Genomic DNA, 57,671 nt, shown 5'->3' with positions numbered 1-57,671 from the left:
AATAATAGATAAAGATCATTATCAGCAGATGCTCTTTGGAGTACTTCTTCTTCACAGGTGGAGGGAGAAGATTGTTCTTGGCATAGTTGTTGATCATGGTCTTGGTAAGGATCTTATCATCTTCATGACGTTTACTGGATGCCAGTTCTTTTTCCATAAAGGTAGTAACCTGATCCATGTATAAATCTATATTCGGAATATCATCGGGTCTCACGTAATCAATCCGTGAGATGCTTGATAAAATGCTGTTCAGCATATCTTTTGTGTCTATTGTCATTTTTTATCACCTCAATGTAATTATTATATAGTTTTGAAAACTAGATGGCAAGCGTTTTTTTTATACACGTTGCAGAAAATGTCTGGAAAATACGGCGGAATATCGGAGAAGTTATTGACATTTTAATTGGATATGATAAAATAAGTTCGCTAACAAACAATTCGCTAACAAACAATTTGGATGCGAACAATTGAACGGAAAGGATGGTAATGTGGAAAGAAAAGGAAGAAAGATCGGACCGGAGATACACTGTGCGGATCTGAAATTGTCAAGGAATCTGTCTGCACATGTGAGAAAGTCCGGAGTGGATGAAGTGACGATGATGCATGGCTGGATCATACGGTATCTGTATGAGAACCGGGAGCAGGATATTTTTCAGAAGGATATTGAACAAAGATTTGCAGTAGGTAGATCTACAGTTACGAATCTGCTTCAATTGATGGAAAAGAAGGGATTCGTAAGAAGAGAATCGGTAAAACAGGATGCCAGGTTAAAAAAAGTAATCCTGACAGAAAAAGGAATTGCAAGTCAGGAATCTTTTGAGGATATTGTGGAGCATATCGAAGAAGAGCTTTCCGAAGGCATATCAGAAGAAGAACTTCATATTTTTTATAAGGTATTAGACCAGATTAATCAGAATGTGAAGAAATATGAAGTCAGGTAATCCGGAAAATCGGAGTTATAAATGTAACTATAAAACAAGAAACGAAACAGAAAGGGCGTAAATGGAATGATTAAGACATTAGCAAAACAGATTAAAGAATTTAAAGCAGCATCCATTGCAACTCCGCTCTTTATGATCCTTGAGGTATTGATGGAGATGATCATCCCATATCTGATGGCATCAATTATTGATAAAGGAGTCAATACCGGGGATATCCACCACATCTACAAAGTCGGCGGAATCATGGTTGTTGCGGCGGTCATCGGATTATTCGCCGGAATGATGGGCGGAAGATTCGGTGCAAAAGCATCGGCGGGATTTGCAAGGAACTTACGAGAGGCTATGTTTAACAATATTCAGACATTTTCATTTTCAAATATTGATAAATTCAGCACAGCAGGACTTGTAACCCGAATGACAACGGATGTAACCAATATACAGAATGCATATCAGATGATCCTGCGTATGTTTACCAGAGCACCGGCCAGTATGATCTGTGCGATGGTCATGGCATTTACGATCAATGCGAGACTGGCATGTATCTATCTTGTAGCGGTAATTATTCTTGGAATTTTATTGTTCCTGATCATGAGCCATGCGACAAAATATTTCCAGCAGGCATTTCCAAAGTACGATGATCTGAATGAATCCGTGCAGGAGAATGTATCTGCGATCCGTGTCGTGAAGGCATATGTAAGAGAGGAACAGGAGACATCTAAGTTACGAAGAGCAAGTGAGAATATCTATAACATTTTTGTAAAAGCAGAGACAAATCTGGTATTCAATGCACCGATGATGCAGACGGCGGTATACACCTGTATCCTGTTAGTGAGCTGGTTCGGAGCAAAGATGATCGCAAGTGATTCCCTGACGACAGGAGAACTGATGAGTCTTCTTACATATTGCATGAATATTCTAATGAGTCTGATGATGTTGTCGATGGTATTTGTCATGGTCGCTATGAGTATGGCAAGTGCGAGACGTATCTCCGAAGTGTTAAATGAGACGAGTGATCTTAAGAATCCAGAACATCCGACCATGAAAGTAGAAGATGGAAGTATTGAATTCCGTCATGTGGACTTTGTGTATAAAAAGGACAGTGACGAACCGGTACTGGAAGATATTGATCTGAAGATCCGTTCCGGTGAGACGATCGGAATCATCGGAGGAACAGGAAGTGCCAAGACGAGTCTGGTTAACCTGATCAGTCGTCTGTACGATGTGACGAAAGGCGAAGTACTGGTCGGTGGCAGAAATGTCAAAGATTATGATATGGAAGTGCTTCGTAATCAGGTATCAGTAGTCTTGCAGAATAATGTGCTGTTCTCCGGAACAATCCTTGATAATCTCCGCTGGGGAGACAAGGAAGCAACTTTGGAAGAATGCAGACACGCGTGTGAACTTGCATGTGCGGATGAGTTCATCGACCGTTTCCCGAAAGGATATGAGACCTACATCGAGCAGGGCGGAAGTAACGTATCCGGAGGTCAGAAGCAGAGACTATGTATTGCAAGAGCACTACTTAAGAAGCCAAAAGTACTGATTCTGGATGACAGTACCAGTGCGGTAGATACCGCAACAGATGCGAAGATCCGAAGAGCGTTTCGTGAAGAGATTCCAGATACAACGAAACTGATCATCGCACAGAGAATCTCAAGCGTACAGGATGCTGACCGTATTATCGTTATGGAAGACGGTAAGATCAATGGATTCGGTACACATGAAGAATTATTGGAACAGAATGATATCTACCGTGAAGTCTATGAATCACAGACCAGTGGTGGCGGCGATTTTGACGAGAAGGAGGGTGAATAAGATGCCGGGACCGGGAAGACAGCCGAGAGGAATGAAAGCACAGGTAAAAAATCCGGGTGAATTATTCCTCCGCCTTATGAAATATGTATTAAAAGATTATAAGTTTCACTGCATCAGTGTAGTCGTATTGATTGTAGTCAGTGTTCTTTGCAATGTGCAGGGAACGATGTTCATGAAGAACCTGATCGACGAATATATCACACCATTTTTATTATCAGATAACCCCAATTTTACACCGCTTGCACATGCGATCGCCAGAATAGCAGCATTTTATGCACTGGGTGTACTGGCAACATTTGGTTATAACCGTCTGATGGTCAATGTGACGCAGGGGACACTACGCAACTTAAGGAATGATCTGTTCTCTCATATGGAGAAACTACCGGTCAAGTATTTTGATACGCATGCACATGGAGATATCATGTCGGTATATACGAATGATATTGATACATTAAGACAGATGATCAGCCAGAGTATGCCGCAGCTTCTGAACAGTGGGATTACGATCATCAGTGTATTTGTCAGTATGTTGATCTTAAGTATCCCACTTACGGTCGTAACGATGATCATGGTCGGAATCATGGTATTCTGTTCAAAGAAATCTGCCGGACAGAGCGGGGCATATTTTGCAAAACAGCAGAAAGATCTGGGAACTGTGAACGGTTATATCGAAGAGATGATGAACGGACAAAAGGTGGTAAAGGTATTCTGCCATGAAGAGGAGAACATGCAGAACTTCAAGAAGCTGAATGATGAACTATATGTCAGTGCAGACAAAGCCAATACATTTGCCAACTTTTTAGGACCGATCAATGCACAGATCGGAAATATCAGTTATGTGATCTGCGCGATCATCGGGGGTGTACTGGCACTTGGAAAGGTCGGAGGTTTTACCCTCGGAGGTCTGGCAAGCTTCCTGACATTTAATAAGAGCTTCAGTATGCCGATCAACCAGATCAGTATGCAGATGAATGCAATTGTTATGGCGATGGCCGGGGCCGACCGTATTTTTAAGCTGATGGATGAAAAAGAAGAACTGGATGAAGGTTATGTAACACTGGTCAATGCGAAAGAAGAAGACGGAAAGCTTACAGAGTGTGAAGAAAGAACCGAACGCTGGGCATGGAAACATACACATCAGAATGATGGCAGTGTGGATTATGTGGAGGTGAAAGGTGAAGTCGTATTCAATGGTGTGGATTTCGGTTATAATGATGAGAAGATTGTATTGCATGATATCAAATTATATGCCAAACCGGGACAGAAGATTGCATTCGTCGGATCGACCGGAGCAGGTAAGACGACGATCACCAATCTGATCAACCGTTTCTATGATATTCAGGACGGCAAGATCCGTTATGATGGAATCAACATTAACAAGATTAAGAAAGCGGATCTCAGACATTCACTTGGGATTGTTCTGCAGGATACACATTTATTCACCGGAACGGTGCGTGACAATATCCGCTTTGGCAAACTGGATGCGACCGATGAAGAGATTGTGGCAGCAGCAAAGCTTGCAAATGCCGACAGCTTTATCCGAAGACTTCCGAAAGGCTATGATACGATGCTGACCGGAGACGGAGCAAATTTAAGCCAGGGACAGCGCCAGCTTCTGGCAATTGCAAGAGCCGCTATTGCTGATCCTCCGGTATTGATCCTTGATGAAGCAACCAGTTCCATCGATACCAGAACGGAACGGATCGTACAGGATGGAATGGATAAGCTGATGCGTGGAAGGACAACATTTGTTATTGCCCACAGATTATCGACAGTCCGCAATTCTGACTGCATTATGGTACTGGAACAGGGAAGAATCATTGAGCGTGGTACACATGATGAACTGATCGAAGAGAAAGGCAGATATTATCAGCTGTATACGGGAAATGCGATCAGCGCGTAAATGAATCGGATGATGAATGAAAAAGGGACAGGACATTTTTTTTAATTTGGGACGGAGGATTTTTTAAAATCCTCCGTCCCAAATTGTTTCTTGCAGAACCCGGACAAAGCAACTATAATGGAAACAGACATTCGAAAAGGGGTAGAATGCATATGAAATCAATCATGCTATGTTATAATCTGAAAGGCACGAAAAAGGGAAGAAAGATCGGCATGCTGGGAAGTTTTCTTGGTTTTCGTGTGAAATATGTGGAAAAAGAAGAGTATTCAAAGACAATCGGAGTACTGACCGGACTGAAAGAAGAAGTGGCGGAAGAGGCATCAAGGGAGGAAACTTCCGGGACAGACAAAGAAAAAAATGAAGAAATCACAGACTTTGAAGAAGAGATGCTTGTCATGCTACTGGCAGACAATCGGATATTGGATAAGCTATTATTCCAGATGAAAAAAGAAAAAGTACAGGTTCCGCTGAAGGCAATCGTTACCGCAAAGAATCAGAACTGGACATCAACGGCTCTTTATAGCGAAATAAAAAGAGAGCATGAATCCATGACGAAAGCAGAACAGGCCGGAAAGAAAAAAGAAGAATAAAAAACCGGAAAGAAAGGAAACCATAAGATTGAGTATATACGATACATTAAATGAACAACAAAGAGAAGCAGTGTTCCATACAGAAGGACCACTTCTGATCCTTGCAGGAGCAGGATCCGGAAAGACACGTGTTCTGACACACAGAATTGCTTACTTAATTGAAGAGCAGCAGGTGAATCCATGGAATATCCTTGCAATTACATTTACGAATAAAGCAGCCGGAGAGATGAGGGAACGTGTCGACAAATTGGTTGGATACGGATCAGAGAGTATATGGGTAAGCACCTTCCATTCCATGTGCGTGCGTATATTAAGACGCCATATCGATCTGCTCGGATATGATACCAACTTTACAATCTACGACAGTGACGATCAAAAGACACTGATGCGTGAGGTCTGTAAGCTTCTGCAGGTAGATACGAAGATGTTCCGGGAAAGAGCACTGCTGTCAGAGATTTCCAAAGCAAAGGATGAACTGGTGACACCACAGGAATACCGTATGCGTGCGGAAGGGGATTACAGCCGGAAAAAAATTGCAGAAGTATATGAAGAATATGAAAAACAGCTCCGATCAAATAATGCATTGGATTTTGATGATCTGTTGTTTAAGACCGTGCAGCTTTTCCAGACACAGAAAGATGTACTGGAATATTATCAGGAGCGTTTCCGTTATATCATGGTAGATGAGTATCAGGATACAAATACAGTACAGTTCGAACTGATCCGTCTGCTGGCATCCAAGTACCGTAATCTGTGTGTGGTTGGAGACGATGACCAGTCCATATATAAGTTCCGCGGCGCGAACATTAAGAACATCCTGGATTTTGAACATGTGTTTGATGATACTAAAGTGATCAAGCTGGAGCAGAATTACCGTTCTACCGGCAATATCCTGAATGCAGCCAATGCCGTGATCCGGAACAATCAGGGAAGAAAAGACAAGACGCTTTGGACAGAGAATGAAGATGGAGATATGATCCAGTTACGTCAGTTTGATTCTGCTTATGAAGAGGCAGAATATGTAGTCGGTGACATCAGACGCCATGTCAATAAAGAACTCTGCAGCTACAAAGATAATGCAGTTCTTTACCGTACCAATGCACAGTCCCGTATGTTCGAGGAACGTTTTGTCCGTGACAGTATTCCATATAAAGTCATCGGTGGTGTGAACTTCTATGCGAGACGTGAGATCAAGGATCTTCTTGCGTATCTGAAGACGATTGATAACGGAAGAGATGATCTGGCTGTCAGACGTATTGTAAATGTTCCAAAACGAGGTATCGGACTGACCAGTATCAACCGTGTGCAGGAATATGCATCAACCAGAGAATGCAGCTTCTATGATGCACTTCGTGCCGTAGACCTGATCCCGAACATCGGAAGAGGACAGGCAAAACTGGAATCGTTCGTTGCAATGATTGAGCATTTTAAGAATGATACAGAAGACATGAGTGTATTGGAACTGTTGGAGGAAGTTATCAAAGAAACTGGTTATATCGATGCGCTGATCCACGAATGTGAGAGTGAAGAGGCAACATCAAGAATTGAAAATATAGACGAACTCCGCAATAAGATCGCTGCTTATGAAGAAAGCTGTGCGCTACAGAATGAAGCACCGACACTTGGAGGATTTCTTGAGGATGTAGCTCTGGTAGCAGATATCGACAGTCTGGATGAAAGTACAGATTATGTCGTTTTGATGACATTACATAGTGCAAAAGGTCTGGAATTCCCACATGTATATCTGGCAGGAATGGAAGACGGACTGTTTCCGAGCTATATGACGATCACAGCAGACGACCCGGCAGAACTGGAAGAAGAAAGACGATTATGTTATGTAGGAATCACAAGAGCAGAGAAAGATCTGACACTGACCTGTGCAAGAAAACGTATGGTACATGGGGAGACACAGTATAAGAAGATGTCCCGTTTCTTAAAAGAAATCCCATTGGAACTTCTGGAGACAGGACCATCAGCAAAAAAAGAGAAGAAAGAAGAAAGTGAGCAGGTAAGGGTGAAGACCTCTTTCATGCAGGCGAAAGAAACATTTAAGACGAAGGCATTTACCGCACCAAAGCCGGTACAGCAGTTCGGGACACCAAAAGGCGGGAAGCTTCCTTACGGAGTGGGAGACCGTGTCAGACATATCAAATTCGGAGAAGGGACGGTAACTGCAATCATTGAAGGCGGACGTGATTATGAAGTAACAGTTCACTTCGACGGACCCGGAACGAAGAAGATGTTTGCCACATTTGCAAGACTTCAGAAAGTATAACAATCCGGAATCTATCCGGGATACAGGAGAAAAATCTGAAAAATAAGTAGTCATACACTACGTAAAGTGTTATAATAAATAAAGAATGATTTGCCGAAAGAGCAGAGGAAAGGACGTGGGAGCATGAGTAAAGTAGAAGATATTATTGCAGCATCCAAGCTTAGCGAACTGATGAATAAAAAAGAAGAGGACAAACACGGCAAGACCGTACTCTGGATTCTGGCAGTAGTCGGAGCTGTAGCTGCAGTTGCAGGAATCGCTTATGCAGTATATTGCTTCTTTACCCCGGATTACCTGGAAGACTTCGAGGATGATTTTGATGACGATGATTTCGACGATGACTTTTTCGATGATGACGATCAGGTATAAGAACCGGGCGGATGAATAAGTGAAGAAAGAGGCAGGTTAGAAACCGATCTGGTAAAAGAAAGGCGACTGGCCTGCTTTTCTTTTGCAATCTCAAGTGCGTCCGCATGGAAAATTCAGTAATATTTATAGAAAGAAGAGAGAAGGTATGCAGGAACAGTGTTATGCACTACTGATTGATGCAGATAATGTATCAGCAAAATACATCAAGCCGATCCTGACAGAATTGTCAAAATATGGGATCATTACATATAAAAGAATATACGGAGACTGGACGAGCACACAGCATTCAAGCTGGAAAGATGAACTTCTGACAAACTCGATCACGCCGATCCAGCAGTTTAGTTATACACAAGGAAAGAATTCTACCGATTCAGCTATGATCATTGATGCGATGGATATCCTGTATACGAATGATGTGGATGGATTTTGCATTGTATCCAGTGACAGCGACTTTACAAGACTCGTCAGCCGTCTTAGAGAGAGTGGAAAGATGGTTATTGGCATGGGAGAAAATAAGACTCCGGAGCCATTCAGGAAAGCGTGTGATAAGTTTACGATTCTGGAAAATCTGATGAGTGAGCAGAATCCGGGAACATCGAAGAGCGAGACAACACATGACAGACGAAGTAAAGAGAAGATTGAAGATGCGATCATTAAGATGATCATTGAGAATCAGGATATCAATAAGCCAACCGGACTCGGTGAAGTAGGAAGCCGTCTGGTCAGTCTTTACCCGGACTTTGATGTGCGGAGCTACGGGTATAATATGCTGTCCAAGTTTCTGGAGGAATTCACAAGAATCCAGATGGTAAAACATGGAAATATTGTGTCGGTTACTTTAAGAGAGGATCAGGATCTGAAGGAAAATATCGACGGCTACGTCGTACAGATTGTGAAAAAGTCGGGAAGATCCGGAGTAGAACTCAGTACACTGGGAAATAAAATGTATGAAAAATACAAAGACTTTAAGATCCGCGATTATGGATATTCCCAGTTCAATCAGTATGTGAAAAGTCTGAAACATGTGAAAGTGGAACAGGAAGGGACAATCCTGAAAGCAGTATATAAAGGATAGAAAAGCGGAACAAGAGACAGAACCAGAAATAGTAAAGATAATGAAATAAATTGCAATAGACAAAAGCTATGACAGAAAGGATAGATATGAAAAAAGGACAGGTATACGAAGGAATTATAGAATCCGTAGAATTTCCAAATAAAGGGCGCATTTATCTGCCGGAAGAAGACAGATGGGTAGTCGTAAAGAATGGCGTGCCGGGACAGAAGGTAAGATTTTCTGTCAATAAGATCAGAAAAGGAAAGGCAGAAGGGCGTCTTCTGGAAGTACTGGAACCGTCAGCCAGTGAGATTCCGTCAGCCTGTCCACATTTCGGACAGTGCGGAGGCTGTACTTATCAGAATCTTCCGTATGAAGAGCAGCTTGCCATGAAGAATGAGCAGGTGAAAAAAATGATGGATGAAGCGGTAGATGGGAAGTATATCTGGGAAGGCATCAAACCAAGTCCTGTCAGGACCGAGTACCGCAACAAGATGGAATTTTCATTCGGAGATGAATACAAAGACGGACCACTGGCACTTGGGATGCATAAACGCGGAAGTTTTCATGATATTGTAAATGTGACAGATTGTCAGATCGTAGATGAAGATTACAGAAAGATTCTGGCATGTACACTGGAATGTGCGGGAGAATCGGGACTTCCATATTATCACCGCATGCGTCATGTTGGATATTTCCGCCACCTGCTGGTAAGAAAAGCAGTAAAGACAGGAGAGATCCTGGTGGATCTGGTCACAGCATCCGATACGGCAGAACTCGGAGTTGATCCGGCAGAGGCAATGAAAAAAATCCAGACATTCAAGGCTGCATGGTTGGAAAAGATGACAGCAATGAATTTTGATGGAACATTAGTTGGAATCCTGCATACAAAGAACGACAGCCTTGCAGATGTCGTAAAAGATGAAGGAACAGAAGTCCTGTTCGGACAGGATTATTTCTACGAGGAATTACTTGGATTAAAATTCAAGATCACACCATTCTCATTCTTCCAGACTAATTCGCTGGGAGCGGAAGTCTTGTATGAGACAGCCAGAGAATACATCGGAGATACAAATGAAAAAGTTGTCTTCGATCTGTACAGCGGAACAGGAACGATCGCACAGATCCTTGCGCCGGTTGCGAAGAAAGTGGTTGGTGTGGAGATTGTAGAAGAAGCGGTAGAAGCAGCAAAAGAAAATGCGAAGTTAAATAATCTGGACAATTGTACATTCTGGGCCGGGGATGTATTGAAAGTCATTGATGAACTGGGGGAAGTTCCGGATCTGATCATGCTCGATCCGCCGAGAGACGGTGTGAATCCGAAGGCACTTATGAAGATCCTGAATTTCGGAGTGGAGCGTCTGGTGTATATCGCATGCAAACCGACCAGTCTGGCACGGGATCTGGAGATGATACAGGGACGTGGATATAAAGTGGAGAAGATCAGCGGGGTGGATTTGTTCCCGGGAACTTATCATGTTGAGACGGTCTGTCTCCTCTCTAAGAAATGCCTAGTTTAAGCGGGGTTGAGGGGTATATCTGCTAGAACATATTATGAAAATAAGCCTATAAATTAAGAAATTTATTGTTGGATGAGAAGAATGAACTTCATAATCGTACGATGCACATTAGTGGAAGGTTTGCAGAAGTGGACATTGAAAGAGTAAAAGTGGACATTGAGAGTGGAGAAGTGGACATTGAAAGCACAAAAGTGGACATTCGAAATAAATTACTTTCTTTCTCAGATACGATTTCAGAAAAAACAATAAATCATACAGTAGAAATATTTTCAAAATGTGGAAAAGAAAATTGTTTCGGAAGAACGATAGTTGAAGAAATTACTGGATTAAAGCCATCAGGAGCTTCCAAGTTAATAAAACTGTTGGTTGATAGTGAGGTAATCGTACCTGTAACAGGACATGGAAAAGGAAAATATCGGTTTCAATAAAAGTGAACATTGAAAGGGTGTTAATGCCATTCGCAAAAATGTCCAAAACAAATCGGCGTACTCGCCACACGTTTACAAAGTTAAACGGTCTGTACGCCATGTCTTAACCTTATGATTGTAGATATTAGCAACCTGTCAAAGGGTGTAAAAACTCAGTAACTATGCGGGTTCGCGTACTGTTAAAGCAGTGAAAAACGACACCGCACGTTGAGACGGTATGCCTTTTATCCAAACTCCATGAAGCGAAGCATCATGTGAATGTGAGACTTGACATGGACGAGATGGATTTAACGGCGGCTGAGAGGCGCTAAAGGTCCAGGGGACCTTTGCCCAGCGCGGACCGAAGCGGAGTGTAGACAGGCTACTTATGAGGAGATAAAGAAGTATGTGGCAGAGCATAATGATGGGATGAAGGTATCTAATCTGTATATTGCACAGGTGAAGAGAAAGTGTGGAATTGAATTAGCGGAGAATTTTAATATTCCTAGGTCAGAGGGAGCAAAGCAACCATAATGTCCGAAGGAGAAAGAAGAGGCAATTATTGGGGTACTGAAAGCATTTCAGATGATTTAAAATCACAAAGAGGAGTGAATTACATGATGTATAATCCACAACTTGATACATTTATCTGCGTTGTAGAAGCTGGAAGTTTTAGTAAAGCGGCAGAAGAATTATATATAAGTGCACCTGCGGTTATTAAACAGATAAATTCTTTGGAAAACAGCTTGGATTTGCAATTATTTGAACGAACACACAGAGGTCTTATTATTACGGAAGCTGGTAAATCGCTCTATCAGGATGCAAAATATCTGATTCAATATTCAAAAGAATCGTTGATACGGGCGCAGGAAGCAATGAATCATAATGAAGAAATCATTCGTGTTGGAATATCTCCGATGACGCCACCGGAAGTTTTTGTGGAACTTTGGCCTAAGATACAGAAAATATATCCGGAGATGAAGTTTAAATTGATTACATTTGAAAATACACCAGAGAATGCAAGAGAGATACTGGCTAATATGGGAAAGAATATTGATGTGATAGCTGGAATCTTTGATGAAACAATGCTTGAACTCAGAGGCTGTGATGGCACTGAGATTTCAAGAGAACCATTTTGTGTGGCGGTATCAATTCATCACAGGCTGGCAAAAAAAGAAAAAATAACACTTGATGATCTGGCTGGAGAAAATCTTATGCTCATGCGAAGAGGATGGAGTTATTATGGCGATATGCTAAGGGATGATATAATGAAAAATCATCCTGAAATCAATATTGTAGACTTTAATCTGTACAATGTAGAAGCATTTAACCGATGCGAAAACAATAATGAGGTATTACTGGCATTCAAGAGCTGGGAAAGTGTTCATCCACTGATCAGAATCATTCCAGTAGAGTGGGATTATACTATGCCGTTTGGAATTCTTCATTCGAAAAAACCGTCCATTAAGGTCAAGCGGCTGATAAATGCTATTAACAAGGTAAAATAAAAATTGAATACATGCGAGTAGAAACCTAAAGGTTAATACTGAATAACAAAACGAGACTTCTAATGGAGTCTCGTTTTGTTATACTTTAGCTGAAGTGAAAATGGAGGATACTATATGCAGATAAAGAGGATAGCTCTTGGAGGAATCATCATGACTGTTATCATGTTCAGTGGGTGTAGCACAACAGTCCGGAACCTGGCAATCGGGGAAGAAAAAACGCTGGAAACAGGAAAAACAGAGCAAGAGAGCGTGACAGAGAGGATATCAATATGAATGAAAAAGAAAGTTTTAATGCAGAGAGTAATATAAAGAATGTTATTCACACCGGTCACTTATCAGCATGGCGGTGGCTATCTGTTTTGTCGTGACAAAGAAATTATGGGATGGCTGTTCAATCAGTAAGAACCAGAATAAACCGAAAGGTTAAGACTGAAAAACTTATCGAAACTTCTCAAAGGAATCTATCAGTATTATAGTATGAATGTAAGATGAATGAAAGAAAACAAGGAGGATACGACAATGGAATATATTTCATTAAATAATGGTGTAAAAATGCCAATACTGGGATATGGCGTATATCAGGTAACAAAAGAGGAGTGTGAAAGATGTGTGCTTGATGCTTTAAAAGTTGGATACCGGGCGATTGATACAGCACAGAGTTATTTTAATGAGGAAGAGGTTGGGAATGCAATCCAAAAGTCAGGCATTCCAAGAGAAGAAATCTTCCTTACAACAAAGGTGTGGGTTGAACATTATGGATATGAAGATGCAAAGAAATCAGTTCTTGAATCCATGAAAAAGTTAAAGACAGATTATCTGGATCTGGTATTGCTTCACCAGCCATTTTCAGATGCTTACGGTGCTTACCATGCATTGGAAGATCTGTACGATGAGGGAAAAATCAGAGCAATCGGAATTTCCAACTTTTATGTAGACAGAATGGTTGATTTTGCATCCTTCAACCGCATTAAACCTATGGTAAATCAGGTGGAAACCCACATCTTCAATCAGCAGAAAGAGATGAAGGAATGGGCAGACAAATATGATATCCGGTTAGAAGCATGGGCACCATTCGGTGAGGGCAGAGGAGGCACCTTTGAGAATCCTGTCATCGCAGAGATTGCAGAAAAATATCAGAAGACTCCGGCACAGGTTATGCTTCGCTGGCATATTCAGAGAGGGGTAGTGGTTATTCCGAAATCAACACACATTGAGAGAATGGAAGAAAACTTTAATGTTTTTGATTTCACACTTTCTGATGAAGATATGAAGACTATTGCAGAACTGGACAAGAAGACAAGCTCCTTCTTCTCGCATCAGGATCCGAATATGGTGGAATGGTTCGTGAAGATGGTTGAGGAAAGAAAAAAGAATAATGACAGTTCAAAAGAAAAAAAGAACTGGTAAGCATAAGAGGAAAAATCAATGAAAGTATTACTTGTCAATGGCAGTCCACACAAAAATGGCTGTACTTATACAGCTCTTTGTGAAGTATCCAGTGCATTAAATGAAAATGGCATAAGTACAGATATTTTCTGGATTGGAAATAAGCCGATTTCAGGATGTATTGCCTGCAGAAAATGTCAGGAAAAAAATAAATGCATCCTGGATGATATCGTGAATGAATTTCTGGAAATAGCAGGGGATTATGACGGATTCGTATTTGGAACTCCGGTACACTGGGGTGGTGCAGGCGGTGCAATCACATCCTTTATGGACAGAGTCTTTTATGCCGATTTAAACGGTGGCAGCGACAGATTCCGCCTGAAACCTGCCGCTGTGGTAATTTCAGCAAGAAGGGCCGGAACAACGGCCACATGGGATCAGGTAAATAAATATTTTGGTCTGATGCAGATGCCGATCATTACATCAAGATATTGGAATATGATACATGGGACGAATCCGGATGAAGTAAAACAGGACCTCGAAGGAATGCAGGTTATGCAGATCCTTGGAAACAATATGGCATATTTCATTAACTGTAAAAATGTTGCGACAAAAATGGGAATTGAAATGCCAAAGGCACCGGATTTTGTATTTACCAATTTCATCCGATAAAAATTAGCGTGACAAACATTTTATACGACAGGAGGTGACCTTAGAATGAAAACAAAGAAAATAGCAGTAGTACTCTTAACATGCATCATGGCAATCGGTTTGATGGCAGGATGTGGAGCAAGCAATACAAACCAGTCTGCTTCTAATACAGAAAATACATCAACAGGAAATGGAAAAACATTGGTTGTATATTATTCAGCTTCAGGAAATACAAAAGATGTTGCTGAAAAGATAGCAAAAATTACAGAGGCAGATCTGTTTGAAATAGAGCCTGTGGAGCCATATACAGATGATGACCTTGACTGGACAGATGATGACAGCCGGGTGTCAAGAGAACATGATGATGAGAGCTTAAGAGATGTGGAACTGGTGTCTACAACAGTTGATAACTGGGATTCATATGATACGGTATACATTGGCTATCCTAAAATGGAGTACAGTTTATAGTAGTGTATAGCGTGTACCAAGTTATAATTATGGGGTTGAAAATAACAGTATACACAGATAATGTGGAAAAATGTGTATGACGTTTATATAGAAAATAACATTGAAAAAGAAATTCAAGAATGGGTAAATTCATTAAATTTAAAATAGAATAATAATTACATGAGTGACAGAAGATAAGAATCTGAATTCCCTGTCACTTTTATATTATTTGATAAGAAAAAAGAACTGGTTTATATCCGATAAGAATATAGACTGGTTCTTATTTTTAATATGCTATTATATACACAGGGAGTCGGGGAATGTCGAACTATAGCAAGCCGGAAAAGAAAGCATTGATATCGGTATGAAAGAGTTTTGCAAGTGCAACTAATTCAGATGCCTTAATGTTCATGCGATTTGTTTCCAGTTTGGCATAGGTACTTTTGGTGATGGAGATACCCATAAGATTTAATTTTGCAACTACTTGGTCTTGAGTCATATTGTTTTTATATCGAATTGCTTGGATATTTTTACCAATATCCATATCTGGTCTAATCTTTTGCATAATGATGAACTCCCCTTATAAAATAAAAAGATTCGTAATACAGAAATATATATATTGATTCTAAAGAATTTAAATTTTATAATGTTTCGTAATAAGGAATTATTTTTAACAGGAAGAGGTAAAAGTATAATGGATGTGGAGATGGAAAAGAGAAAATTTTTAAATCTATGTGGCAAAAGAGATCGAGCATTATTGTCAGGTGAAAAAAGAATGACATTGGGGGATATGGAACGATTGACATATCTGACAGAATTTTTTGAACTGGAGAACTATGGAATCGCCTTATGGAAAGAATTTGGTGATGATGTAAAAGAGCCATTTGAAGCGATGATGAAAATGTTAGATGAGCCGGAGTGCATAGAAGATCGATGGCTTGATGACGAAGCAAAAGGGGAAAAGTGGTTGTTAGAATTTCAGGAACTGGCATTAACGGAAGAATACAGGGAATGGATTCGAAATTATATCGATAAAAAATATGAAGAAAGAGGATTACCATATCCGACAGGAGCAGACTTCGATTAAGAGGTCTGCTTTTTTCTGGTCTTTTGGGAGGTGATAAGAGGTGGAAGTAAGTATTTATGAACTCTTGGCGGCAGCAAGAGAATCGGCTAAATCTGATTATATAAAAGGGGACAGCATTTTGTGTGAGAAGAGATTTCATCCAGATACCCATTACATGGTAGAAATAGAACTGCTGAAAAATGATAACAAGCTGGGAAAAAAGGGCAATTATATACGGAAGTTTTTGACAGAACCGGAGTATCTTCCCATTTTACAAAAGCAGGAAAAACATCTCATAAAAATAAAAAGACAGGCAATTGTTCAAAAAGGAAACTTGCGATATATCCCTCCCCCGGACAGGCTGGACCGCCGCCGGGAGAGGGATCTTTTATAACCGGCTGGGAAGGAACAGTAGTGTTCCTCTGGCGATAGTGGTATAAAAAAACCAGATTTTCCGCAGGTTTTGGGACGCTGGAACATAGAAAAGTGTTCACGAATGGCACTTTTGCAACGATCCGTTGCAGCAGTGACAACATTTTTGACCTTACGTTAAACAGAAAAAATGAAAGGATGTGATTGCGATAATCATAGGAATTGATCATGGCTATTATGCCATTAAAACAAGACAAGTGTCTTTCCCAAGTGGAATTATTGGGTATGATTACGAGCCGTATACCATGCAGAATGTTCTGCAATATCAAGGAAAGTATTATGTCTGCGGTACGGGAAGACAGACGCTGGTAAAAAATAAAACGTCCAATGATAATTATTATCTGCTGACGTTGGCAGCCATTGCAGAAGAAATCAAGCATCGGAAAGCGGAACGAAAGACAGAGGTAATTCTGGCTGTTGGACTTCCGCTTTCAAGTTTTGGAAGAGAGAAACAGGGATTCAGGGAGTATCTGTTGCGGAAAGAGCAGCCAGTGCGATTTTTATATGAAAGTGAGTTATATGAGATAACAATAAAAGATGTGAAACTGTTCCCACAGGGATACTCTGCGCTTGCTCTGCATCCAGAGTATCTGAAGAATGAACCGTCTGTTCTGCTTGTTGATATTGGTGGCTGGACCGTTGACCTTATGAGGCTGGACAATGCTGTTCCGAATGCAGCAACGTGCAGAAGTCTGGAACTTGGAGTAATCCGATGTATTGATGAGACAGCAGAACAAGTGCGTAGAAATACCGGACTGTCTGTGACAGAAACTCAAATTGAGCGTGTGCTTCGGAGGGAATCTTGCAGTATGGCAGAGGAGGCCAGACGGATCATACAGGAAAACGGACGGAAATATATAGAAAGAATACTGTCTGCGGTGACAGAATCCGGGTTTGATCTCCGGGCAGTACCCACCGTATTTATGGGGGGAGGCTCCGCAATTTTAAAACGCCACGTGACCGCACAGGACGCGATTTGCCGCCCCGTTTTTATAGAGGACGTCCATGCCAACGCAACAGGGTATGAACGGATTGTAGAGCAGATGTGGACGAGATGACACGCCCGGTATATTCGTTCCGCCCGAACCTGAAAAATCCAGAACACCAGAGGGCATGGGAGAAATTTCAAAGTGTTCCAGAAGGGCAGAAAAGCCAGTATCTGGTTCAGGCAATTCTGGAAAAAGAGGATCGGAAATGGATGGAAGAAGTCATTCAAAAGACGATAAAAGAAAGTGTTCGGGAATTAGGAATATGTGGCACTACGGAACAATTGAAAACGAAACCATCATCGGAAGAAATACCAGATCAGATGATGGATTTTCTATCTCAAATGGAAAATTTGTAAAGGGGGTGAGGCCTATGATTGCACGATACATACATTGTTGGATCTGCTAGGGGTAAGGCAAGAAATGCATCGATATCTTTGGTGGGTATTGTGAATAGCTTTCCATGCGGCTTTGGAGTATGTTGTGTGTAGCAAAAGTGAAAGGAGAAAGGTTATGGCAGAGATGAAAAATATCTGCGGAAAGATCCCGATGGACTTACATGAGAAAGTAAGAGAAGAGATTGAACTCACAGAAAGCAGCACACAAAAATTTTTACAACAGGTCATTGAAGAACATTTCAACAGAGTGGAAGGAAAAGGAGAAATAAGCATGGGAGCAGTAAGAACAGTAGCAGTACAGGTATCAGAGGAATTATTCCAGAGATTAAAAGTAGTCATCGGAAAGAAACACATGAAACAGAAAGACTTCTTAATTCAGATTATAGAAGAAGCACTGGAAAAGGTAGAGGTCGAATGGCAAAGCAAAGAGCAGCCTGAAGAATCCGAACAGACAACTGGAGAATTGGGAACAGAAGAAACTCAACCGGAAGAAAGAACTGAGCCGGAAAGGGAAAGTGAACCAGAAGAGGAAGCCGAACCGGATGGAGAAAGTGAACCGAAAGAGGAAAACAAACCAGAAGGGGAAAGTGAACCGGAAGAGGAAACTGAACCAGAAGGAGAGACTGATCCGGAAGAATCCAAAGCAGAAGAACCAACAGAATGGTAACCAATTGATACAGAATAACGAAGGGCGGTATGAGAGATCATGCCGCCTGTTTTTATCAGCAAAAAGGAGGTTGATAGCCGCAACCATTCAATTTTTTGATCTCTTTAGCGGAATCGGGGGATTTCGTGAAGGCTTAAGACGGGCAGGAAACTTTGTCTGTGTCGGACATTGCGAGGTGGATACTTATGCGGATAAGAACTACCGATTGCTGTTTGATACGGAAGGGGAGTGGTATTGTAATGACGCAAGAACAATCGAACCAGAACGAATGCCAGATTTTGATTTACTCTGTGCAGGATTTCCTTGCCAGGCATTCTCTATCGCCGGAAAGCGAGAAGGATTTGCAGATGCAAGAGGAACTCTCTTTTTTGAAATTGCCCGGATTCTTGAAGCTAAAAGACCCTCGTATTTTATCCTTGAAAATGTTCCCGGTTTGTTATCGCATGACAAAGGCCGGACGTTTTGCACCATCCTCAGTACGCTTTCTGAACTGGGGTACCATGTCGAATGGAAAGTGCTTAACAGCAAGGATTTCGGAGTCCCCCAAGCAAGAAAACGGGTGTATATTGTCGGATATTTTGATTTCCGATGTGCCGGAAAAGTATTACCTGAACCAGAAACAAATGGAGCAGCTCTTGTTCAAGTCCGGGCAGGAAGTCAGGGGAAAAGAGTCTACAGTCCCAAAGGACTAAGCTGTACCCTGACATCACAGGCAGGTGGAATGGGCGGCAAGACAGGATTATATGATGTAGGTGTTCCAATCAAAGAGAATACAAAGCTCGGCTACAAACTTGCAAGAGAAGGGGACAGCATCGATCTGGGTTATGCGAATCTCAACAGCAGGAGAGGAAGAGTCGGACACCAGATCGCACATACCCTGACAACAGGTGTTCAACAGGGAACGCTGCACTTTGTCGATCTTTCACCTCCGCCGGTGGTAACGGAAGAATGCAGAAGCCTGAATACCAGACAATGCGGTGTCCACAAATACAAAGGAGAATGTTCTGGTGTATTAGCAGAGGATGGAGCAAGAGCAGTCTTAACACCAGCAAAAGAGAATGTTCGTCAGAACGGCAGACGTATGAAAGAACCCGAAGAACCGATGTTTACAATTACTGCAACCGATCGTCATGGCATCTTGTATCACGGCAGAATAAGAAGGTTAGTTCCGAGGGAATGTCTGCGACTGCAGGGTTATTACGACTGGCAGATTGATAAGATCATAGACAGCACTTCTGACGCACAGCTTTATAAACAGGCTGGAAACGGAGTAACTGTCAATGTTATCGAGGCAATTGGCAGATTGTTACAAAAGGCAGACTCCGAACTTAACACACAGAAAGTGTCTGAGAAAGGAATCCATTAGGCATGATCGGAATAAAAGACCAATACTTTGGCACAGAAATCGAAATGACAGGGATTACCAGACAACGTGCTGCAGAAGTTGTTGCTGAAATGTTTGGAACAGAAGCATATTATGACGGCACTACTTATGGAGTCTGGTCAGTGATAGATCTGGAAGGAAAAAAGTGGAAATTTATGTCTGATGGGAGCATTTATACACAACGGAAAGTATACGGTCGAATTGTAGACGCAGGTGGAGAATATTCAACAGAAATGGTATCACCGAAATTATCCTATGATGAAATGGGAAAGTTACAGGAAGTAGTACGATGTCTGCGACAGCATGGAGGTTTTGTAAATGAGTCCTGTGGTCAGCATGTTCATGTAGATGCATCGAATCATACACCGCAGAGTCTGAAAAATGCACTGACAATTATGTATGCAAAGGAAGATATCCTGTTCAAAGCACTGAAAGTGCAGGAGAGAAGAGCAAATAGTTATTGTCAGAGGGTGCGACCGGAGGTATTGGAGAAAATCCGAAAAATACCAAATAAATCAATCACAATGGACCGAGTAAGAAATGTCTGGTATGGAGGCAGGGATGGAAGTCATACCCATTATGATCATACCCGTTATTATGCTCTGAATCTTCATGCTGTGTTTTCCAAGGGAACTTTGGAATGGCGTTGTTTTGAAAGCACACTACATGCAGGAAAGGTGAGAGCAAATATTACACTGGCATTAGCCATTTCCGCACAGGCAATCAATCAGAGATCGACACAGATGAAAAAGACACTGATATCAGAAAACCCGGCATTTACATTTCGTACATTTTTATTGAGACTTGGGTTAATTGGAGACGAATATAAAAATGTTCGAAAACATCTGCTGGCAAATCTGGATGGTGATCTTGCGTGGAGATATGATAAAAGCACGTATGAGTGTCTGAAGAAAAATCAAAGGACAGAAGGAGTCAGATAGAGGTGAGAAAAAATGAAAGATAGATATTACTTCGCTTATGGCAGCAACATGAATCTGGAGCAGATGAAGTACAGGTGTCCGGCTGCGGAAGTTGTGGAAAACGTCCGGCTTGAAAATTATCGGCTGGCATTTCGGGGAAGGGCTCCGGGCAATGGGGTAGCAACGGTTCTGCCGGAAAAAGGAAGCTATGTCGAAGGAGTCTTATGGAAAATCACAGAAGCGTGTGAGAAGAGTCTGGATTTTTATGAAGGATTCCCAAGTTTTTATGGGAAAGAATCGATTCGGGTAAAAAATCAGGATGGTGTGGAGAAAGAAGTGTTTGTATATATGATGAACGCTCCGCACAAAGATGTTCCGGCAAAGCCATCGAAATTTTATCTGGATGGAATTCTGGAAGGATGTAAGGATAACCAGATTCCAACGGAGTCTGTCATGGAAGCGGTAAAACGTACCAGACAGGAAGTAAAAAAAGAAAAAAATCGATATGCAAGATAAAACGTACCGCAGAGGAAACATCTTCTGCGGTATTTTACTGAAAAAATCTATTTATAATAGGAAGGAAAAGCACATGAAGGTTAGAAAATTAAAGACCAGAATTGCTGCTTTTGGACTGGCTGTCCTGATGGGCATCAGTACCTTGAGCAGTGCGAATGCGTTTGCGGCCGAACAGACAGGCTCGGAACAGCAGACGGAAGTACAGGCATCTGAACAGGCGGTAACAAGCCAGAAAGATACATCAGTTACAGCAGATGATATCACAAAAGCAGTTTCAGATGATACATTTGCAGTGGAAACCAGTATGGAAGGAATCCATTATGATGCAGAAAAAGAAGATGTTACGCTTGTAAGTATCAAAGATGAGAATGGTGGAGAGTATCATTCAGACAAAGCAGGAACATATATTGCCACTTATATGGTCGTTCCAAAAGATAAGAGTGACAGCTATACCATCACCCGTAAAGTGACTCTGACGGATACCGAAGGACAGGCACATTCCGAAGAAAATGGTGGAGAGAAACAGAAGTCAGATACAGAATCTGAAGATGATTCGGATTCGCCTGTGCAGAACTACACAGATGTAGAAATTGAAACATCCGAAGAAGATGCATCTGCACAGGCAATCAAAGAACTGAAAGAGGACATCGAAGAGGGAAATGTGATGGTATTGTCTGCGGCTGAAAGAGCTACAAGCAGCGGTTCCACAGTTACATTGACAAAGGGGAGAACTATTTATTATCCAAGTTATATTGGAAATTATCTTACTTGCCTGTTTACAGTCAATGGAAAAATTGCATACTGCCTTCAGTCCCAGAAAGCATCCCCACCGAGTGGAAGTTATGTAGCACAGGTACTGGACAGCAATAAAAATCTGCAGAAAGTCCTTTATTATGGTTATGGCGGGGCAGGAGATCTGACAGGAAGTTATCTGTCTGGAAAAACGGAAGATGAAAAGTATGTGTATACACACATTGCAGCCAGCTATGCTTATGCAGGAGAAGCCGGATTTACAGGGTGTAATTATAATGACCTTGTAAATGCAGGGGTTATCGCATATATCAATTATCTGTTTGGACAGGAAGAACCGCCAAAAGGTGAACTGAGCCTTTCAAGCACAAAGCTGAATGCAGTACGGGATGGAAACATCCAGAAAACACCAAATATCACACTGTCTGGAGATCACAGAAACTATGTGACACTGAGTGTACCAGAAAATGTGACAGCACATAATCTTTCCAAAGGAACAAGTGTTACAAATGGAAAAATCCAGATTTATGGTGGAGATACATTCTATCTGTCCGCAGATTTATTACTGACAGGCAGTTATGCTTCCGGCAACTTATATGGTTCTGTCGGAAAGACATGGAGAACACTGGTGTTGACAACCGGAGATTCCAAGCAGGATATCGGTGTATTTGAAAGCGAAACAGCAGCGCCGGTAAGCTTCAGTGTACAGTGGCTGAATATGACACGCATTGAACTTATGAAGAAAGATGTCAATACACAGAATCCACTGTCAGGAGCAGTTTATGGTATTTATACTGATAAGAAGTGTGAAAATCTGCTGATGACAATGTCAGCAACCGGAACAGACGGAAAAGCAGTCAGCGATTATTTTGATTCTGCACTGAAAACAGTGTACGTGAAAGAGATCACTGCTCCGACAGGATACAAACTGAATACAGAAGTATATAAAGTGGCTGTTACTGCCGGAAAGACAATGACTGTAACAGCAACAGATGAGAGAGTCACCGGAAAGGTGAAAATCGCAAAGATCGATAAAGAAACACTTGCATTTAAAGCGCAGGGGGACAGTGTTCTTCGTGGTGCTGTGTATGGTCTGTATGCAAAAGAGGACATCGTGCATCCGGATGGCACAACAGGGGTTCTGTATAAACAGGACAGCCTGATTGCACAGGGAGTCATCGGAGATGACGGAACACTGGAATTTTCAGAATTATACCTTGGAGAAATGTATGTAAAAGAGATCACTCCACCGGAAGGATATACACTGGATACTACCAAATACGAGGTATCAGTAACTTATGAAGGTCAGGATGTTGCCGAAGTGACAAGAGACCTTACGGTAAAAGAGCAGGTAAAGAAACAGGCATTCCAGTTAATCAAAATCAGTGAAGATGGAGAGCAGACAGAAACAGACCTGGTTGCAGGAGCAGGATTTAAGGTATATCTGATCAGCGACCTGACACAGGTAAAAAATGGAAAACTGAAGCCAGCCAATGGAGAAAGCTATACAGCAAGCGATTTCAAAAATTATGACTTCAGCAAAGAGCAGGTTGCAGTTACTTACGAGAATGGAACAGCCGTACCAGTACCAGAACTGATCACTGATACAAAAGGATATGCAGTCAGCCCGGAACTGCCGTATGGAAGTTATGTTGTAGTGGAAAGTACTACCCCTGAGAATTTGAAAACCATTGATCCATTTGTTGTAAATGTGGAAAATGACAGCAGAGAGCCAATGCAGTGGAGAGTATTTGATGACCGCCCGTTTGAATTTTTGCTGAAAATTGTAAAGAAGGATGCACAGACTGGAAATACTGTTTTAAAGGCTGGTGCTTCTTATAAGATTTACGATGTGACAAATAAGAAATATGTGGAACAGGTTGTTCAGTATCCGAAGAAAGAAAAGATCAGTGTATTCGAAACAAACGAGGAAGGATATCTGATCACACCGCAGGAACTGAAGTGCTCTACCTACCGAATCGAAGAAGTGAAAGCACCGGAAGGATTTGTAAGACAGGGAAGCGAGGAGTCCCTGTATGATGGAACAACGATTATTTCACCATTAGAACAGACTACAAAAGGAACATATAAAGAAAATCCACAGAGTGGTATTGTAATTACAGTATCCTCAAACACTGCACATCAGATTGATCCAGATACAGGAGCTGCGATTGTAGAGGTAGAACAGAAAAACGATGAACAGGTAGGAAGCCTGCTCCTGACGAAAAAGGGAGAACAGCTTACCGAAGTAACCGGAGATTCTGTTCTGGCAAAAGTAAAAGCACTGGTTTCAAAAGTAAGAAATGCCGTATCTGGAAAAGAAGAAACAGGTATTTATAAAGGCTTTAAATATGAAGAAACCGGAGTAGAAGGCGCTGAATTCGAAATATATGCCAAAGATACCATCTATTCACCGGACGGAGCAAAGGACGAAGCAGGAAATCCAGTTGTCCGATATGAGAAAGATGACCTGGTAGCCAAACTGACTACAGATGAAAATGGAACAGCAGTTATCAACAATCTGCCACTGGGAACGTATTATCTGAAAGAAGTTGTAGCAGGAGAGAATTTTGTCCTAAATACAGAACAGAAAGAATTTACCCTGACAGCAGAGGATGATACACAGGCAGTTGTTTATGAAGGCGTTACCTATAAAAATGAAAGACAGAAAGTTTTCGTATCAGTAGAAAAGAAAGATTCTGTCACAGGCGAAAAGCTGGAAGGTGTTATTTTTGGACTGTATGCTGCAGAAGATATTCTTTCTAATCAGGGAGAGGTTCTCGTAGAGAAAGATACCTTGCTGGAAAAGAAAGCAACGGATGCAAAGGGAACACTTACTTTCGACAGTGATCTTCCACATGGAAAATACTATGTCAAAGAGGAAGTCAGAAAAGCTGGATATCTTCCAAATGAGGAAGTATGGAATGTAGATGCAACTTACGAAAATCAGAATCTTGCAAAGATTGAACTGAACAAAGAAGTTGAGAATCAGCCGACAGAAACACGCATTACAAAAACAGATGCAACTACCGGAAATGAGCTGGAAGGAGCCAAACTGCAGGTCATTGATAAAGACGGAAATGTTGTGGAAGAATGGGTAAGCAGTAAGGAAGAACATGTCATTTACGGACTGCCGGAAGGAAGTTATACCTTACATGAGGAACTGGCTCCTTATGAAGATGGCTATGTGTCTGCCAGCGATGTGATGTTTGAAGTCAAAGAAGATGGCAGTGTGACAAAGGTTGAGATGAAAGATGAATATTCCAAAGTGGAAATTTCAAAAACAGACCTTACAACCGGAAAAGAACTGGAAGGGGCAAAGCTTCAGATTATCCGCAAAGACGGAACTGTTCTGGAAGAGTGGATTACAGATGGAAAACCACATTCCGTTGAAAAACTCCCAGTCAATGAAGAACTTACTCTGCGTGAGATCACAGCACCGGATGGTTACGAGATTGCGGAAGATGTCACATTTACATTGAAAGATACAATGGAAGTCCAGAAAGTAGAAATGAAAGATGCCAGAACACCGGAGAAAACAACAGAAAAAACAAATGCACCAAAAACAGGTGATAACCAGAAAATATGGGCGTTTGTTCTGCTTGCACTGGCATCTGCTGGAACAGCTACAGGAGTGACTGTATACCGCAGAAAGAAGTCAAAAATGACAGACAACAAAAAAGAAACAGAAGAAAAATAAAATAAGAATTACAGGATAAACCAATCTGACAGGGCAGGAGATGTGCATAAAGCAGCTTCTGCCCTGTCTGTATATAAGGAGAAGAATGATGAGACGTTTTTATACAGCAGAATCAGTAACAGAAGGACACCCAGACAAAGTATGCGATCAGATAGCAGATGCAATCTTAGATGAATGTCTGCGTTACGATCCATCTTCGAGAGTGGCGTGTGAAGTCCTTGCTACAAGAGGAAATGTGTTTGTAGCAGGAGAAATCACCAGCGGATATGAACCACCAGTGTTTGATGTGATCCGAAAAGTTTTAGAAGAGTGTGGATATTGTACAGATGGGATAGAAATGGATACGTTTGTACACCAGCAGAGTCCAGATATTGCGAAAGCAGTGAGTGTGTCGAAAGAATTTCGGGATAATATCGGCGCAAAATTAAGAGATAGAAGCAGGGGAGCTGGAGATCAGGGTGTTATGGTCGGATATGCGTGTGATGATACTCCGCAGCTTATGCCAATGCCGACTGTTCTGGCACACCGGATCACACGTGAACTTTCGGCTTGCAGAAGAAGCGGATATATCAAAGATATCTTTTCGGATGGAAAAGCACAGGTAACCGTAGAATATGAAGATGGAAAGCCAGTGAGACTGGAAAGTGTTGTTGTTTCCTGCCAGCATGGTGCAGAAAAGAGCCTGAAGAAGTTAGATGCCGAAATCAGAGAGAAAGTGCTTCGCTCAGCACTCAGATTACTGCCGCCGGATGAGGATACGAAGATTCTGATCAATCCGTCAGGAAAATTTGTGTGTGGAGGGTTTGATGCAGATACCGGACTGACCGGAAGAAAGCTGATGGTGGATACTTATGGAAGTATGGTTCCGCATGGCGGCGGTGCATTTTCAGGAAAGGACTGTTCGAAAGTAGACCGTTCGGCAGCTTATATGGCAAGGTATATCGCAAAAAATATAGTAGCTGCTGAGTTTGCAAGCAAGTGTCAGGTGTCTCTGGCTTATGCAATCGGAGTAGCAGAGCCGGTTATGATTGAGGTGGATACCTTTGATACAGGGAAAGTGTGTGCGGATGATTGTCTGGCGGCAGCAATCCCACTGGTGTTTGGAGTGACACCTGTTCAGATCATGGAATCCCTTCGACTGAACCGTCCGATTTTCCGGCAGACGGCAGTTTTTGGTCATTTTGGAAGAAAGGAGTTTCCTTGGGAGCGGACGGATAAGGTACTGGATCTTCAGGATGCAATTCTGTAATGCCCTGGGTAACGGAAGAAGAGATTCAGGCAGCAAAAAATATGACTGCGTATGAGTATTTGCGGACGCATCAGGCACAGCGGTTGCAAAAGACAAGAACCAGAAATGAATGGCAGTTGACGGACCATGACAGTTTTAAAATCAATGAACTGTCCAGCAAATGGCATTGGAAATCCAGAGATATCGGTGGCGTGTCCGCACTGCGGTTCCTGATTGAAGTAGATGGAATGAAATTTACAGATGCCGTAAAACTGTTGTGCGAAGAGAGTCCGTCTTTTATTCCGACACAGTCTGCGAAAAAGGAAAAACCACCCTTTAAGCTGCCGGAGAGATATTGTAATTGCAGACGAATCAGGGCTTATTTAAACCACAGAGGAATCAGCGATGAAGTGATCACGTATTGCATTTCGCATGAAATCCTTTATGAAAGTGTCCCGTACCATAACGCTGTTTTTGTTGGAAAAGATGAATCCGGAAAAGCAAGATATGCATTCCTGCGAGGAATCTATGAAAAAAACGGGAAAGGATTCAAGATGGAGCAGACCGGGAGTGAAAAAAAGTACAGCTTTTGTATTCCACCTGAAAGAGAAACAAAACGAGTTGTCGTATATGAAGCGTGTATTGATGCACTGGCCCACATGACACTGGAAGAAGGAAAGAGGGATAAATATCGTCTTTCCCTTGGAGGAATCGCTGCTCCGAAAGAAAACACACAGATACAGAGTGAACGTTTTAAAAAGCTGCCGGATGCACTGGAAGAGTTTCTGAAGAACCATCCGGAAATCAAAGAAATTGAAATCTGCACCGATAATGACTTTGCCGGGAGATGGGCGAAAGAACAGATGAAAAAACATTACGAGGGAACGTATCAGATTATTTGCAATCTGCCGGAAAAAGAAGGGGCAGATTATGCAGACCTTGCGAAAGAAAAAAAGCAGACAAATAAATGCAGGGACAGACCATTAGAAAGAAGGTGATAGAGAATGGAAGAAAAAGGAACGATGCACGTACATCTGTTGACGGAGCTGACTGGAAATCTTTATTCAGAAGAATCCGAATGGGAAGAAGAGTGGTCGGAGAGTGATGAATATGGAATGCCATTAGATGGAACAGAACTTGCCGATTATGAAGAAGTCATCCGAGAAGAACTGGAACGCTATGGGGAAGATGATCTCATGCAGTATTTTGACGGAAGTGAGTCCATTCAGGAAAAGATACAAAGTGCAGTTGTTACGATAGAAAACAAAGACGGAATCCTGTACGGCTGTACCAAACTGGAATTAAATGAATTTTTAAGTCAGGAAGAACTACAGGAATTCACCGAATACATTACAGGGCAGTACAGTGACGGGTGGGGTGAAGGATTTGAACAGAGGGATATCAAGGTAGATGGTGGAACGATGAATGTGCATTTTTGGCATCCTAATATGGAACAGCCGAAAATGTATGAAAAGAAAACAGAGCAGATTCCGACAAAGCCTGAGAAACAACGTCCCAAGTTACAGCTCCTTGGACATGATGGGAATATTTTTTCCATTATGGGCGATGCCTCAACTCTTTTGAAAAAGAATAAACAGACAGCAGAAGCAAAAGAAATGCGTAAAAGGGTATTGGAAAGTGGGGACTATTACAAAGCACTTTTGATTATCAGCGAATATGTAGAAACTGAGTTGAGTCCGCCGCCCAAAGAAAATAAAAAGACAAAGAAGAAAAATCAGCCGGAACGCTGAGAAAAGAAAGGATGATGCCTATGACAAATGGCCTGAGTTTGGAAGAACTTATGAAAGAGGGAACATACCCGGAGGAATATACTGAAGGGGAAAACTGGAAAATATTACATGGAGATACATTAAAACTGGTCAAAGCATTCCAGCCGGGAATCTTTGATGCAGTTATTACCGATCCGCCGTATGCATCCGGTGGAACAAAACAGAATGAAAGAAATCGTACTACAAATCAGAAATACAGCAGTATGAGTGCTGCCAATGCACTTCCGGATTTCGATGGGGATAACAAAGACCAGAGATCTTGGACGCACTGGATGGCTGAATGGCTCTATGATGTGCGGAAAGCCTGCAAGAAAGGTGCTCCGATCTGTCTGTTCATTGACTGGCGTCAGTATCCATCGATTACCGATGCATTGCAGTGGGCAGGATGGATCTGGCGAGGAACAGCGGTGTGGGATAAGGGAAACTCCCGTCCACAGAAAGGCCGTTTCCGCCAGCAGGCTGAATATATTGTGTGGGGCAGTAACGGACCGATGCCGATCAACCGTCCGGTATCTTGTCTGCCGGGCGTCTTCCGATATGGCAATCCGCAGAACCGGATTCATGTGACAGAGAAACCGTTGCAGCTTATGAAAGATGTTATCCAGATTTGTGAACCGAGAGGGCTGATCCTGGACCCGTTTGTCGGAGCAGGAACAACTGTCCTTGCAGCGGTTATGACAGGTTATCGTGCAGTGGGAATTGAGGTAACAGATGCCTACTACAAACTGGGAAGTGACAGAGTGAAAATTGCATTAGAAGCAGAGCAGAAAGAGGATGAAAAGTAGCCGGGATGTCCAATTGGACATCTTGTTTTTTATAGAGAAAATGAGTGGCATCCAACTGGATGCAGGAAGGAGATGGAGCGTATGGAACAGGCGCTGGCTTATGTGTGCTGTTCAGCAGAAGAAAGCCGGGTAAAAGTGCAGAAATATTGCAGAAAAATCTATGAACTTGGGTATGTACCAATCTGTCCGAGATTTGTATTCTCACCATTCTTGGAAGAGTCCGATGCAGAAGATATGCAGGGATATGGAAGAATGTCACATATCCTTTTGCGGAGATGCCGGATGGTAGTCGTATGTGGAAAAGAAGTGACAGGAACAATGAATACCGAAATCAGTATGGCAGACAGACTCCATATCATTTGTACGACACTCGATGGACTGGTACAGATAAAAGAATCAAAATAAATCAGAATCGAGTCAATCCAGTGCTACAGAAACTGGCGGTACTCGTATTGCAAGCATAGCGTTTGGATATCCAAACGCACTTTGGGGAGAACCCCAATCCCCCAGACACAGACGGAAATGGAAAGGAAGGATCAAGTCATGTTAAGAAACGGAGTAATAATCGTAATCGCATTGATGAGCGGAGGATTTATAGGAGTGGTAGTGACCTGTTGCATGGTTGCAGCGAAAAAATCCGATGAGGATCTTGGCGGTATGATGAAAGAGGAAGAGAAAAAAGAAGGGACGGTGATGCAATGCGAAAACGAAACCATGTGATCCCGGTACGGCTTAACGCAAGGGAAGTCAGGGAACTGAATGAGCAGGTCGAAAGAAGCGGTCTGAGCCGGGAAGAGTTTATGCGTTCGTTGATTTTAGGAGCACAGGTACATGCGAAACCCTGTGAGCATCACCCAGAATTGCTCCGAAAAATTGCAGGCTTATGCAACAATGCCAATCAGCTCGCCCATGTTGCCAATGCTTCTGGAATGGCAAGTGAGCAGAGCATTCAGGAAATGCTGCGTCTTACCAAAGAAACATGGCATCTGGTAAAGGAAGAGTGGTAATGCCGGATGGCTTATACAAGTGTTATCCCCGTCCACCGCCTGGACCGTTCTATCGAATATGTGAAAGACAAAGAAAAGACCACACAGAAAGCAGACTCTCTGGAGGCTGCCATCGATTATGCAATGAATCGGACCAAGACAGAACAGGCGGTTTTTGAAGATACCATCGGATGTACCAATGAAAATGCGTATGAAGATATGGTGGCAACGAAAAGGAGATTCCATAAGATGGGCGGTGTAGAAGGATATCATCTGGTACAGAGTTTTGCAGAAGGTGAAGTGACACCGGAACTGGCACATCTCATCGGGCAGGAACTGGCAGACCGGCTCTTAAAAGGACAATTTGAAGTAGTCATAACGACACATCTTAATACCAGACACTATCATAATCATATTGTCTGGAATTCTGTAAGCATGGTGGATGGACATAAGTACCATAGTAATGCCAAGAGTTATTATACGGAGATCCGCAAGATTTCCGATGACCTGTGCAGAAAATATGGTCTGTCTATCATTGAATCCAATCAGAAAAAATCAATCCCTTATGTACAGTGGAAAGCAGAACAGGAAGGAAAGCCGACATGGAGAACGGCGATCCGTTTGGATATCAGGGAATCGGTACAGGAAAGCTACTCCTGGTCACAATTCCTAAAAGAGATGGAAAAGCGGGGATATACATGGAAACTGAACCGGAAATACATCTCTTTAAAAGCTCCGGGAATGGAACGGTATATCCGTCTGCGTTCTCTTGGAAAAAACTATTCCGAAGAGGAAATACGTGGGCAGATACTACAGCCCAAGGTGAAACGAGTCTATCAAAAGGCAGTACAGATTCATCCCAAAAAGAAACTGACCGGGATTCAGGCACTGTATTATTCCTATTTATATCAAATGGGGGTACTGCCAAAAAGACCGAAAAGGAGTCCATACGCTGTCAGAGAGGATATCCGGAAACTGGACCGCAGGATTGAACAGATTGAATTTCTAATGAAACATGACATCATAACCAGAGAGCAGCTTGCCGCATACCGAGAGCCATTGCAAAAGCAGATTGCGGAACTTATGAAAGAACGCAGAAGATTGTATCGGAATGGGGGCAGGGAGACTGGGGAAGAACGATTGTCCGAAATCAATGAGGAATTGAAGCGACTCCGTAAGGAAGTTCGTATGACCGTTCAGATTGAGAAACATTCCTTGGAAATCGAAGCGAAACTTCAGAAAGCAGAAGAACAGAGCCAGAATGAAAAACGTGTGGAAGATAAAGAAAGAATGCAGAAGAGTCAGGAGGTGAGATAAGTATGAATTATGGAGCAGAACCGGCTGATCAGGTGGTGCGGTACAGTCTGGAAGGAATGGAATACTCTTTGAAGATTACCGGAAATGTGGCAAAGCACGTGGCAATCTTTATTGCGGCCGCATTAAAGGATCAGAAAAAGACAAGAGGGAAAACAAGGCTTACCAGAATGTTAAAGGAACAGCGCCCGATGAAATTTTTTACCGTTCCGGGTGACCGTTTAAAAGAATTTGCAAAAGAAGCCAAGGCGAGAGGTATCTTATATGTAGTTATCAAAGATAAGGTGAATCCGGACCAGACAGAAGTCATGGTATTTGCAGATGATGCAGCGAAGATGAACCGGGTATTAGACCGGATGAATTTGGATTTTGTAAAAGCAGAATCAGGCTCTATGGTTACGGAAGCAGTGGAAAAAGAGAATGCACCGGAAAAGGCAGAAAACCAGATGGAAAAAGAAACCGGGGAGAATGTACGGACAGAGACTGTTGTCCTGCCGGAAGGCAAGATAGAATTTGAACTGGACGATGCGGAAGAAATGTTCCAGATCGGGGATGAGGCTTTTCCGGAAGGAAATTTTACACAGGCGCAGGAGGGGGAAGAAAAGAATCCATCCGAACCTTTCTCGCGCAACAGAAATACTTCTTCCGGTCGGAAAACTAGCTGGGAAGAAAAGAATGAAAAACCATCTGTGCGGAAGGAACTCGGAGATATCCGCAAGGAACAGGAAGAGAAACGTAAACGTCCGGACAGACGGAAAAATGCCAGAGAGAGCCGGAAGAAACGTAAGAATATGAAAACGAAAGGCAGGTAATGTATATGGATTTAACAGATATGATTTCAGGTGGAACGGAAGAACAGCAGGTTCCAGAACAGAAGTTGACCAAGGAAGAATATGCAGCCAAGAAACAACAGGAAAGAGAAGAGGTATGGGCTGAAGTAGATTCACAGGCACAGGGAGTTTTTCAGGATGGAGAAAAACTGAAAGGCTTTCTGGATTTTATGGCAGAGTGTAATACCCAGAGAACACCGAATCTGCTTTTGATCTATGGACAGCATCCGGATTTTAAGGTGGTAAGGTCTTATGAACGATGGAGAGAAGAACACCGTTCAGTAAAAGCAGGGGAGCATGGCATTACTTATATGATTTCCACTGAATATGAAAAAGATGGAGAAATGCGGAGAGGGTATACGATCGGAAAAGGATTTGACATTAGCCAGATGACAGGGAAGCCATTGGAAGAACGCCCTCAGCGAAGTCTGACAGAACTGATAGGAACTGTCTTAAAAGACCAGTCGGTACGTGTGCAGATTGAGGATGATCTGCCAGACAAAGTGCAGGCTCAGTACAATCCGAGATACCGTACCATTTATATCCGCAACGGAATGAGTGAAGTAACGACATTCCATGCACTGAACAGAGAACTGGCGTGTGCAGCGATGGATCAGCATACCGGAACCTACAGCCGACAGAAAGTCAGCGCACAGGCTTATTGTGCTGCCTATGTGATTGCAAAACGTTATGGTGTGGATGTCACCGGATTCAATCTGGAGTATATTGCACAGAGGAATGAATGCGGAAAGAAAGATCCGCAGGAACTGAGAGACTTTTTAAATGATGTCCGTCAGGCTTCCTACAGTATCCGAAACCATATCGAACGCAATTTTGGTGCAAAGGAACAGGAGTATGTAACCGATGAGTTCGCAATCGGAGACCCTGTAAAAACACCGGAAACCAAGGATGAAAAAGCATCTGGAAAAGAGAAAAAAGCAAAGAACCAGCCGGAACGATAAAAGTTGGACGGTTGGAGTAGCTATTACGGAGGTCTTGTGATATGGTTGGTGTAACAAAAAAGGAGGTCAGCCAGATGACAAAATACTATTTGAAGATGGATAATATTATGAAAAATATGTTCGTGGTGGCACTGAATGATGAGCTGCAGGCACAGAATGAGCAGGACGAATGTTTGGAAGAAACGAAAGCCCTTCTGAAAAAAGTAAGTGAATACGACCTCGCCCAGAAACGGCTGCAGATTACAGCCGGGGAGCAAAGGCAGATCCGTAAGGCACTGAACAGACTCAGAAGTAAATATCTTGCAGCCGGAAGATACAGTGATGGAATAGATAAAGTCATCCTTCAGGTTGCAAAACCGAATACCACCAGACACATGTTCTGGTAGAGAAAGGAGTGGTTGATTGGTCATTTATTCAAGAGAAAAAGTGGCACGACTTAGAGAACAGTATCCGGCAGGAACAAGAATCTGTCTGGATTCGATGGACGGAGAAGCGGGTATGCCGCAGGGACTGGAAGGAACTGTGCAGTATGTGGATGATGCAGGTCAGCTCGGCATCAGTTGGGACAACGGCAGAAGTCTCTCACTGATACCGGGAGTGGATTCCTTTCATAAGAAAGAAGGACAGGGACATCCAGAAGAAAAGCCACGAAAGAAAAGAGAATCTGACTTGCAGAGATAAGTATAAAAAAGCAGGACTTGGTTCTGTATCTTGTCTTTCTGCCATTTGTCTGGTGGGCGGCAGCGATTACCGCTTGTGCCATTGCACCGGATAAGAATTTTATTCAAATCTTAGAAACGCTGAGCGAAAAACTCGAACAGCCGTTTTTTATCACGTATACACCGTATACGTTCAAATGTATTCTGATATTCACAGCAGCCTATTTCTTAGGCATTGGTATTTATGAATCCCAAAAAAGAAATTATAGAAGAGGTGTGGAACATGGTTCCGCAAAATGGGGCAACGTGTCCGAAATCTGCAGACATTACTGCGAAAAACAGTATACGCAAAATTTGCTTTTAACACAGCATTTTCGTATGGGACTGGACGGTTATAAGCACAAACGAAATCTAAATGTGCTGGTAGTCGGAGGTTCAGGAGCAGGAAAGAGCCGGACGTATGCAATCCCAAACATCATGCAGTGCAACTGTTCGATGGTAATTACTGATCCCAAGGCAGAACTTTTGCGTAAAACCGGAGGTGTTCTGGAACGGAATGGATATGAAGTCCGGGTTTTTGATTTGATCAATCCGGAGACTTCCTGGTGTTATAATCCGTTTGCGTATGTCCGGGATGATAAGGATGTACTGAAGCTGATCAATAACCTGATCCGCAACACAACACCGAAAGGAGCGCAGAGCTCAGACCCGTTTTGGGAGAAGTCTGAGACTGCACTTTTACAGGCACTTATGCTGTATTTATTGCATGAAGCTCCACCGGAAGAACAGAACTTCCCGATGATCATGGAAATGCTTGGAAGCGCACAGGTCAAAGAAGATGATGAGGATTACCAGTCCCCATTGGACATTTTGTTTGAAAGACTGGAAATGCGGGACCCGGAGAGTATTGCGGTCAAGCAGTATGCCATTTATAAGCAGGCAGCCGGAAAGACTGCAAAGTCTATTTTGATCTCGGTTGGTGTCCGTCTGGCAGCTTTTAACCTGAAACAGATCGCCAATCTGACCTGTACAGACGAACTGGACTTATACAGTATCGGGGAGAAAAAAGTAGCACTGTTTTGCTGTATTCCGGATGCCGACACCAGCATGAATTATCTGGTCGGCATGATTTACAGTAATCTGTTTCAGACACTGTATTATGTGGCAGACCGAAAGTACGGAGGAAGGCTTCCGATTCCGGTACACTGCATTATGGATGAATGGCCAAACGTAGCCTTGCCGGATGATTTTGACAAGATTCTGGCAACCATGCGTTCCAGAGGGATTTCCTGCAGTATCATCATCCAGAACATCGCACAGATGAAAGCCTTATTTAAAGACTCGTATGAGAGTCTGATCGGCAACTGCGATGAATTTTTATATCTGGGTGGAAATGAAAAAGAAGGACATAAGTATGTCTCGGAATTATTGGGAAAAGAGACATTGGATACCAATACCTACGGACAGACAAAAGGGCGTAGCGGCAGCTATTCGGTGAATTATCAGCAGACTGGAAGGGAACTTTTAACACCGGATGAAATACGGCTTTTAGATAACCGCAAAGCGATTTTGTTTATTCGTGGGGAGCGTCCGATTATGGACGATAAATATGATTTAAAAAAGCATGTGAATTTCAGATACACAGAGGACGGTGGTGCATCGCCTTATGATTATGCGAAAACACCACTGGCTCACGACGACCTAAAGATTGACATTAACAGATTAGACGACTACGAACTGCTGTCTACCGAGGACATCCTTGGTGAATAGCAGTTTTTTGATGGATTGGAGTGATGTGTATTGAAGAAATTTCTCACAGGAGAAAAGAATAGAACAAAAAAGAATACAACTGAAAAAATGACAACCCCGATGCCGATGGAGAGAAAACAGAAAAAGTGGATGAGCCTTTATATGGCGCTGGTACTGACCGTAACGGTTGGAGCAACGACCGCATTCGCAGCCGGTGATCCGTTGTCCGTTATCAATAACCTGTCTACTTTTATTTTTTCCCTGATTCGTGCAATCGGTTTGATTTTGCTTGGATTTGGTGTTGTACAGGTTGGCCTGTCTTTAAAAAGCCATGATCCAAGCCAGAGAGCCAATGGATTCCTGACACTGGCCGGAGGGGTCATCATTACGTTTGCTAAAGAAATCCTGGATCTGATTATGGCGTAAGCCTCTTTGGAAAAGTATATCAGGAAACAGCAGGAGTGCCGGAAGGTACTCCTGCATTCAAAAGTATGTTCAGGGAGGTGAAAGTTTTTGAGCGATAACTGGATTGTACAGAATCTAAACTCTGCGTTGTCTACATGGAGTGAAAAGATGGCAGAACTGTGGACTCTGCTTACTGAAAATCCGGCAACTTTTAAAGGCGGCGGCATCTGGCGGATTATGACCAATATCAATGATGCACTGACAGCCATTGCCTATGGATTACTGGTGTTGTTTTTTGCAGCCGGAATCATTAAAACGTGTGGCAGTTTTACAGATCTGAAAAAGCCGGAACATGTATTGAAAGCATTTATCCGGTTTGCACTTGCTCAGGGAGCAATCACGTATGGAATGGAACTTATGCAGGCATTGTTTTCCATTGTGCAGGGAATCGTGACAACCGTAATGAGCGGCTCCAGTATGGCAGGAAGCGTGACAGAACTGCCAACGGAGATTGTAGATAAGATTGAGAGCGTGGGAATGCTGGAATCCATTCCGTTGTGGATTGTTACACTGCTTGGCAGTCTGCTGATCACTGTATTGTCATTTGTAATGATCCTGACAGTGTATGGCAGAATGTTCAAAATCTATATGTATACGGCAATCGCCCCGATTCCGATTTCCTCATTTGCAGGAGAACCCACGCAGTCCATTGGAAAGAACTTTATCCGTTCTTATGTAGGCGTATGTCTGGAAGGGGCAATTATTGCACTGGCATGTATTATCTTTTCTGCTTATGCAGCAAGCCCTCCGGCTGTCGGAGATACGGAGTTGAGTGCAGTTACAATCGTGTGGAACTATGTCGGAGAACTGGTATTTAATTTACTGGTGCTGGTTGGAGCAATTAAGGCATCTGACCGTATTGTCAGAGAAATGATGGGACTTGGAGGTTAAAAATATGGATATAAAGAAAACATTAAGATATAACTGGGAATTTGGACGTGAGACAGTAGCAATACGAGTGAGCTCTTATCGGAACAATGGAAATTTATATGTAGGACTCTGCCATAAGGAAGGGAGAGAATGGGAAGATTTTGGAGATGTAACCATTAATCTGCCCTATCAGTTCTTAGAGCCAAATGAGGCTTTTATAACAGGAGATTTTACCAAGGATATGCTTCATTTTATCAAGGAACATAAACTAGGAAAAGTGTTGAATGAAACAGGAAGATCAGGATATGCAACCTATCAGAAGGTAGCGTTTGATCTAGCAAGACTTGCGGAATTTGATCCGGAAGGCGTTGCAGAACACTGTAGATTTGCCGGGATAGAAGTACCGAAAGAAAAACCACAGAAAACGAAGAAACAAAGCAGAGGAAAGGAGCGATAAGTTATGGAAGTCAAGATGAATAAAGAAATCCGGGACTATCAGGAATCCATGTTTATGGGACTGGACCTGAGACAATGTGTGTGTTCTGTTCTTGCGATTCTTACAGCAATCGGAATTTACTTTGGAATGCGTGAAATTACCGGACAGGAAATAACCGGATGGCTGTGTGTGCTTGGTGCTACTCCATTTGCTGCCTGTGGCTTTTTCAAATATCATGGTATGACAGCCGAACAGTTTTTATGGGCAGTGATCAAATCCGAATTGCTGTATCCGAAGAAACTGGTGTTTCAGTCGGAAGATATCCACTACTCCTGCATGCAGGAGACCATCTCGCTGGGAGAAAAGAATCAAAAGGATGGAGCGGAAATCATAAAAGAGCGGGAGCAAAGAGCAGAAGCAAAACAGAGAAAGAAACGCAAGGGAAGGAGTGATGCCTTTGATTAAAACCTTAAGTCAGGCACTTCGGATGGATAAGGAACGCTTCAAAGTTCCGAAATCAGTCCAACAGGCAATTCCCATCCAGCGAATCTGGCCGGATGGAATTTTTCAACAGGGAACGAAATTCTCAAAAACATATCGTTTTACAGATATCAACTATTATATTGCGAGTAAGGACAATAAGACAGAAATGTTTCTGGATTATTCCGAACTCTTAAATTCACTGGATTCCGGCATTTCTGCCAAAATTACCATCAATAACCGGAGAATCAATAAAGAAGAATTTGAAAAATCAATCCTGCTTCCAATGAAGGAAGATGGACTGGACCACTATCGGGAAGAATACAACGAAATGCTCCTGTCTAAGATTACAGGAACAAACAACAGCATCTATCAGGAACGGTATCTGACTGTCAGTGTACATAAAAGATCGATTGACGATGCAAGAACCTATTTTGCACGTATCGGAACAGACATCGTAACACATCTGGCAAAGTTATCGTCCACAGCAGAAGGACTGGACGCAGAGAGCCGGCTCCAGATTTTCAGGGACTTCTTCAAGGGAGATGTCCCACAGGCATTTCCGTTTGATCTGAAACAATTTGCCAAGAAGGGAACAAGTTTCAAGGACTGGATGTGTCCGGATTCTATGGAATTTGAACGTGACCATTTTAAAATCGGTGACAGGTACGGAAGAGTCCTGTATATGCAGGATTATGCAAGTTATGTTAAAGATGACATGATTTCAGAACTGTGTGACTTCAGCCGGAATCTGATATTGTCGATTGATATCCTGCCAGTCCCTACGGATGAAGCGGTAAGGGAAATCCAGAACCGACTGCTTGGTGTGGAAACCAACGTGACCAACTGGCAGAGAAGGCAGAACGCTAATAATAACTTCTCGGCAATCGTACCATACGATATGGAACTTCAGAGAAAAGAAACCAAGGAAATGCTCGATGATCTGACAACCAGAGACCAGCGTATGATGTTCGGAATTTTGACAATGGTACATCTGGCAGACAGTAAAAAACAGTTGGATTCCGATACGGAATTATTATTGTCGATAGCAAGAAAGCATCTGTGCCAGATGGCAACATTAAAGTGGCAGCAAGTGGACGGACTCAATACAGTGCTTCCTTACGGACTGCGAAAGATCAATGCCCTGCGTACATTGACAACGGAATCAACGGCTGTTTTAATCCCGTTCCATACACAGGAAATCCTGCAGCCGGGCGGTATCTATTATGGGCAGAATGCAGTCAGCAAGAACCTTCTGGTAGCCGACCGGAAGAAACTGATGAATGGAAACAGTTTCCGGTTGGGCGTCAGTGGATCAGGAAAGAGCTTTTCGGCAAAAGAAGAGATTGTGCATCTGGCATTGAGTACCGATGACGATATCCTGATTCTTGATCCGGAGTCCGAATTCACAAAATTAGTAGAGGCTCTGGGTGGACAGGTTGTAAAAGTATCTGCGACATCAGACAATCACCTGAATGCAATGGATATGGACGCAGCCTACGGCAATGAAAAGAATCCACTGATTGAAAAATCGGAGTTTATTCTGTCTGTATTTGAACAGTTGGTTGGAGCAGGAAACCTGTCAGCAAAAGAAAAGTCAATCCTGGACCGCTGTGCTGCAGATGTGTACCGGGATTATATCCGAAGTGGTTATACCGGAGAAGTTCCGACATTGAAAGATATGTACCGACAGTTGATGTTACAGCCGGAAGAAGAGGCAAGGGGACTTGCACTGTCATCCGAACTTTTTATCAATGGAAGCCTGAACACCTTTGCACAGCCGACCAATGTGAATAAGAAGAACAGGATCATGGATTATGATATCCGGGAACTGGGGGAACAGCTTATGCCACTGGGAATGCTGGTTACCTTAGACAGTATTTTCAACAGGGTAATTCAGAACTGGAAAGAAGGAAAAACGACATGGATATTTGCCGATGAGTTCTATCTGTTATTCCGCTATGAATACAGTGCAAATTTCTTCTACCGACTGTACAAGAGAATCAGAAAATACAATGGATTCGTGACAGGTTTAACCCAAAATGTTGAGGAACTTCTGAAATCGGACACTGCAAGACTGATGTTGGCAAACAGTGAGTTTTTGATTCTTTTGAATCAGGCAAGTACAGACAGGGAAGAATTGGCAGCTCTTTTGAATATTTCCGAAAACCAACTGTCCTATATTACAAATGTATCGGTTGGCAGTGGCCTAATCCGTTGCTCTGGGAATATCGTACCATTTGAGAATACGTTCCCAAAGAATACAGACCTTTATAAACTAATGACAACAAAACCGGGAGAATCATAATGAAGAAAAAAGAAGAAGTAACGATAACTTTTTATGCTGCAGAGTGCGGTGAGTTCCATGATTTAGGAGAATATACAAAATGCAGAACGCTGGAAGAGGCATATAAAAAGTACCAGAAATATTGTAGAACATCTGCCAATATGTGTCCGGCTATTGAGTTTTCTATTCATGATCCAGAATCAATTTATTCAGACATGGAATATCCATTACCGTTGTCATCAAAAGACAGGGGAGACTTGGAACTTGTGCCATATTACAACGAACATCCACTGGTAAATGAGGCAATCAGACAGGTGGAGCAGTTGCAGAAACAGCAGGAAAAAAAGAAACATCGGGATGTTGCCCGATGAGATAAGAGATACGGAAAGAGGGTGACCGGATGAAAGATATCAAGGAACGGGTAAGGGATAAGAATCCGAAGATTCGAAATCCGGCTGCCCGACTTCCGAAAGAACTGGTTCGCTCAGCGGTTCTGGAAGCAAAAGAAAAGCCAAGGGAACTACATGAAAAAAGCAGTGGGCAGTCAGAATCCCCAACACAGTATGGAACTGAAAAAATAGAATCCGTACAGTACAGAGCGGCGAGTGTGGCAGGAAAAAGTATAGGGAAAACCACATATCAAGGTGGAAAAAAACTTGCTGGAGTGACCTACAGGAAGATAAAGGAAAGAAAAAGCAGACAGGAAGAAGCGAAAGCTGCCGAAGAAGCAATGGAGCAGGGGGCAGAAAGCGGAAAGAAATTAATCAAGTTGAAACCGGAGCAGGCAGCACTTGCCAAGGAGAATGGTAAACGGCAGGTGAAAGCAGCACCGAGAGTGGTAAAAGTATCCGGTCTGTCTCAAGAAAAAATAAAGACACAGGCATCCATGCAGAAACAGCAGATGGAAAAAAGTCTTCAGGCGATGCAGAAAGCAAGAGCAGCCCAGATGGCAAGAAAGTCAGCACAGGCATCGGCAGAAAGTGGAAAAGCAGTCCTTCAGGTAACTGGAAAGGGTTCAAAGTTATCCGTACAGGGAATTACAGCAGCGATTCAAAAAGGGGTAGTAGCTCTTGAAAAAATGGGAAAATGGATTGCTGCCGGAGGTAGTGCATTTCTTCTGGTATTTATTCTGATTGTGGGAATCATTGCAGGAGCAGCTTTCAGCAGTAATTCGGAAAGCTCCGAATCCCTAAGTGAAGAAGTGCTTGCGTATACTTCTGTGATACAGCAGTATGCATCCCAATACGGCATTCCGGAATATGTGTCTGCGATACAGGCCATCATGATGCAGGAATCTGGAGGCAGGGGAACAGACCCGATGCAGTGTTCGGAAAGTCCATATAATACAAGATTCCCACACACTCCTGGTTCTATTACTGATCCGGATTATTCGATAGAGGTTGGAGTACAGACCTTTGCAGACTGTATCAGACAGGCAGGATGCAGCAGTCCACAGGATCTGGACAAGCTGAAACTTGCATGGCAGGGATATAACTATGGAAATGGCTACATAGGATGGGCATTGCAAAGAGGCGGTTATACAGAAGCCAATGCATTGCAGTTTTCACAGGAACAGGCAGCTTCGCATGGATGGAGCAGTTACGGAGATCCCCAATACGTTCCCCATGTGATGCGGTATTATTCCGGTGGCAGCCTGTTTGCTGGTTTGTTTGGTAATCAGCAGATTGTGTCGGTTGCAATGGGGCAGCTTGGAAACAGTGGCGGTCAGAAGTTCTGGAGCTGGTACGGATTTGACAGTCGGGTAGAATGGTGTGCCTGTTTTGTAAGCTGGTGTGCGGATCAGAGCGGTCTGATTGCAAGTGGGAATGTTCCTAAATTCTCATTGTGCAGTGATGGAGTGTCCTGGTTTCAGGGAAAGAATAAGTGGCAGAGTGGCGGAACAACTCCGACAGCTGGAATGATCATCTTTTTTGACTGGGATCATGATGGAACATCGGATCATGTAGGAATAGTAGAAAAGTGTGAAGGTGGAAGAGTTTACACGATTGAGGGAAATTCCAGTGATCAGGTACGGCAGAGAAATTATGCAGTAGATTACAGTTCTATAATGGGATATGGGGTGATAAATTGATGGTTTCTTTCATAATTTGTTAAGGATTTTATAAGGGAGTTAATGAATCCTTTGGAAAATAGTCACAAAATAGACACAGTTGATTGATAAATTGTTATTGTATCTTTTAGTGATAGACATATAAAGAGTTAGAAATCTTTATAATTGACTTGAATTAGGAGGTAGTGAATATGAGTGATCAGAATGTAAAAGCAGCACAAAAATATTTAAATGCGATGTTTGGTGGACATAAGGATTGGGTAAAACTGGATGAAGATGGAAAGACCGGAACAGCCGTGATGCAGGGAATCATTCGTGCATTTCAGATTCAGAATGGAATCTCAACGATTACAGGAACGGTTGGACCACTTACTATTAATACCATGAAGAAGTTAGCCATTATTACAAAAATGGATCCGAATGATACTCCGCAGGTTAATGTATGCTTGATTCAGTGTGCTCTGTTTTGCAAAGGATATGCTGCTGGAGGAATTACTGGAATTTATTATACATCAGGAGTAAATGCAGTTAAAAAGATGCAGGAAAATGCAGGACTGGAAGTTACGGGCAAAATTGATTGGAAAGTTTGGTCTGGATTGTTATCCCTAAACTGGTTTACAAAGGTTTCTGGTGGGGATTCCAATATTGTTCTTATTCAACAGCAATTAAATAGTGACTGGTCAGATGTTATTGGTGTTGGACCTTGTGATGGAATTGCCTCAAGACAGACAATTTTGTCTTTAGTTGGTGCATTGCAGGCGGCTGAAGGAGTTACAACTGAATTAATTACAGATTTGAATTCAGTTAATTTTGGCGATGCAACAACAAATGCGTTTCCGGGTACATTACAGAACGGACAGAACTCGACGAAATATGTTCCATTTAATAAGATTGCTCAATACGGACTATATTTTAACGGATATAATCCGGGAAGATTCGATGGCGTGTTTGATTCGACTACAGAGTCAAAGGTGTCAGAATTTCAGGAGTTTTATGGTCTGACAGGAATTGGACTTGTAACAAAAGGAAAAGTAAATGTTTCTACTATGAAATCATTGCTTACGAGTAAAGGCGATACAAACAGGGCAGCAAAAGCGTGTGACTGTGCAACAGTATTAAATAAACAACAGGCATTAGATATAAAAAATGCAGGGTATACTCATGTAGGACGTTATCTGACAGGTTCTGTTGGAAAAGAACATACACCGAAATATTTGACATCAACAGAAGTGAAAAACATTGAAAATGCAGGATTATCGGTATTCCCGATATATCAGGATGGAGGATATGAATTAAACTATTTTAAGGATCCGTCCCAGGGAAGTGTTGATGCACAGACAGCAATTTTAGCAGCCGAGAGAATCGGTATACCAAGTGGAACGACTATATACTTTGCAGTGGATTTTGATTGTTATTCATATCAGATTGATACATTTATTATACCTTATTTTGAACAGATTCACATGATCTTTTTCAGTTCGACAAATGATAAAAATTATAAAGTCGGCATTTATGCACCAAGATATGTATGTACTAAAGTTTATGAAGCAGGATTGGCAAGTAAATCATTTGTGGCAGATATGTCAACTGGATTTAGCTGTAATTTGGGATATTCGATGCCGAAGAACTGGGCATTTGATCAATTTTGTGAGTTGAACTCATTTTCTTCATCACCTTCGTTCCCACTGGATAAAGATGCATATTCAGGGAGAGATACTGGATTTAAAAAGTTCGATGCCGTATCGACAAAAACAGATGAGGAAATAGCGCAAGAAAATCTTCGGGCAAAGGTAAAAATAGCACGAAATCAATATGTCTATAATGTAATGGAGCCGCTTGGTTATCTGAATAAAATTATGGATGTGGGTGTGGAGTATGATAAGGAAATTTCACTGGGAACAATGATGAGTCCTCAAGGAGCAATTGATATTTCTACTAAAATATCCACATCGCTTGAAAGTTCAACTGGTAAAATTTATAATATAAAAGTGGATATAGGAAATGATGGAGAATTGACACAAACTTGCAAAAATCAAATTATGGAGATTTCATCAAATTTATCAGATACAGGTATAGAGGGAGCAGATAACTTTGGAAATACGATAGAAAAAATTGCTTTATCGGTTAAATCTGGTAATATTGCTTTTGAAATAAATAATGTTTTTGCCAATAGTGTAGAGTTTTCCATTGTATTTAGTACATCAGATTTGCTGCCAGAAGAGGAAAAAGAGTGGACAATATCGGTTGCTTTGATTTTTACAATGACATTAAATTCTAATAGTGGTCTTGAATTTAATGTTGTAGAATTCACAAAAGAGCATAGTAATATACTGGCAGGAGCCGTAATATTAGTTCTTGCGGGTGCATTAGTTGTAAATGCAATTCCGTCAATTATTGCTTTATTTTCAGCTGGAGCAGGTACTGTTTTTGGTTTGTTGATTCAAGCGCTGTAAATTGTAAAAGAATAAAAGAGACAATGGCCAGAGGTTCGATTTTATAAAGAGGACCTCTGGCAAAAGGGGGATTAAGAAGAATGCATATTAAATCAATTGTGTCAGATGAGGATAGGGAAGAATTAGAAAGAATGCTTTCGCTTGGGTTTATAATTCCTAATCAATTATTTAAAACAAGACAGAAAAGTAGAATGATTATCTATATTTTTACACCTGTAGAATTTTTACTGTCGATTAATTGTTATCTGTCGGAAAGTTATTTGATGTTTGGAATAGGGATTGGAACTTGTGTGGCTTGTGTGGCTTGGATTATTTGGTATCAAATGATTGGTAAAAATTTTGAAAAAAATGTTCATGAATTTGTCTGGGGTAGATCAGGATATGAAACGGTGGATATCGATGAAAACGCAATTAAAATAGATGAAGATCAAATTTATGAATTTAAAAATATTGATAGAATGTTCTTATATAAAAACTTCTTTTTTTTCATAACAAATGAAAAGAAAATATTTATATTTAAAACGACAGATATGGAGTCGGATGAACTTATAAAAATTATTAAAACAACAGGGATTTTATTTGAAAAAAAAGAAAAACCATTTAATATTTATAAGTATTGTAAAAAAGGAAAAAGTTTTTAAAAATAAGCAGAGGATGGTGGATTTATCATCCTTTTAGAGAAGAGCATGTATTTTAAAGGGAATCTGGTTTTGCAGGTTCCCTTTTTGCCATCAAAAACGTTGATGTTTTATCAAATGACGCTAAAAATAAAAAGAATAATGCAGGGGGTGACATTATTAGTTATCGCTGTAATATTTGGATAAAATATAAATAAAACATAAAAAATATAAATAAATTATAAAATGGCGACAGTTTTTTCTTGTTCAAGTGTTTATTATATAGAGGACAAAATAAGACAGCAAAGGAAGTGGTGCTGTTGCATCGGAAAAATGACACAAAATTAGTGATGTCCATTCGGGAAAAGAATTGAAGGGGATTCTTTTCCCCATTTGTCGTGTTACGAAAGACTGAGGGTAAGAAAATATGCTAGAACTTGCAATCTGTGATGATGACATCATCCTATGTAATTGGTTAGAACAGAAGCTGCTCCATTATGGGAAAGCGAATGACTGTCAGATATCTATAGAAATATACTATTCTGCGGAGCAGCTTCTTAACAGGCTGGAAGAAGAATCCTACGATATGTTATTCCTTGATATTTGTCTGGAACATGAGAATGGAATTGATATCGGAACGGAGATACGAAAGAAAAATTATGGAAAAGAACTGCGGATTACCTATATTTCAACATATCAGGAATATGCTATGAAATTATTCCGTATTCATCCATTTGATTTTCTTGTAAAGCCAATCCGAGAGGAAGAACTTTTCCGGGTGATAGGTGAATTACGGGAACTGTTAAAAGAACGGAAGAAAATATTTGAATATACGGATACAAAAGGAATCCACAAGATTTCTTATGACAAGATCCTGTATTTTTATAGTCTGGGAAAAAGAGTACATATCGTGACATCGGAAAAAGAATATGAATATCGAGGAAAATTAAAGGATGTAGCGGATGTAACAGAAGAATATTTCTTACTGATTCACAAGTCCTATCTCATCAATATGGAACACGTGGAGCATTACGAATATGACAACGTGGTTATGAAAGACAAGACACGTCTCAGTATCAGTAAAGCAAATCGCAAGAAGGTCAGGGAAAGACCATTACAAACGGAGAAGAAAAGATTATGAATATCCATTTGATCACTTATCTGACAAGTAAATTATTCTGGATTTATACTGTGTTCCGTTACAATACCATCCTGTATCCAAAAAATGAGGATACACAAAAGCTATTTGCATATTTTTGTGCATATCTGCTTTCATGCTGGGGAAGCATGCAGTGGGGAACGATGTACGGAGATCTGATCTTTGAGCTGATAGCTCTGTTAATTATAACAGTGGCATATCAGGCAGACTGGCAACATCATGTCTGGAATACACTTATGGTATATATTATGGGAATTTTATGTGATGGGATTCCAATCGTGTTCTTTCAACGGTATGCGGTAGCAAGAAATCCGGTGCATCATCACATGGGACCGGGAACTATTGTAATGGGAAATTTTATATTCTTTTTACTGGAAGTCATTATTGAAAGAAAAGTAGGTGTAAAGAGAAGTTATTATATAAAGAACCGTCATTGGCTTGCTATGCTTACAGAGCGAAAGATTTCGATTCATACCACAGCAACGGATAAGAACGGTAAGAAAGAAATCGAAGCCGGAAAAGATCTGACGATTGTGGATACAGTTACATTAGAAGGATTGGAAATCGGTACAAAGTATAAATTGTCTGGTTGGCAGATGATTAAGGAAGAAAATGCAAAGCTGATCATTGATGGCAAAGAAGTTACCAATGATTATGAATTTACAGCGGACAAGGAAAACATGGAAGTGCAGATTGAGTTTACTTTCGACGGCAACACTCTTGGAGGGAAGCAGCTTGTAACCTTTGAAGAACTGTATGATATGACAAATCCGGAAGAACCGAAAAAGGTAACAGAGCATAAGGATATCAACGATGAAGGTCAGACCGTAACCATCAAAGAAGTACCGGAAACATCAACCCCAGAGACACCGGGTACTACTACAAAGACCAGTAATCCTCCGAAAACAGGAGACACAGCAAATGCAGCTTTATGGATAGCCATTCTGGTATTATCAGCAGCCGGAATCACAGGAGTTCGTATCTGGAATAAAAAGAAACAGGTTAAGAGATTAGGAATTGAAGAAAAGAAAGAAGAGAAGGAGTAAAACAAAGGGTGGCGATAAGCTGCCCTTTGATGATGAAATGGGAAAAAATCAGAAAGCAATAAAAGTATTACAGCGTTTATTTGATGCTGGATACGGAACGGAAAAAGAGATTGTCAATATGACGATGGATGAGATGCTTGCTTTGCCGGGAGTGAATGTGGCAGATTTGTGCATTATCAGTGAGCTACAGAAAAGCATTAAGGCAAACAAAGTGATAAGCTATTTGTCAGAGAAAACGGAAGCAAGGGAAGAAACGAAAGGAGCAGATTATGGTGGAACAACCTAAATATTTGGAAATGACATTATCACAATTGAAATCATATCTGGAATCTTCAGAGAGTAATGTCCTTCTGGTTGTAGAATTTCCAAAAGGAGATCAGAACAATGGAGAATAAATTGGAAGTTGTGAATATCCGTCTGGTAAAAGAACCATCTCTTTATAGTGAGCAGACATTGAATAGTCCACAGGCTGTTGTAGAATTGATGGCGAAGGAGTTATCGCAATATGACAGAGAAGTATTTTGCATCCTGAATATGAAAAATAATGGACAGGTAATCAATATGAATCTGGTCAGTGTTGGAACAATCAATGCTTCGCTGGTAATTCCGAGAGAAGTCTTTAAGAGCAGTATTCTGGCAAATGCTTCTGCAATCATTGGACTTCATAATCATCCCAGTGGTAATGTGAAACCATCAAAAGAGGATATGATTGTTACGAGAAAGCTGCAGAAGTGCGGACAGCTATTGGGGATAGAATTGCTGGATCATATCATTGTCGGTGGAACTAATGGAAAGATGCTCAGCTTCCGAGAAGAAAAGATGTTGAATGTGACAGGAAGGATGGATTGGGAGAGATAGAAGAAAAAAGAATTAGAAGTTTTTATTTATTGTAATATTTCATGTAGCGGCATTAGTAAAATAGTGTCGCTACAAAAAGCTGACTTATACATTGATATTATATGCATAACTCAAAATAAAATTGTTAAAAATAGAAAAAGAAACAATATATAACGAAAAAATCTCTAAATAAGAAAATTTACATTGACTGAGAGAAGAGTAAAACATATAATAAAGGTGGAGGTGTATAAGAATGTTAGTAAAAGTAAGTGTTGAAAATTTTAAATCTTTTGATAAAGCAGCAGAGCTGACAATGATTTCCTCAAATAAAATACGAACAAATGCAAATCACAGGTTAAAGATAAAAAGTACCCAGTTATTAAAATATGCAGTCGTTTATGGAGCAAATGCATCTGGAAAGACGAATCTGGCATTGTTCTTTAAATTTTTTAAAGATAGTGTCTGCAATGGTATTCCGATAGAAGCTACACAGATGTTTTGTAAGAATCGGCAGGAGAATAAGGAACGAGAAAGTAGTTTTGAAATTCAGATTACTGTAGGTGACAAATTTTATGCTTATGGTTTTTCTGCAGTTTTAAGCAGACGAAAAGTAACCGGAGAATGGTTATATGAATTATATCAGAATGGTTCAGCAAAATGTCTCTTTGAACGAGAAGGAAGTAAACGTCCGGTGTTAAATGATGGTATTACGCTGACAAACACAGAAAAAAATAAATTTGAAACCTATGCAGATGATTTTGAAGGAAATGAAACATCTTTGTTCCTGACAGAAATGAATCGTGGAAAAAAATATAGCACACGATCTAAATTATTGTTCTTCCGGGATGTATATGATTGGATTCAGAATCATATTTCGATTATCACACCGGATACTCCATTGATTGATTTGGAATATTATTATGATGATAATTCGCTGAAGCTGATTAACAAATTGATCAAAACATTTGATACGGGTATCAGCCAGGTGAAAATTGAAGAAATTACATTGGATGAGTTATCAAATGCATTGCCGAAATCAGTATTTGATAAGATGATGCAGCATGTAAAAAATAGAATGGAAGAGCAGGAAGAACCATCATTCAGAATGACGATGAGGTCGAAGGAAACTTTCTTTAATATCGAAGTTGAAGGACATTCTGAACCGAAGGTCACAACAATCCGGTTGCATCATAATAAGTCATTTTATGAGTTCGGTTTTGATGAAGAGTCTGATGGAACAAGAAGATTATTCGATTTGATGGATATGCTGTTGAATAAACGAGAAGATGTTCTTTATGTTGTGGATGAATTGGAGAGAAGCTTACATCCGAAGCTGACAGAACGATTTTTGCAATTGTTTATGCAGCTACATGATGAGCAGCGTATGCAGCTATTGTTCACTACACATGAATCATCCATTATGGATCAGGCTATTTTTAGAAGGGATGAAATCTGGTTTGTAGAACGTAACGCAGAAAATGCAAGCTCTATTTATTCCTTAGATCGTTTCAAGGAGAGGTATGATAAGGTGTTGAGCAAGGCATATCTGGAAGGAAGATATGGTGCGATACCGGTATTTTCAACATTCGACTTTGCGCGAGCAACGAGTCAGACGGATGTGCTTGCACAGACACCTGACGACTGCCGCGACAGTGCAGAAAGGATTTCTGCACCTAGAGAGGAGGAGTAGCCTTGGCTCCAGTAAGAAGTTATACGAATTGGAATAGCAGAACTACAGATGATGAAGAACAGATTGAGCCTTATCGTAAATATTTCTTCATATGCGAGGGTGCTAATACTGAAACATGGTATTTCAAAAAGTTAATTGATATACGAAAAGAGTTAAATATTCATCCATTGATTGATATCCGGCTACTTGAAAAAACAGAGGGAGACAGGGACATTTCATTTCCAAGACGTTTGATTGAGTTTGCAGAAAATCAAAAAGAAAATCCGGAAATAGCATTTGATAAAGAACGGGATAAGATGATTGTTGTATTTGATGGAGATATTTTTGAAGAGAAAGTACTTGATTATGATGAATTGGTAGCAGAAGGTGAAAAGAATAATATATTAGCGGTTAGCAATCCGGCATTTGAACTGTTCCTACTGTTACATTATAAAAATTCATACGAAGATGATATTGAACCAAATGCTGAACAGATTATCCAGAATGAAAAAGATGGACATCAGACATTTATCTATAAATTGTTACTTGCTAGAACAGGAATCAATCCAAAGAAGAATTCAGCGATTGGAGAACTGGCAAAGAATATAGAGATTGCTATTGAGCAGGAAAAGAAAATCAATGAGGATATTCATCAGTGTAAAGGACAGATTACGTGTAATATAGGTCGGATTATTGATGAGATTCGGAAGGATGACGGAAAATGATAATTAATAAAGCTTGATGGAGAGTTTATGGGAGAAGAAAAGCAAAAAACAGAAGATGAAGAATTGGAAACTGAAAATGGGGAAAATAGGGCGAGCCATTTTTTAGAAACCAATAAAATATGGTTTACAACAATAATACCACTATTAGTTTCAATAGCAGTTGCAGCGGCTGGAATTGCATCGTGTTGGGCAGATATTCAACAGGCAAAACTAACAAAAATGGAAATTGAAAACATAAATCAAGAAAAACAACCATTTTTTTCAATTGAACAAGAATATAATCAAGAAAGAGATCAATATATTTATACGATATATAACACGGGAGGAGAGGTCAGATATAGTGATTTGCAAATAATGCCAATTCTTTATGTTAAACAATATGGTACTGATGGAGAAATTAAAAATCAAGCTTTTAAAGGCTTGGCTGGCTTTTATGAATATGAAATTACAGATGATGGATTGATATCGTTTAGTGATACGTGGTTAGATATAGCTATGCTAGAAGAATATAGTTTGGAAAATAATGACTCGGATAAGATTTTAGGCAATGACTATTTAACAGGTTTATTTAGCAGGAAGAATTCGAATAAGAGAAAAGAATACATAACGAGTGAGTTGATATATTGGGTTCAAGTAAGTTATTATAATTATAGAAACGAGGAGACATATGAAAATATATGGCTAGGAAGAGCTAGCGATAGATCTAAACGGACAAGTGGAAATAATATCTTATTTTTGCAACCGTCATTGGAAGAAAGATATTATGATGGGAATAATACAAGAAGTGAAGCAGTAATAGATTCTTTGAATTTATCAGGAGAAGAGACTGCAAAACAATGTGAAGAATATGCAGAGGAACTTTTTGAAAAATGGGATTTTTAAGGTGTTATTAATTGAAGTGCAGATTGTTTGAAAAAGTACAGAACAAACATTCGGTTTGTTCTGTACTTTTTTTATCCTGAATGATATACTAGACAAGTAACATACTAAGAACACAACTACTATTTCTAAAATATCACCGCCAGATTAGAGCGGCTCAGGAGAAATCACATGGATCATTTTGAATTAGTGTCAGAATATAAACCAACCGGCGACCAGCCACAGGCAATCAAAGAACTAGTCGAAGGTTTTAAAGAAGGCAATCAGTGTCAAACATTGCTTGGCGTCACCGGATCTGGTAAGACATTTACCATGGCGAATGTCATCCAACAATTGAATAAACCAACGCTGATTATAGCACACAATAAGACACTGGCTGCGCAGCTTTATGGGGAATTTAAAGAGTTCTTTCCAAATAACGCAGTGGAATATTTTGTCTCCTACTACGATTACTACCAGCCGGAGGCTTATGTCCCATCTTCAGACACCTACATTGCGAAGGATTCCTCCGTAAATGAAGAGATTGATAAGCTGAGGTTATCGGCAACGGCAGCATTGATCGAGCGCAGGGATGTGATCGTAATTGCCAGCGTTTCCTGCATCTATGGTCTCGGTGAACCGGAGAACTTTGAACAGATGATGGTATCGCTCCGACCGGGGATGGAGAAGGACAGAGATGAAGTGTTGCGCCAGCTGATAGATATTCAATATGACAGAAATGATATGGATTTCAAGCGGGGAACATTCCGTGTACGAGGCGATACTGTAGAAGTTGTACCGGCAGACCGGGGCGATACGGCTATACGGGTGGAATTTTTCGGAGATGAGATTGACCGGATTTCAGAGATAGACATGCTTACCGGAGAGATTAAAAATACATTGAATCATATTGCGATATTCCCGGCTTCCCATTACGTTGTACCAAAGGAGCGTATGGAGAAAGCAATTAAAAATATCGAGATTGAACTGGAAGAACAGGTGAAATATTTCAAAGAAGAAGGGAAGCTTCTGGAAGCACAGAGAATTGCGGAACGAACGAATTTTGATATAGAAATGATGCGCGAGACCGGATTCTGTTCAGGGATCGAGAATTACTCAAGGCATCTGGCAGGACTTGCTCCGGGGCAGCCGCCGAATACATTGATGGATTATTTCCCGGATGATTTTATCATAATGATCGATGAGTCGCACAAGACGGTTCCGCAGATTGGCGGTATGTATCACGGCGATCAGTCGAGAAAGCGTACACTGGTAGAGTATGGATTCCGTCTGCCATCGGCACTGGACAACCGTCCGCTTAGTTTTGAGGAATTTGAAAATAAGATCGATCAGGTCATGTTCGTGTCTGCAACACCGGGGAAATATGAAGAAGAGCATGAACTTTTAAGAGCCGAGCAGGTGATCCGGCCGACCGGACTTCTGGATCCGGAAGTAGAAGTGCGGCCGGTAGAAGGACAGATCGATGATCTGATCGGAGAAGTGAATAAAGAGATTGCCAATAAACACAAAATACTGATAACAACGCTGACCAAGCGTATGGCAGAAGATCTTACCGACTATATGCGTGAGCTGGGAATCCGCGTGCGCTATCTGCATTCGGATATTGACACGCTGGAACGTACAGAGATCGTGAGAGATATGCGCCTGGACGTATTCGATGTTCTGGTCGGCATTAATCTTCTGCGGGAAGGACTGGATATTCCGGAGATCACATTGGTTGCGATCCTGGACGCGGATAAAGAAGGATTTTTGCGTTCCGAGACGTCTCTGATCCAGACGATCGGCCGTGCGGCCCGTAATGCAGAAGGGCATGTTATCATGTACGCAGATACGATCACAGATTCCATGCGTGCAGCACTGGATGAGACGCAGAGAAGACGTGAAGTGCAGATGGCATATAATGAAGAACATGGTATTACACCGAAGACGATCCAGAAAGCAGTCAGAGATCTGATCTCAGTATCCCGGAAAGTGGCGGCTTCTGAATTACAGATGGAAAAAGATCCGGAATCCATGAGTGAGAAAGAATTAGAGAAGCTGATCAAAGAGCTGGAGAAGCAGATGAAGAAAGCTGCGGCAGATCTGAATTTTGAGGCGGCGGCAGAACTCAGGGATAAGTTAATAGAGCTTAAGAAGACATTGCAGGAAATAAAGATATAGAAAAAGGAGATCATAGACTTACATGCCACAGGAAAAAGATTCAAGACAATATATCAAGATCAGAGGAGCAAATGAACACAATCTGAAGAATGTAGACGTAGACATACCAAGAGACAAACTGGTGGTATTGACCGGTCTTAGCGGATCAGGAAAATCATCACTGGCATTTGATACAATTTATGCGGAAGGACAGAGAAGATATATGGAATCATTGTCTTCTTATGCCAGACAGTTCCTGGGACAGATGGAAAAACCGGATGTAGAAAGTATAGAAGGATTGTCTCCGGCTATTTCCATTGATCAGAAATCTACGAACCGCAATCCAAGATCTACCGTAGGAACGGTAACGGAAATCTATGATTATTTCCGGTTATTATATGCAAGAGCAGGAATTCCGCATTGTCCGAAATGTGGGCGCGAGATTAAGAAACAGACGGTTGATCAGATGGTAGAACAGGTGATGGCATTTCCGGAAAGAACCAAGATACAGCTGCTGGCACCGGTCGTAAGAGGCAGAAAGGGAACCCATGTAAAATTACTGGAGCGCGCCAGAAAGAGCGGATATGTCCGAGTCAGGATCGATGACAATATGTACGAACTGTCGGAAGAGATCAAGCTGGATAAGAACATCAAGCACAATATAGAGATTGTTGTAGACCGTCTGGTAGTAAAAGAGGGTATTGAACAGCGTCTGACCGATTCCATTGAAAATGTACTGAATCTTGCGGAAGGACTGATGACCGTGGATGTAATCGGCGGGGAACCGGTCCAGTTCAGCGAAAGCTTCTCATGTCCTGACTGCGGAATCAGTATTGAAGAGATCGAACCGAGAAGCTTTTCGTTCAACAATCCGTTCGGCGCATGTCCGGAGTGCTTTGGACTGGGATACAAGATGGAATTTGACGAAGACCTGATGATTCCGGATAAACGTCTCAGTATCAGTGAAGGTGCGATCACTGTTATGGGATGGCAGTCCTGCACGGATAAGAAGAGCTTCACGTATGCGATCCTGGATGCGTTGAGCAAAGAATATGGCTTTTCATTAGATACACCGTTTGAGGACTATCCGAAGGAAGTCCATGATGTCCTGATCCATGGGACAAACGGCAAAGAAGTGAAAGTATATTATAAGGGGCAGCGCGGAGAAGGAGTCTATGATGTGGCATTCGAAGGTCTGATCCGCAATGTAGAGCGCCGTTACCGGGAGACTTCGTCGGAAACGATGAAAGCAGAATACGAAGAGTTTATGAATATCACACCGTGTTCTGCGTGCAAAGGCCAGCGCCTGAAGCCGGGAGCACTTGCTGTGACGGTAGGAGATAAAAATATTTCCGAACTGACAGGAATGTCAATTGAAAAACTGCAGACCTTTTTAAAAGAACTGAAACTTTCGAACCAGCAATTGCTGATCGGCGGACAGATTTTAAAGGAGATCAATTCCAGAATCCAGTTTCTGATGGATGTCGGACTTAATTATCTGACACTTGGAAGATCGACCGGAACACTTTCAGGAGGAGAGGCACAGAGAATCCGTCTGGCAACACAGATCGGTTCCGGACTCGTAGGTGTGGCATATATTCTGGATGAACCAAGTATCGGACTGCATCAGAGAGACAATGATAAATTGCTTGGAACTTTAAAACATCTGCGGGATCTCGGGAACTCCGTGATCGTGGTCGAGCATGATGAGGATACTATGAGAGAAGCGGACTTTATCGTGGATATCGGACCGGGAGCGGGAGAACATGGCGGTGAAGTAGTTGCAACCGGAAATGCGGAAGAGATCATGCAGAATGAAAATTCTGTAACCGGAGCCTATCTGAGCGGGCGGATCCGGATCCCGGTTCCGGAAGTAAGAAGAAAACCAACCGGATGGCTGAAAGTACTCGGAGCACAGGAAAATAACTTGAAGAACATAGATGTGAAGTTTCCGCTTGGCGTGATGACCTGTGTTACCGGTGTGTCTGGTTCGGGAAAAAGCTCACTTGTGAACCAGATCCTCTATAAACGTCTGGCAAGAGACCTGAACCGTGCAAGGACCATTCCGGGCAGACACAAAGGCATCGAGGGACTGGAACAGCTGGATAAGGTGATCAATATCGACCAGTCTCCAATCGGGCGGACTCCGAGATCCAATCCGGCAACCTATACCGGAGTATTTGACCTGATCAGGGATCTGTTTGCAGCAACACCGGATGCAAAAGCAAGAGGCTATAAGAAAGGAAGATTCAGTTTTAACGTCAAAGGAGGACGATGTGAGGCCTGCAGCGGAGATGGAATCATCAAGATCGAGATGCATTTCCTGCCGGATGTCTATGTTCCATGTGAAGTATGTAAGGGAAGACGTTACAACAGAGAGACACTGGAAGTGAAATACAAAGGAAAGAATATCTATGATGTTCTGGACATGACCGTAGAAGAAGCAATGCATTTCTTTGAAAATGTACCAAGTATCCGCAGAAAGATGGAGACCTTGTATGATGTCGGGCTTTCTTATATCCGTCTGGGACAGCCGTCTACGACTCTGTCCGGCGGAGAAGCCCAGCGTATCAAGCTGGCAACAGAGCTGAGTAAGAGAAGTACGGGAAAGACAATCTATATTCTGGACGAGCCGACGACGGGACTGCATTTTGCCGATGTGCATAAGTTGACAGAGATTCTCCACAGATTGACAGAAGATGGGAATACAGTCATTGTGATCGAGCACAATCTGGATGTGATAAAGACCGCAGATTATATCATCGATATCGGTCCGGAAGGCGGTGACAAAGGCGGAACCGTGATCGCAGAGGGAACACCGGAAGAAGTTGCGGAAAGTCCGGTATCCTATACCGGAAAGTATATAAAACCAATGCTGGAACGGTAGAAATATGACATTTTGTTCAATGCATCGTCCGGATTCGTCATATTGTAATATTTATGTAAAAAGGTTCATAAAGATTTAAGCAAAATGGGTCTTTTTATTTTAAATGATTTTGATTATAATGGGAACATGCTCAAAAATAGCATGTGATATAATCATATCTCACCAAAGATAGGAATATAGACAGCTTGATGAAGGGAGAATTGGGAATGTCAGTAGATCTTGGAATTGATTTGGGAACCGCCAGCGTACTGGTGTATGTAAAAGGAAAGGGTGTTATTTTAAAAGAGCCTTCTGTTGTAGCGTATGACAGAGATACGAATGCAATCAAGGCGATCGGAGAAGAAGCAAGACTGATGCTTGGAAGAACTCCGGGAAATATTGTGGCAGTCAGACCTTTGAGACAGGGCGTGATATCAGACTATACAGTAACAGAAAAAATGATCAAATATTTCGTGCAGAAAACACTTGGAAAGCGTACATTCAAGAAGCCGAGAATCAGTATCTGTGTACCAAGCGGGGTTACAGAAGTGGAACGCAAGGCAGTGGAGGAAGCAACTTATGCAGCAGGAGCAAGAGAGGTACATCTGATCGAAGAACCGGTTGCGGCAGCAATCGGTGCGGGAATCGATATCTCAAAGCCGTGTGGCAATATGATCGTTGACA

Annotated in this window: 58 protein-coding genes and 1 pseudogene (2 of these 59 running past the window's edge); 57 read left to right on the top strand and 2 right to left on the bottom strand. The window is 41.6% G+C overall.

The genetic code is table 11. The features are described 5' to 3' along the window. Positions 1-277 carry the beginning of a DUF1836 domain-containing protein gene (locus OCV72_RS02735; RefSeq protein WP_055281718.1) on the bottom strand. 365 nt of this gene lie to the left of the window's left edge, so 277 of the gene's 642 nt are visible here — the first part of the coding sequence; it begins with the start codon at positions 275-277; the stop codon falls past the left edge of the window. A 211-nt stretch (positions 278-488) separates the two neighbouring features. Here OCV72_RS02735 and OCV72_RS02730 point away from each other — a divergent pair, with 211 nt between their 5' ends. From OCV72_RS02730 to OCV72_RS02660, 15 genes are all read left to right on the top strand, one after another. Then, on the top strand, positions 489-941 hold the full coding sequence (locus OCV72_RS02730) for a MarR family winged helix-turn-helix transcriptional regulator (RefSeq protein WP_044924868.1): 453 nt from the start codon (positions 489-491) through the stop codon (positions 939-941). Between the two features lie 66 nt (positions 942-1,007). Then, positions 1,008-2,756 carry an ABC transporter ATP-binding protein gene (locus OCV72_RS02725; protein ID WP_055281716.1) on the top strand — a complete coding sequence of 583 codons (1,749 nt, stop codon included), beginning with the start codon at positions 1,008-1,010 and terminating at the stop codon, positions 2,754-2,756. Between the two features lies 1 nt (position 2,757). Next, entirely contained in the window at positions 2,758-4,659 is a 1,902-nt protein-coding gene (locus OCV72_RS02720) for an ABC transporter ATP-binding protein (protein WP_055281714.1), read from the top strand. A gap of 152 nt (positions 4,660-4,811) precedes the next feature. Next, positions 4,812-5,249 carry a DUF3783 domain-containing protein gene (locus OCV72_RS02715; RefSeq protein ID WP_070099611.1) on the top strand — a complete coding sequence of 146 codons (438 nt, stop codon included), beginning with the start codon at positions 4,812-4,814 and terminating at the stop codon, positions 5,247-5,249. Between the two features lie 28 nt (positions 5,250-5,277). Then, the gene (gene pcrA / locus OCV72_RS02710) at positions 5,278-7,524 is read left to right on the top strand and encodes a DNA helicase PcrA (protein WP_055281712.1); all 2,247 of its coding nucleotides are present in this window, start codon (positions 5,278-5,280) and stop codon (positions 7,522-7,524) included. Positions 7,525-7,647: 123 nt separating this feature from the next. Beyond that, positions 7,648-7,893: a hypothetical protein gene (locus tag OCV72_RS02705; RefSeq protein WP_028087223.1), complete on the top strand. Its 246-nt coding sequence runs from the start codon at positions 7,648-7,650 to the stop codon at positions 7,891-7,893. 145 nt (positions 7,894-8,038) lie between these two features. Next, positions 8,039-8,968, top strand: a complete 930-nt coding sequence (locus OCV72_RS02700; protein ID WP_055281710.1) for an NYN domain-containing protein — start codon at positions 8,039-8,041, stop codon at positions 8,966-8,968. 86 nt (positions 8,969-9,054) lie between these two features. Beyond that, complete coding sequence (gene rlmD, locus OCV72_RS02695; RefSeq protein ID WP_055281708.1) at positions 9,055-10,467, top strand: 23S rRNA (uracil(1939)-C(5))-methyltransferase RlmD; 1,413 nt, start codon at positions 9,055-9,057, stop codon at positions 10,465-10,467. A 68-nt stretch (positions 10,468-10,535) separates the two neighbouring features. Beyond that, positions 10,536-10,895 carry a hypothetical protein gene (locus OCV72_RS02690; protein ID WP_055281706.1) on the top strand — a complete coding sequence of 120 codons (360 nt, stop codon included), beginning with the start codon at positions 10,536-10,538 and terminating at the stop codon, positions 10,893-10,895. 387 nt (positions 10,896-11,282) lie between these two features. Then, entirely contained in the window at positions 11,283-11,408 is a 126-nt protein-coding gene (locus OCV72_RS16565) for a hypothetical protein (protein WP_330376544.1), read from the top strand. 83 nt (positions 11,409-11,491) lie between these two features. Next, entirely contained in the window at positions 11,492-12,382 is an 891-nt protein-coding gene (locus OCV72_RS02680) for a LysR family transcriptional regulator (protein WP_055281763.1), read from the top strand. A 114-nt stretch (positions 12,383-12,496) separates the two neighbouring features. Continuing rightward, the gene (locus tag OCV72_RS02675) at positions 12,497-12,655 is read left to right on the top strand and encodes a hypothetical protein (RefSeq protein WP_155515195.1); all 159 of its coding nucleotides are present in this window, start codon (positions 12,497-12,499) and stop codon (positions 12,653-12,655) included. 246 nt (positions 12,656-12,901) lie between these two features. Next, complete coding sequence (locus OCV72_RS02670; RefSeq protein WP_172677196.1) at positions 12,902-13,789, top strand: aldo/keto reductase; 888 nt, start codon at positions 12,902-12,904, stop codon at positions 13,787-13,789. An 18-nt stretch (positions 13,790-13,807) separates the two neighbouring features. Then, the gene (locus OCV72_RS02665) at positions 13,808-14,440 is read left to right on the top strand and encodes a flavodoxin family protein (protein ID WP_055281702.1); all 633 of its coding nucleotides are present in this window, start codon (positions 13,808-13,810) and stop codon (positions 14,438-14,440) included. 45 nt (positions 14,441-14,485) lie between these two features. Further along, positions 14,486-14,887 (top strand): flavodoxin, encoded by a 402-nt coding sequence (locus OCV72_RS02660; RefSeq protein WP_242859191.1) that lies wholly within the window; start codon positions 14,486-14,488, stop codon positions 14,885-14,887. A 307-nt stretch (positions 14,888-15,194) separates the two neighbouring features. Here the strand turns inward: OCV72_RS02660 and OCV72_RS02655 are convergent, their stop codons facing one another. Further along, complete coding sequence (locus OCV72_RS02655) at positions 15,195-15,431, bottom strand: helix-turn-helix domain-containing protein (protein ID WP_005341369.1); 237 nt, start codon at positions 15,429-15,431, stop codon at positions 15,195-15,197. Between the two features lie 141 nt (positions 15,432-15,572). On the opposite strand from OCV72_RS02655, the gene OCV72_RS02650 reads away from it, so the two are divergent. From OCV72_RS02650 to mreB, 42 genes and pseudogenes are all read left to right on the top strand, one after another. Further along, a complete protein-coding gene (locus OCV72_RS02650; RefSeq protein WP_226799356.1) occupies positions 15,573-15,953 on the top strand; it encodes a hypothetical protein in 381 nt (126 codons plus the stop codon). Positions 15,954-15,993: 40 nt separating this feature from the next. Then, complete coding sequence (locus tag OCV72_RS02645) at positions 15,994-16,326, top strand: DUF5720 family protein (RefSeq protein ID WP_005341391.1); 333 nt, start codon at positions 15,994-15,996, stop codon at positions 16,324-16,326. Between the two features lie 187 nt (positions 16,327-16,513). After that, positions 16,514-17,422, top strand: coding sequence for a ParM/StbA family protein (locus OCV72_RS02640; protein ID WP_044912250.1), 909 nt, complete (start codon positions 16,514-16,516; stop codon positions 17,420-17,422). Next, positions 17,419-17,709: a hypothetical protein gene (locus OCV72_RS02635; protein ID WP_006426993.1), complete on the top strand. Its 291-nt coding sequence runs from the start codon at positions 17,419-17,421 to the stop codon at positions 17,707-17,709. The genes OCV72_RS02640 and OCV72_RS02635 overlap by 4 nt, the downstream gene beginning before the upstream one ends. 154 nt (positions 17,710-17,863) lie before the next feature. Continuing rightward, on the top strand, positions 17,864-18,415 hold the full coding sequence (locus OCV72_RS02630; protein WP_007884604.1) for a hypothetical protein: 552 nt from the start codon (positions 17,864-17,866) through the stop codon (positions 18,413-18,415). A gap of 70 nt (positions 18,416-18,485) precedes the next feature. Then, a complete protein-coding gene (dcm, locus tag OCV72_RS02625; RefSeq protein ID WP_055247004.1) occupies positions 18,486-19,781 on the top strand; it encodes a DNA (cytosine-5-)-methyltransferase in 1,296 nt (431 codons plus the stop codon). A gap of 2 nt (positions 19,782-19,783) precedes the next feature. Continuing rightward, on the top strand, positions 19,784-20,740 hold the full coding sequence (locus tag OCV72_RS02620; protein WP_006426990.1) for an amidoligase family protein: 957 nt from the start codon (positions 19,784-19,786) through the stop codon (positions 20,738-20,740). A gap of 12 nt (positions 20,741-20,752) precedes the next feature. Then, positions 20,753-21,235 carry a gamma-glutamylcyclotransferase family protein gene (locus OCV72_RS02615; RefSeq protein ID WP_006426989.1) on the top strand — a complete coding sequence of 161 codons (483 nt, stop codon included), beginning with the start codon at positions 20,753-20,755 and terminating at the stop codon, positions 21,233-21,235. A 73-nt stretch (positions 21,236-21,308) separates the two neighbouring features. Continuing rightward, positions 21,309-25,685 carry a SpaA isopeptide-forming pilin-related protein gene (locus OCV72_RS02610; RefSeq protein WP_055247154.1) on the top strand — a complete coding sequence of 1,459 codons (4,377 nt, stop codon included), beginning with the start codon at positions 21,309-21,311 and terminating at the stop codon, positions 25,683-25,685. A gap of 88 nt (positions 25,686-25,773) precedes the next feature. Then, positions 25,774-26,934, top strand: a complete 1,161-nt coding sequence (gene metK, locus OCV72_RS02605) for a methionine adenosyltransferase (protein ID WP_167528845.1) — start codon at positions 25,774-25,776, stop codon at positions 26,932-26,934. After that, positions 26,934-27,911, top strand: coding sequence for a DUF3991 and TOPRIM domain-containing protein (locus OCV72_RS02600; protein ID WP_006426986.1), 978 nt, complete (start codon positions 26,934-26,936; stop codon positions 27,909-27,911). Before metK ends, OCV72_RS02600 begins: the two co-directional genes overlap by 1 nt. 6 nt (positions 27,912-27,917) lie before the next feature. Continuing rightward, the gene (locus tag OCV72_RS02595; RefSeq protein WP_007884619.1) at positions 27,918-28,664 is read left to right on the top strand and encodes a hypothetical protein; all 747 of its coding nucleotides are present in this window, start codon (positions 27,918-27,920) and stop codon (positions 28,662-28,664) included. A 20-nt stretch (positions 28,665-28,684) separates the two neighbouring features. Then, positions 28,685-29,488 (top strand): DNA-methyltransferase, encoded by an 804-nt coding sequence (locus OCV72_RS02590; RefSeq protein ID WP_226793175.1) that lies wholly within the window; start codon positions 28,685-28,687, stop codon positions 29,486-29,488. Positions 29,489-29,569: 81 nt separating this feature from the next. Beyond that, complete coding sequence (locus OCV72_RS02585) at positions 29,570-29,893, top strand: DUF7768 domain-containing protein (protein WP_015513330.1); 324 nt, start codon at positions 29,570-29,572, stop codon at positions 29,891-29,893. A 138-nt stretch (positions 29,894-30,031) separates the two neighbouring features. Further along, positions 30,032-30,208 (top strand): DUF3789 domain-containing protein, encoded by a 177-nt coding sequence (locus OCV72_RS02580; RefSeq protein ID WP_155515194.1) that lies wholly within the window; start codon positions 30,032-30,034, stop codon positions 30,206-30,208. Beyond that, positions 30,187-30,495, top strand: a complete 309-nt coding sequence (locus tag OCV72_RS02575) for a plasmid mobilization protein (RefSeq protein ID WP_015513332.1) — start codon at positions 30,187-30,189, stop codon at positions 30,493-30,495. Before OCV72_RS02580 ends, OCV72_RS02575 begins: the two co-directional genes overlap by 22 nt. Before the next feature lie 6 nt (positions 30,496-30,501). After that, positions 30,502-31,791, top strand: coding sequence for a relaxase/mobilization nuclease domain-containing protein (locus OCV72_RS02570; protein WP_055281700.1), 1,290 nt, complete (start codon positions 30,502-30,504; stop codon positions 31,789-31,791). Between the two features lie 2 nt (positions 31,792-31,793). After that, a complete protein-coding gene (locus OCV72_RS02565) occupies positions 31,794-32,600 on the top strand; it encodes a PcfB family protein (protein WP_055281698.1) in 807 nt (268 codons plus the stop codon). 5 nt (positions 32,601-32,605) lie between these two features. Next, positions 32,606-33,580, top strand: coding sequence for an ArdC family protein (locus tag OCV72_RS02560; RefSeq protein ID WP_055281761.1), 975 nt, complete (start codon positions 32,606-32,608; stop codon positions 33,578-33,580). A 74-nt stretch (positions 33,581-33,654) separates the two neighbouring features. After that, the gene (locus tag OCV72_RS02555) at positions 33,655-33,966 is read left to right on the top strand and encodes a hypothetical protein (protein ID WP_023923439.1); all 312 of its coding nucleotides are present in this window, start codon (positions 33,655-33,657) and stop codon (positions 33,964-33,966) included. Between the two features lie 16 nt (positions 33,967-33,982). Further along, the gene (locus OCV72_RS02550; RefSeq protein WP_118463611.1) at positions 33,983-34,261 is read left to right on the top strand and encodes a DUF4314 domain-containing protein; all 279 of its coding nucleotides are present in this window, start codon (positions 33,983-33,985) and stop codon (positions 34,259-34,261) included. A 2-nt stretch (positions 34,262-34,263) separates the two neighbouring features. Further along, positions 34,264-36,009, top strand: coding sequence for a VirD4-like conjugal transfer protein, CD1115 family (locus OCV72_RS02545; RefSeq protein ID WP_416386151.1), 1,746 nt, complete (start codon positions 34,264-34,266; stop codon positions 36,007-36,009). Between the two features lie 87 nt (positions 36,010-36,096). Beyond that, a complete protein-coding gene (locus OCV72_RS02540) occupies positions 36,097-36,414 on the top strand; it encodes a hypothetical protein (protein WP_055281757.1) in 318 nt (105 codons plus the stop codon). 87 nt (positions 36,415-36,501) lie between these two features. Then, positions 36,502-37,344, top strand: coding sequence for a VirB6/TrbL-like conjugal transfer protein, CD1112 family (locus tag OCV72_RS02535; RefSeq protein ID WP_172677195.1), 843 nt, complete (start codon positions 36,502-36,504; stop codon positions 37,342-37,344). A gap of 4 nt (positions 37,345-37,348) precedes the next feature. After that, the gene (locus tag OCV72_RS02530) at positions 37,349-37,780 is read left to right on the top strand and encodes a DUF4313 domain-containing protein (RefSeq protein ID WP_007884639.1); all 432 of its coding nucleotides are present in this window, start codon (positions 37,349-37,351) and stop codon (positions 37,778-37,780) included. 3 nt (positions 37,781-37,783) lie between these two features. After that, the gene (locus tag OCV72_RS02525; protein WP_007884640.1) at positions 37,784-38,224 is read left to right on the top strand and encodes a PrgI family protein; all 441 of its coding nucleotides are present in this window, start codon (positions 37,784-37,786) and stop codon (positions 38,222-38,224) included. Continuing rightward, a complete protein-coding gene (locus OCV72_RS02520) occupies positions 38,217-40,547 on the top strand; it encodes a VirB4-like conjugal transfer ATPase, CD1110 family (RefSeq protein ID WP_199596345.1) in 2,331 nt (776 codons plus the stop codon). Before OCV72_RS02525 ends, OCV72_RS02520 begins: the two co-directional genes overlap by 8 nt. Then, positions 40,547-40,897: a hypothetical protein gene (locus OCV72_RS02515; RefSeq protein ID WP_006426970.1), complete on the top strand. Its 351-nt coding sequence runs from the start codon at positions 40,547-40,549 to the stop codon at positions 40,895-40,897. The genes OCV72_RS02520 and OCV72_RS02515 overlap by 1 nt, the downstream gene beginning before the upstream one ends. Positions 40,898-40,926: 29 nt before the next feature. Continuing rightward, a complete protein-coding gene (locus OCV72_RS02510) occupies positions 40,927-42,618 on the top strand; it encodes a lysozyme family protein (protein WP_006426969.1) in 1,692 nt (563 codons plus the stop codon). A gap of 170 nt (positions 42,619-42,788) precedes the next feature. Then, positions 42,789-45,050 carry a glycoside hydrolase domain-containing protein gene (locus OCV72_RS02505; RefSeq protein ID WP_007884642.1) on the top strand — a complete coding sequence of 754 codons (2,262 nt, stop codon included), beginning with the start codon at positions 42,789-42,791 and terminating at the stop codon, positions 45,048-45,050. Between the two features lie 80 nt (positions 45,051-45,130). After that, a complete protein-coding gene (locus OCV72_RS02500) occupies positions 45,131-45,691 on the top strand; it encodes a hypothetical protein (RefSeq protein ID WP_006426967.1) in 561 nt (186 codons plus the stop codon). Positions 45,692-46,094: 403 nt separating this feature from the next. After that, positions 46,095-46,808 (top strand): LytR/AlgR family response regulator transcription factor, encoded by a 714-nt coding sequence (locus OCV72_RS02495; protein ID WP_055281694.1) that lies wholly within the window; start codon positions 46,095-46,097, stop codon positions 46,806-46,808. A 461-nt stretch (positions 46,809-47,269) separates the two neighbouring features. After that, positions 47,270-47,872, top strand: a pseudogene (locus OCV72_RS02490) (VaFE repeat-containing surface-anchored protein); the annotation flags it as partial. Further along, positions 47,844-48,158: a hypothetical protein gene (locus OCV72_RS02485; RefSeq protein WP_081019654.1), complete on the top strand. Its 315-nt coding sequence runs from the start codon at positions 47,844-47,846 to the stop codon at positions 48,156-48,158. The pseudogene OCV72_RS02490 and the gene OCV72_RS02485, both read left to right, overlap by 29 nt. Next, a complete protein-coding gene (locus tag OCV72_RS02480; RefSeq protein ID WP_262568815.1) occupies positions 48,142-48,267 on the top strand; it encodes a hypothetical protein in 126 nt (41 codons plus the stop codon). The genes OCV72_RS02485 and OCV72_RS02480 overlap by 17 nt, the downstream gene beginning before the upstream one ends. After that, on the top strand, positions 48,257-48,730 hold the full coding sequence (locus OCV72_RS02475; RefSeq protein WP_055194718.1) for a JAB domain-containing protein: 474 nt from the start codon (positions 48,257-48,259) through the stop codon (positions 48,728-48,730). The genes OCV72_RS02480 and OCV72_RS02475 overlap by 11 nt, the downstream gene beginning before the upstream one ends. 232 nt (positions 48,731-48,962) lie before the next feature. Then, positions 48,963-50,399, top strand: a complete 1,437-nt coding sequence (locus tag OCV72_RS02470; protein WP_055281692.1) for an AAA family ATPase — start codon at positions 48,963-48,965, stop codon at positions 50,397-50,399. Positions 50,400-50,401: 2 nt separating this feature from the next. After that, on the top strand, positions 50,402-51,103 hold the full coding sequence (locus tag OCV72_RS02465; RefSeq protein WP_055281690.1) for an RloB family protein: 702 nt from the start codon (positions 50,402-50,404) through the stop codon (positions 51,101-51,103). A 27-nt stretch (positions 51,104-51,130) separates the two neighbouring features. Next, a complete protein-coding gene (locus OCV72_RS02460; protein WP_055281688.1) occupies positions 51,131-51,985 on the top strand; it encodes a hypothetical protein in 855 nt (284 codons plus the stop codon). Positions 51,986-52,153: 168 nt separating this feature from the next. Next, the gene (gene uvrB / locus OCV72_RS02455; protein WP_028087434.1) at positions 52,154-54,142 is read left to right on the top strand and encodes an excinuclease ABC subunit UvrB; all 1,989 of its coding nucleotides are present in this window, start codon (positions 52,154-52,156) and stop codon (positions 54,140-54,142) included. Between the two features lie 22 nt (positions 54,143-54,164). Further along, complete coding sequence (gene uvrA, locus OCV72_RS02450; RefSeq protein WP_055281686.1) at positions 54,165-57,008, top strand: excinuclease ABC subunit UvrA; 2,844 nt, start codon at positions 54,165-54,167, stop codon at positions 57,006-57,008. Positions 57,009-57,214: 206 nt separating this feature from the next. After that, positions 57,215-57,671, top strand: partial view of a rod shape-determining protein gene (gene mreB, locus OCV72_RS02445; RefSeq protein WP_028087432.1) — the beginning only. Its footprint extends 533 nt past the window's final position; the window shows 457 of its 990 coding nt (coding positions 1-457); its start codon is at positions 57,215-57,217; its stop codon lies off the right edge, out of view.

The sequence above is a fragment of the Dorea amylophila genome, assembly GCF_025567265.1.
In the GTDB taxonomy this organism is placed as follows: Bacteria; Bacillota; Clostridia; order Lachnospirales; family Lachnospiraceae; genus Dorea_A; species Dorea_A amylophila.
This window is presented reverse-complemented; position numbering and strand designations above follow the sequence as displayed.

What these genes read in the sequence shown, in the direction of transcription:
- OCV72_RS02725 (WP_055281716.1), top strand. Translation starts at nt 1,008, where the DNA reads ATGATTAAGACATTAGCAAAACAGATTAAAGAATTTAAAGCAGCATCC.
- OCV72_RS02720 (WP_055281714.1), top strand. Translation starts at nt 2,758, where the DNA reads ATGCCGGGACCGGGAAGACAGCCGAGAGGAATGAAAGCACAGGTAAAA.
- OCV72_RS02715 (WP_070099611.1), top strand. Translation starts at nt 4,812, where the DNA reads ATGAAATCAATCATGCTATGTTATAATCTGAAAGGCACGAAAAAGGGA.
- OCV72_RS02705 (WP_028087223.1), top strand. Translation starts at nt 7,648, where the DNA reads ATGAGTAAAGTAGAAGATATTATTGCAGCATCCAAGCTTAGCGAACTG.
- OCV72_RS02700 (WP_055281710.1), top strand. Translation starts at nt 8,039, where the DNA reads ATGCAGGAACAGTGTTATGCACTACTGATTGATGCAGATAATGTATCA.
- rlmD (WP_055281708.1), top strand. Translation starts at nt 9,055, where the DNA reads ATGAAAAAAGGACAGGTATACGAAGGAATTATAGAATCCGTAGAATTT.
- OCV72_RS02680 (WP_055281763.1), top strand. Translation starts at nt 11,492, where the DNA reads ATGATGTATAATCCACAACTTGATACATTTATCTGCGTTGTAGAAGCT.
- OCV72_RS02675 (WP_155515195.1), top strand. Translation starts at nt 12,497, where the DNA reads ATGCAGATAAAGAGGATAGCTCTTGGAGGAATCATCATGACTGTTATC.
- OCV72_RS02670 (WP_172677196.1), top strand. Translation starts at nt 12,902, where the DNA reads ATGGAATATATTTCATTAAATAATGGTGTAAAAATGCCAATACTGGGA.
- OCV72_RS02665 (WP_055281702.1), top strand. Translation starts at nt 13,808, where the DNA reads ATGAAAGTATTACTTGTCAATGGCAGTCCACACAAAAATGGCTGTACT.
- OCV72_RS02660 (WP_242859191.1), top strand. Translation starts at nt 14,486, where the DNA reads ATGAAAACAAAGAAAATAGCAGTAGTACTCTTAACATGCATCATGGCA.
- OCV72_RS02655 (WP_005341369.1), bottom strand. Translation starts at nt 15,431, where the DNA reads ATGCAAAAGATTAGACCAGATATGGATATTGGTAAAAATATCCAAGCA.
- OCV72_RS02650 (WP_226799356.1), top strand. Translation starts at nt 15,573, where the DNA reads ATGGAAAAGAGAAAATTTTTAAATCTATGTGGCAAAAGAGATCGAGCA.
- OCV72_RS02635 (WP_006426993.1), top strand. Translation starts at nt 17,419, where the DNA reads ATGACACGCCCGGTATATTCGTTCCGCCCGAACCTGAAAAATCCAGAA.
- OCV72_RS02630 (WP_007884604.1), top strand. Translation starts at nt 17,864, where the DNA reads ATGGCAGAGATGAAAAATATCTGCGGAAAGATCCCGATGGACTTACAT.
- OCV72_RS02620 (WP_006426990.1), top strand. Translation starts at nt 19,784, where the DNA reads ATGATCGGAATAAAAGACCAATACTTTGGCACAGAAATCGAAATGACA.
- OCV72_RS02615 (WP_006426989.1), top strand. Translation starts at nt 20,753, where the DNA reads ATGAAAGATAGATATTACTTCGCTTATGGCAGCAACATGAATCTGGAG.
- OCV72_RS02610 (WP_055247154.1), top strand. Translation starts at nt 21,309, where the DNA reads ATGAAGGTTAGAAAATTAAAGACCAGAATTGCTGCTTTTGGACTGGCT.
- metK (WP_167528845.1), top strand. Translation starts at nt 25,774, where the DNA reads ATGAGACGTTTTTATACAGCAGAATCAGTAACAGAAGGACACCCAGAC.
- OCV72_RS02600 (WP_006426986.1), top strand. Translation starts at nt 26,934, where the DNA reads ATGCCCTGGGTAACGGAAGAAGAGATTCAGGCAGCAAAAAATATGACT.
- OCV72_RS02595 (WP_007884619.1), top strand. Translation starts at nt 27,918, where the DNA reads ATGGAAGAAAAAGGAACGATGCACGTACATCTGTTGACGGAGCTGACT.
- OCV72_RS02590 (WP_226793175.1), top strand. Translation starts at nt 28,685, where the DNA reads ATGACAAATGGCCTGAGTTTGGAAGAACTTATGAAAGAGGGAACATAC.
- OCV72_RS02585 (WP_015513330.1), top strand. Translation starts at nt 29,570, where the DNA reads ATGGAACAGGCGCTGGCTTATGTGTGCTGTTCAGCAGAAGAAAGCCGG.
- OCV72_RS02580 (WP_155515194.1), top strand. Translation starts at nt 30,032, where the DNA reads ATGTTAAGAAACGGAGTAATAATCGTAATCGCATTGATGAGCGGAGGA.
- OCV72_RS02575 (WP_015513332.1), top strand. Translation starts at nt 30,187, where the DNA reads ATGCGAAAACGAAACCATGTGATCCCGGTACGGCTTAACGCAAGGGAA.
- OCV72_RS02570 (WP_055281700.1), top strand. Translation starts at nt 30,502, where the DNA reads ATGGCTTATACAAGTGTTATCCCCGTCCACCGCCTGGACCGTTCTATC.
- OCV72_RS02565 (WP_055281698.1), top strand. Translation starts at nt 31,794, where the DNA reads ATGAATTATGGAGCAGAACCGGCTGATCAGGTGGTGCGGTACAGTCTG.
- OCV72_RS02560 (WP_055281761.1), top strand. Translation starts at nt 32,606, where the DNA reads ATGGATTTAACAGATATGATTTCAGGTGGAACGGAAGAACAGCAGGTT.
- OCV72_RS02555 (WP_023923439.1), top strand. Translation starts at nt 33,655, where the DNA reads ATGACAAAATACTATTTGAAGATGGATAATATTATGAAAAATATGTTC.
- OCV72_RS02540 (WP_055281757.1), top strand. Translation starts at nt 36,097, where the DNA reads ATGACAACCCCGATGCCGATGGAGAGAAAACAGAAAAAGTGGATGAGC.
- OCV72_RS02530 (WP_007884639.1), top strand. Translation starts at nt 37,349, where the DNA reads ATGGATATAAAGAAAACATTAAGATATAACTGGGAATTTGGACGTGAG.
- OCV72_RS02525 (WP_007884640.1), top strand. Translation starts at nt 37,784, where the DNA reads ATGGAAGTCAAGATGAATAAAGAAATCCGGGACTATCAGGAATCCATG.
- OCV72_RS02515 (WP_006426970.1), top strand. Translation starts at nt 40,547, where the DNA reads ATGAAGAAAAAAGAAGAAGTAACGATAACTTTTTATGCTGCAGAGTGC.
- OCV72_RS02510 (WP_006426969.1), top strand. Translation starts at nt 40,927, where the DNA reads ATGAAAGATATCAAGGAACGGGTAAGGGATAAGAATCCGAAGATTCGA.
- OCV72_RS02505 (WP_007884642.1), top strand. Translation starts at nt 42,789, where the DNA reads ATGAGTGATCAGAATGTAAAAGCAGCACAAAAATATTTAAATGCGATG.
- OCV72_RS02500 (WP_006426967.1), top strand. Translation starts at nt 45,131, where the DNA reads ATGCATATTAAATCAATTGTGTCAGATGAGGATAGGGAAGAATTAGAA.
- OCV72_RS02495 (WP_055281694.1), top strand. Translation starts at nt 46,095, where the DNA reads ATGCTAGAACTTGCAATCTGTGATGATGACATCATCCTATGTAATTGG.
- OCV72_RS02480 (WP_262568815.1), top strand. Translation starts at nt 48,142, where the DNA reads ATGGTGGAACAACCTAAATATTTGGAAATGACATTATCACAATTGAAA.
- OCV72_RS02475 (WP_055194718.1), top strand. Translation starts at nt 48,257, where the DNA reads ATGGAGAATAAATTGGAAGTTGTGAATATCCGTCTGGTAAAAGAACCA.
- OCV72_RS02470 (WP_055281692.1), top strand. Translation starts at nt 48,963, where the DNA reads ATGTTAGTAAAAGTAAGTGTTGAAAATTTTAAATCTTTTGATAAAGCA.
- OCV72_RS02460 (WP_055281688.1), top strand. Translation starts at nt 51,131, where the DNA reads ATGGGAGAAGAAAAGCAAAAAACAGAAGATGAAGAATTGGAAACTGAA.
- uvrB (WP_028087434.1), top strand. Translation starts at nt 52,154, where the DNA reads ATGGATCATTTTGAATTAGTGTCAGAATATAAACCAACCGGCGACCAG.
- uvrA (WP_055281686.1), top strand. Translation starts at nt 54,165, where the DNA reads ATGCCACAGGAAAAAGATTCAAGACAATATATCAAGATCAGAGGAGCA.